This is a genomic window from Rhizobium sp. BIGb0125, assembly GCF_024810055.1.
Lineage (GTDB): Bacteria > Pseudomonadota > Alphaproteobacteria > Rhizobiales > Rhizobiaceae > Agrobacterium.
In genome coordinates this window covers 346,029-403,699 of sequence record NZ_JANUDV010000004.1, presented here as the reverse complement: position 1 = coordinate 403,699, position 57,671 = coordinate 346,029, and the positions used below count along the sequence as shown (strand labels likewise).

The following is a 57,671-nucleotide window of genomic DNA, read 5'->3' as shown; positions in this document are numbered from 1 at the left end:
TGATCATGCTGGCGGGTATCTATTACGGAGCGCAATATGGTGGCTCCACCACAGCGATCCTTTTGAACCTGCCGGGCGAAGCATCATCAGTGGTCACAGCCATTGATGGTTACAAGATGGCCCGGAAAGGCCGCGCTGGTGTGGCTTTGGCGACGGCTGCCATTGGTTCGTTCTTTGCCGGTACGGTTGCGACGTTGTTGCTGGCACTGTTTGCGCCAGCACTGGCTGAAGTTGGTCTGCTTTTCGGTCCGGCTGAATATTTCTCACTGATGATCCTCGGCCTTATCGCCTCAATCGTTCTTGCGCGCGGATCGTTGCCCAAAGCTCTTGCGATGGTATTCACCGGCATTCTGATCGGCATGATCGGGCAGGATGTGCAGACGGCTGCACCGCGTTTCATGCTGGGCTATGAAGAGCTGGCAACAGGCGTGAACTTCGTGGTGGTCGCCATGGGCCTCTTCGGCATAGGCGAACTGATCAAGGACCTTGAACACACAGAAAACCGAACCGCGATCAAGGCACCATTCTTTTCCATGTTGCCATCGCGTGAGGATTGGCGCCGCATGGCCGCTCCGATCTTGCGCGGCACGGGTATTGGCTCTCTGCTTGGTCTACTCCCCGGTAGTGGCGCACTGCTTGCAGCCTTTGCCGCGTACGCGATTGAAAAACGTGTTGCCAAAACACCGGAAGGGTTCGGTAACGGCGCTATCGAGGGTGTTGCCGCACCTGAAAGCGCCAACAATGCGGGTGCGCAAACATCCTTCGTACCACTTCTGACGCTTGGTCTTCCGGCAAATGCCGTGATGGCACTGATGTTCGGTGCGCTTATCATGCAGGGCATCGCACCGGGCCCGACCCTTATCAGCGATCACCCGCAAATCTTCTGGGGCGTTATAGTCTCCATGTGGGTCGGCAACTTCATGCTGCTGGTCTTGAACCTCCCACTGATCGGAATCTGGACAAAACTGCTGACGTTGCCGTTCCAATACCTCTATCCTGCGATTATCGTGTTCTGTGCCATCGGTGCGTTTTCGCTTGGTAACTCGGTGTTCGACCTGTGGCTTTTGGCGATCTTCAGCATTCTCGGATATATCTTCACCAAGCTGGATTGCGACGCTGCGCCGTTGGTCATGGGCCTTATTCTCGGACCGATGCTGGAGGAAAACTTCCGTCGCGCCATGTTCCTGTCACGCGGTAGTCTCAGCATTTTTGTCGACAAGCCAATCTCTGCTGGTCTTCTGGTGGCCGCCGTTGTCGTCCTGGCATTGATCGTGCTGCCGAAATTCGGCTCGGTGCGCAAGGAGGCGTTCCAGGAATGACCTCGCATGTCGTCGTTATCGGTGCAGGCATTGTTGGTGCAGCGACCGCTATTGAATTGCTGAGAGATGGGCATTCGGTTTCCATCATCGAACCGGAACAGCCGGGCGGGCGTCAGGCATCAAGTTATGGAAATAGCGGCTGGTTGAGCCCCGCCTCGATTATCCCCATGTCGATGCCCGGCCTGTGGAAAAAAGTACCCGGCCTCATCTCTGACCCCAACGGCCCGCTGATTATTCGCTGGCGCCATATCCTGCGTCTGGCGCCATGGCTTTTGCGCTTCGTATCGGCTGGCGCCACCATTGCCAAAGTCGAGCGAACAGCCCGCATTCTGTCATCGCTGCTGCATGACGCACCGGCACGACATGAAGCGCTTGCCAAGGAGGCTGGTCGTTCTGATCTGATTGTCCGCAAAGGACTTATCTACACATATCCAGACAGGTCGCTGTTTGAAGCAGAAGCGCTTGCATGGCGTTTGCGCCGCGACAATGGCGTAGTTTACCGCGAGCTTTCATCTGACGAATTGCATCGGTTGGAACCGGCACTGTCAAAAGCCTACTCTTTCGGCGTGCTGGTAAAACAGGGTGGGCATTGCATCGATCCCGGTGGATATGTCGGCTCCCTCGTTGACCATGCAGTTGCGCTCGGGGCCGTCAGGGTAAATGGCAAGGCAATCGGTTTTGATATATCGGCTGGTCGCTTGAAAGGTGTGAAAACAGACGCCGGCAGCATCGCCTGCGATCGAGCGGTGATCGCCGCTGGCATCCACTCCAAGACACTGGCTGCCGAAGCCGGTGACAAGGTTTCGCTGGAAAGCGAGCGCGGTTATCACGTTGTCATTCCGCATGACGTCGTAACGGGTGCTATGCCTATCATGCCTGGTGATGGGAAAATGGGAAACAACCCGACATTGGCGGGTCTTCGCATTGCCGGGCAGGTGGAATTGGCAAGTACAGCCACGTCACCAGACAAGAGCCGCGCCGACATTCTGCTTGGCCACGCCAAACGTGCCTATCCAGCTCTTACAAAAGCCTTTGATGAAAACCGTATCGACTGGTGGATGGGGCATCGCCCATCAACGCCGGACGGACTGCCGGTCATTGGCCCGTCCTCTGCTACCAGTGACATCATTTATGCATTCGGGCACGGCCATGTCGGTCTGGCAACAGGCCCGGCCAGTGGGCGCATCGTCGCTGATATCATATCGGGTAGACCAACCTCGCAGCATATCGCAGCCTTTGCGGCATCGCGTTTCAAACGTATTTTTGCCTGAGCGTAATAAACAAAAAATCCCGCACGACATTATCGTGCGGGACATGAATATTGGACACACCTGCTAAAAGGGCAGGATCAAGCGCCCCAAGTCCGTTCGAGCAACGCAATCCAGTTGCCATGCGCAATTTTGACAAGGCTTTCCTCGTCATAACCGGCATCACGCAATGCGGTCAGCAGGCGCGGCAGGCCCGTGGCGTCACCAATCTTCTGTGAGATCAACGTACCGTCAAAGTCAGACCCCAATGCGACGTGATCGATACCGACATGTTCGACCAGATAGTCGATGTGCCGCACCATCACGGAAATATCCATATTCGGGTCGGCCTTACCTTCCGGATGCAGGAATTTGACGCCGAAATTTAAACCGATCAGACCACCGGTCTCACGAATGGCCGAAAGCTGCCAGTCAGTGGCATTGCGGCTGTGCGGGCAAACGGCAAATGCGTTTGAATGAGACGCAACAAGCGGCGCATCGGAAATTTTTGCGATATCACGGAAACCGGCATCATTCATGTGCGAAAGATCGACCATGATCTTTAGACGATTGCAGAGGCGAATGAGATCACGTCCAGCGTCCGTCAGACCAGGTCCGATATCGGGGTCGTGACCGAAGCGGAAAGGAACGCCGTGTGCAAATATGTTTGGCCGGCTCCAGACAGGTCCGAGCGTCCGCAGGCCTGCTGCGTGGAGAACGTGGACGATATCAAGGTCTGGGCCTGCGGCCTCGATGCCTTCGATATGGAACACCGCGGCGAAGCTGCCTTTTTCCATGGCCTTGCGGATATCTGCAGCTGTCCGGCAGATGGTGAAAGCACCCTCTGACTGCGCCTCTATCCGCCCGAGGAGTGCCGCCTGACTGATCGTCTGGTCGATCGCACTGTGCAGTTCTGCACGTGGCAGATCACCATTGGCATCAAGACCGCCCGCAGGTGATGGAACGTAGATGGCACAAAGCCCGCCGACCAGACCGCCTTCACGAGCGCGTGGAATGTCGATATGGACATTGTTCTGCCCTTGCAGAAAGCGCTGTTCAGCCCCTTCGACACCCTCACGCATCAAGCGGGACAAGATATCATTGTGGCCGTCAAATACGGGCACACGTACGAGATCAGCAGTCATTCACAGCGTCCTTACAATGTAATCTCATAAACTTCTTCATGCGTGGCAACAAAGGCCTTGCCTTCCGTTGTCACCCAGCCACGAAACATGCCCGGCGTGTTGTATGGTGCAGTCACATTGCCTGTGGCATCAACAGCAACCAATCCGGCGCCAATATCGTGAGCGGCGAGATCGTCGTTTATCAGTCCACCGGCTGCGGTTTCAAGGTCCTGCCCGAGATAAGACACGCGCGCCGCCACTTCATGACCAACCACGTAGCGAATAAAAAATTCGCCCTTGCCGGTACCAGAAACAGCGCAGGCACCATCGCGGGCATAGGTGCCCGCACCGATAACTGGACTATCGCCCACACGGCCATCCGGTTTGTTGGTGTAACCACCTGTTGATGTGGCGGCGGCCAAATGCCCGTCAGCGTCCAGTGCCACGGCGCCGACGGTGCCGTGTTTTTCGTTTTCGGTTGCTTCAGTTCCAGCAGCCGCATGGGCCTTCATCGCTCTCAGGGCCTCAACGCGTTTCGGGGTTGTGAAGTAGGACTGTGGTTCAACGGCCAGACCCTTTTCTCCAGCAAAGGTGTCAGCCGCAGGACCGGTCAGGAAAACGGCGCGACCGTCTTCCATCAGCACGCGGGCCGCGCTGATCGGATTGCGAATGACGCGCGAAGCACTGATCGCTCCAGCTTCCAGCGTCTGCCCATCCATGATCGACGCATCGAGTTCATGTAGGCCATGTTCGTTGAGTGCCGCGCCATGCCCGGCATTAAAGTGCGGGCTGTCTTCCATCACGACGACGGCAGCTTCAACAGCGTCAACCGACCGTCCACCCGCCTTCAGCACGGCGTAGCCGGCACGCAAGGCATGTCCTAGATCCAGCCGCGCCTCAGCCCATTCCTGCGCCGTCATGCTATCCTGTGGCAGCACGCCACAACCACCATGTATGGCCAGTGCGATTTTAGTCATGTCATGCTCCGATCATACCCTGCTATCAGCGGGTGAAGAGGTTCAGGTGAAGTCGATATCGCCGATAACCCGCACTCGAACGCGACGTGCGCCGCCCGGCAGATAGGCAATCGGAATATCCTCAACTTCCAGTGTCTTGAGAGTACTGCGGCCAGCACCGGAGGCAACTGCGGCGTCCTGCGCTTCAGCTTCCGCTTTTGCCAGCGCTTCATCGCGGCTCATGCCGGAAAACACCTGATCGACTTCGCCAGATACCTGCGCCATAGCAGCGCCCAAGGCATTGGCCACACCGGCATTTTCAACACGCAACACTTCCGACGCACCAGGTATGCTTTCCGGGATCAGAAATGCACCGCCGCCAACGGCGATCAATGGCACATCTTCAGCAGAGGTTTTCATCTGATCGAAATTATCAGCGACCATGTCTCGGATGCGGCCAAGGCATGACTTGACGAAAGTCGGATCCAGATCCTTGACCCGATCCTTGTCACCCATTTCGATCAGACCTGCGGCAACGGCAATATCCGACGTGGTCAGCGTATTGCCGCCGAACACTCGTGCTTCTGTCAGGATACGGTAACCCACCGAACGAGGACCAATGGTTCCTGTTTCAGGGTCGATAATGGTGCCGCCACCAAGCGCCACCGGCAACAGGTCTGGCATGCGGAACAGCGTACGTACGCCACCGATATGAACGATGTTGTTCGCCTCGCGCGGGAAGCCGCCAATCAGGCAACCAATGTCCGATGTCGTGCCGCCGACATCCACCACCATCGCATAGGTCAATCCGGTCAGGAAAGCCGCGCCACGCATGGAATTGGTTGGCCCGGACGCAAAGCTGTGCACGGGGTTTGCCGAAGCGACATCTGCCAGAGCGACTGTGCCATCATTCTGCGTCAGGAAGAACGGAGCCGTTACGCCCGCTTCGCGTAATGCGTCCGAAAATGCCTGTACTGTCGTTTTCCCCAGGGTCTGCAACGCGGCATTCAAAAGTGCAACGTTCTCACGTTCCAGCAAGCCAATGCGACCCAGCGTGTGCGACAGCGTGATCCGCGCATCCGGAATAACCGAACGGACAATGTCTGCGGCCTTGATTTCACACTCGGTGGTCAACGGCGAAAATGTAGCCGAGATCGCAATGGAAGTGATGCCCGCGTCGCGGATCTTCATTGCCGCTTCACGTATTTCCTCAGGGATCATCGGCACAAGCGGGCTGCCATCATATTCATGGCCGCCATGCACCATGAAGATCATCGGATCAACAGCGCTGCGCAGATCATCCGGCCAATCGCACATCGGCGGTAAGGAACGGCCGGTTGGTAGCGCGATGCGAATAGCGGCAACTCGCTCAAGCCGCGCACGCTCGACCACCGCATTGGTAAAATGCGTTGTTCCGATCATTACGGCATCGATTGGCGTGCCGGCCGCCTGCGGATGCCCGGAGACATGTGCCAACGCCGCCTTCACACCCGAAAGCACGTCCTGTGTGGTTGGAACCTTGACGGAAGAGATAATTGTTTCGCCATCAATCAGCACGGCATCCGTGTTGGTGCCGCCTACGTCAATACCGATGCGTTTCATGGAAATACCGATCTGAAATCTATATCATAGCCAAAGGCGCGGGGACCAACCGCAGCAATACCAGCGGGTGTTGTCAGAAGTTCCGGTGCGGGCAGAGCAACGACCGTCACGCGCTGTCCATAGCGCACCGATTCAGTGCCGATAGCACTGCCGGAAACCGTATCGAGCAGGCAAAGCAGGTCAGGCGTCATGGCGACAGGCGAACCGTCGCGGAAGGCGACAGCCCATTCATTCTGGAAGGCCAGTTCCATACGCGAACCCTTGTCGGCATCCATGCCTTCAATCACCGTGCTACCGCGCAGGAAGCCACCGGTAGTTTCGCGCGCAACGTCAATTACCTTGCCGCGGAAAAGCTGTTTGCCACCTTCGTGGTCAAGAACCGCCTGTACCGGATCAGCATGCCGTGCACGCGCATCCATAACGGCACGTCCAAGTTCCACCGCCTTGGTGACGGTGTAGTGAATGCCCCACTCCTTGACTTCCTTGCCGGTGCGTGGCGCTTTGCAAGTCGCCGCCGTCGAGCCAACCTCGGTGCAGACTTTACGGGAAATCCGCTCCATCCACTTCCACGATGCGGCACGGGTAACAATCACCTCGTTATCGCGCACATCAACCAGTGACAGCGGAAACATCGGTAGATTGCCAATCGCAAATGACGTCATCTGCGCTTCGGGATAGGCACGTCCCATCGCATCGGCATTGACAACTGGTCGGTCCAGCATTGCAGCGGCGAGGAAGGACGACAAAGCATTGGAACCGCCAATTTCCACGCTCATGATGGCGCGGAACGGCTTACCCAGATAATCTTCCATCACCTCCACCGCACGGGCAAGATGGACAGGGTCTCCAAGACGCTCCTGACCAACCAGCGGCGCGCCCATCTTGGAGACAACTGCAACCATGTCGTCATCTTCAAGTGCCATCGGGTCCATGACCTGAACGCGGCGACCTTCGGCATAGAGACGTCTGAGGTTCAGGGTGGAGATGTAAGGATTGCCTCCGCCTCCAGTACCCAAAATCCATGCGCCGGTGGCCAACGGTTCAATGTTTTCTTCTGCGAATTCCTGAAGCATGTCTCACCCTAGAGCAATTCCGGCAAAATAGCGCAGCGCGCCTCGCATTCAGGAATTGCGTGAAAACAAGGAGATAGAGCGATTTTCGCAATCAAAACATGCGTAAATGCTCTGGGAAATTGTGTTTCCGACCCCGCATGTACGGGGCCGGATTTTCTGTATGCCTATCAGTTAGCCGAGCAATCCCAATGGAAATTGGAGAAGTTCAGATCCCAGCTCTGCATCGGCACGAACTCGTAACCCTGCAGGCACTTGTTCGCACCGTAACGGCGGTTAGGTGCAACAGCCCAGACATCCGGCTGCAGCTCAGCAATCTTCGTCTGCAGTTCCTTGTAGGTTGCATTTTGTTCAGCAACGTCGGTTGTCGCACGCGCCTTGTCGATCAGCGCATCGATTTCCGGGTTCTGCAACCATTCCATCGACATCCATGTGCCAGACGCTTTCGAGTGGTACTGGTTGTAGAACATTGCGTCCGGCGAAGGGTAGGTCGGCGAAATGTTGACCTGTGTTGAGGCTGGAGTGGTTTCCGGTTTCGAAGAGAGCTCAACAATACGGTTCCATGGCTCTGGCTTGATATCAAGCGTGATGCCGATCTGCTCCAGATTGGCCTGCAGCATCAAAGCCACTTCAGCTTCGAAAGCCAGAGAGGCAACATAGCTGTTGACGAGCGTGATTGGCTGACCGGCATATTTGGACTTTGCCAGTTCTTCCTTGGCCTTTTCCAGATCAAAAACGCCCGGCTCGATGCCATCATTATGGGCATCCTTGAAGGCGTCCGAAAGCGGACCCTGCATGTCGAAGCCCGGATAGATAACTTCCTGGATCGTCTTGTAATCCGTTGCATAGGCAATGGCGCGACGAACATGAACGTCATCAGTCGGGTATGCCTTGGTGTTCAGCTTGATGACAAATCCGCCAGCCGTGCGGGTCTGGATGATCTTGTAACCATCCATCTTGCCGATGGACTCGTAGGTGTCGTTACCGAGACCGTGCGACGTCAGGCCAAGTTCACCTTTCTCAGCCAGAGCTTTTACTGTGGCATCGTCGCTTGTCTGGACAAAACGAACTTCGTCGATCGGTTTGCCCTTGTTCCAGCCGCCGAAATAATCGGGGTTACGGGCAATGACCATGTCGGCTGAGCGGTTGTAGCTGACAAGGCTGTATGGGCCAGAGCCAGATGAATGCTCGCCGACATAGGCTTCGCCCCACTTGTCGTCAGGCTTGGCATTGGCAGTGATAAGCTTCTCGTTCAGCGCAACCATCAAGGGTGTGACCGACATGAAAGGAGAAAACTGGCGGTCAAGCTTCACGATGACGGTGGCGTCATCAGGCGCGGTCACGTTGTCAGGGTTTACCAGACCAACCAGCAGGTTCGATGGGCCCTTGTTGATGCCAATCAGCCGCTGGATGGACCAGACCAGATCGGATGCCTTAACGGCCGTGCCATCCTGGAATTTTACGTCATCACGCAAGTGGAATGTGTAGGTGAGGCCATCTTCCGAAATGTCCCAGGACTTCGCGAGATGCGGAACCACTTCACCCGATGGACTCACGGTGGTCAAACCGTCATACATGTTCACAACGGCCATGTAGCCGGTGTAGTCGGTGACCTTGGCAGGGTCGAGCGAGCTGAAGATTTGCATGGTGTTGACGGCAATCGACACCTTTTCATCGGCCGCCTGCGCGGAGAAGCCCAAAGGCAGGGCGATTGCCGTACCAAGCGCTAATGCCGCAAAACGCGAATATCTGGAATGCAGTTTCATGGAAGTTCTCCTCTTTGTAATGCGGGAAAATCCCGCTTGTTATTCCGCAGCCTCACGAACCGGCGCAGGCAGGGGTGAATAGGCAATGTCCGGGTAGCCGAATGCAGCAGGACCAACGACCTCAAGGGCGCGGGCAGTCCGCAGCAAATCATGGCAAGGGATGGCAATAACCGCGACACGCTGGCCATAACGCAGCATTTCAGTGGTGATCGGATAACCGGTGTCGACGTCCAGCAGAACGATCAGGTCAGGCACGCAAACCTCGACCTCGCCGTTACGACGGAAAATCAGGAATTCGTTCTGGATTGCGACGCCAGCCGTCTGGCCACTAAAGTCGTCGAAACCTGCCAGTTCCAGTTCACCGACTGCAAAACCACCACGCAGGTGACGCTTCAAATCGGTGATCTTGCCGTTGAAGATGCGGCGACCGCCTTCCAGTTCACAAACGGCTTCGATCGGGTCTTCCTGTGCCTTGCGGGCACGGATAACCGCCTCACCAATGGCGATTGCCTTGGTGTAGCTTTTCGGAATGCCGTACTGGTGCACATAGTGCGCCTGCATCGGCGCGGTGGCCAACATGGCGCCGCCACCCTGCGCGACAACGCAGGCACGCGCCATACGTTCATGCCAGACTTCCGATACCGCGTGACTGAAGATCACTGCATTGCCATGCAGGTCACACATCACAGACGGCGTTGAGCTGTGGCCATAGATCGAGAAGGTTGTCATCTGCATTTCTGGGAAGGCGCGGCCCATACCGTCGCAGTCCAGAATAGGCAAACCGCCAAGTGCCGCTGTAACCAGCGGGTTCATGGAGTTCGCACCGCCGATTTCTTCACAGACGATTGCGTCGATTGGCGCACGGATAAGTTCTTCCATGGCCCGCAGGCAACGCAGACCTTCACGGCCTTCACGAATGCGCTCGACACCAACCACTGGTGCACCGATACCGCCAAGCGACATGCAGAGCGCGTCGGGCTCAATGGCGTCGGTCGCGAGAATTTTCATCTCATAACCGGCCTTCATCGCTTCAAGCACCAGCAGCTTGCCCTGATAAGGATTACCGCCGCCGCCCGTACCTAGAATGCCCGAGCCGATTTCAAGCGCGTCAAGATCTTCAACCGTCAGCGTGCGCAGGTTGGCCTCGTCATATTTCAACTTGCGCGTCTCAGCCATGATGGCCTCCCATTTCTCCAACTACTTTCACATGAATGCGGGTGGCGTTACCCGGCAGGTAGGCCAGCGGCATGTCTTCACGTTCGATAACCTCAAGCGTTTCTGGCAGGGCACCGGCAGCAATTGCCTTTTCACGGGCTTCAGCTTCCGCTTCTGCAAGTGCACTTTCGCGTGTACGGCCTTCAACCAGCGAGAAAACGCGGTCGGTTTCGCCGCTGATCTGCGCAATCGCTGCACCAACGGCATTGGCAACTGCGAAGTTGTCCGGGCGGATCACTTCAAGATCACCGATCCGCTCTGGCATCAGGATGGAACCGCCACCGACGGCGATAACCGGAACTGGAGAAGAGGAAATACGGCTGCGCTCAACGCAGGCTTCCAGCATGGAATTGATCTTGGCAGCAGCAGCCTTGACCAACTTGCTGTCGAGCGTTTCAACCAGTGCCTTTTCGCCAACATCGGCCTTGCCGGAAGCAACAGCGATATCGGTCGCGGTTAATGTCGCACCGCCAAAGCACAGAGCTTCTTCACGGACACGGTAACCAACTGACTTCGGCCCTACGGTGATTTCAGAAGCACCGTTCAATACCAGCGAACCGCCACCCAAGCCGATGGAGAACACATCTGGCATACGGAAGTTGGTGCGTACGCCACCGATGTCCACAGTTGTCGAGGCCTGACGCGGGAAACCGTGCGACAGGGAGCCGACATCCGATGTTGTACCGCCAACGTCAACCACAACTGCATCCTTGAGACCAGTCAGGAATGCCGCACCACGCATCGAGTTGGTTGGGCCAGACGCAAATGTCAGAACAGGGAAAGCCCGGACAACGTCGGCAGCCATCAACGTGCCGTCGTTCTGTGTGATGTAAAACGGGCAGGTGATGCCAGCAGTGGCAAGCGCCTTGCCAAATGCCGCGACAGTCCGGTCTGCCAGAGAAAGCAGGCTTGCGTTCATGATCGCGGCGCTTTCACGCGCCAGCAGGCCATGGCGACCGATGTCCTTCGACATCACAACAGGAAGACCTGGGCAATGCTGTTGCAGAATTTCCTTGGTGCGCAGTTCCATGGCATCGTTGATACCACTGAACACACAAGTCACGGCAGCAGCCTTCAGGCCCTTGACGCGAATGTCGCTGGCGATCCGCACGATGGCATCTTCGTCCAACGGCGAGATTTCGCGGCCATCGAACTCATAACCACCCTTGACCTGATAGCCATGATTGCCAACGATCTTGCGCAGATCTTCTGGCCAATCCACCATCGGTGGCAAACCTGCGCCCGATGGCAGGCCAAGACGGATAGCGGCCACCTCTTCCATATGACGTCGCTCAATGACGGCATTGGTGAAGTGTGTCGTGCCGATCATCACAGCGGAGATCACACTGCGATCAATACCCGACGCCTCGATAACCTTTTCGAGCGCCTCGAGAACGCCGGATGTCACATCCTCCGTGGTGGAAGCCTTAACTCCCGCCAGTACAGTTTTATCCTTCAGGACTACAGCATCCGTATTGGTGCCGCCTACATCAATTCCAACGCGATACACGTCAGCTCCTCTCATCAGTCCGTTGTTTTCACCAGAAAGCGCAAGCGCTCTTCTTCGGTGACGGTGGGTTTTTCGCGCTCTTCCTCATCGGTAACGACAGGGATCGCGGCAATTAGTGCGCGGGTGTAAGGGTGTTGCGGATCGGCAAAGACCTCGCGCGTTGAACCTTCTTCGACGATTTCACCACGCAGCATGATTGCGATGCGCGAACAGAAGTTGCGCATGAGCGAAAGGTCATGGGAAATCATCAGGTAGGTCAGTCCGAGTTCCTGTCGCAGTTGCTCCAGCAATTCGATGACCGTTTTCTGAACAGACACATCAAGAGCGGCCGTCGGCTCGTCCAGAATGAGTATCTTCGGTTCGGCCGCCAAAGCGCGTGCAATCGCGACACGCTGTTTCTGGCCACCCGACAATTCGTGAGGATACTTGGCGAGATAAGATTGTGGCAGACGGACCAGATCCATCAACTCCAGCATCCGTGCTTCGCGGGCGGTCTTGTCCATGCCAATCGATTTCAAAGGCAAGGTCAGCGTCTGTCGGACAGACCGTTTGGGGTTCAGCGATGTGCCCGGGTTCTGATAAACAATCTGGGTCAGGCGTTTACCGCGCGCCGGTGCTGGCGCATCAATGGACAGGCTGCCAGACGTCGGTGACGACAGGCCCATGATCATTCTGGCAACGGTCGTCTTGCCGGAACCGGATTCACCGGCAAGGCCAAAAATCTCACCTTCACGCAATGTCAGGGTGACGTCACGAACGGCGTGATAACCATTGCGCTTGCCGAAAATCTTGTTGAGATCATTGAGCCGGACAATCGGCTCGCGATCACTTTCCGGCGCATCAACAACACGTGGGCCGTAAAGCGGCGGTACAGCATTCAGTAGAGAGTTGGTATAGGGCTCGCGCGGCGCATGAAGAATTTCCGAGCATGGGCCGGTTTCGACAATATCGCCATGGTGCATGACCACCACGCGGTCTGCCACCTTGCGAACCACGCCAAGATTGTGGGTGATCATCAGCAGGGCCATATTCTCTTCAATGACCAGGCGATTGATCAGATTGAGAATTTCATCCTGCGTGGTCACATCGAGAGCCGTACCCGGCTCATCGGCGATCAGCAGCTTTGGACGGTGCAGCAAGGCAAGACCGATCAGAACACGCTGGCGCATGCCGCCGGACAGTTCCGACGGATAGGCATTCATGACACGTTCGGTGTCTGCCAGCTGCACGCGACGCAACACCTCGGCGATACGGTTGCGACGCTCTGACTTCGATGACGAGATGCCATTGCGTTTGTCTGCAAAACGCATGACGTCATCTAGGTGCGTACCAATCCTGAAAACCGGATTGAAGGACGACAACGGGTCCTGCATGATCAGGGAAAATGCCGTACCCTTCAGTGCCTCACGTTCTGCTTTTGGCAGGGTAAGAACATCTTTTCCACCCACCACAATCGAGCCGGATGTGATCGAAGCATTTTTCGGCAAGGTACCGATGATTGCCTTGGCGGTTACGGATTTTCCCGAACCTGTCTCACCAATCAGTGCAACACGTTCACCAGCAGCAACGGTAAAGCCCACATTGCGCAACACCTGACGCGAACGACCATATGTCGTGAAGGAAACGTTGAGGTTCTCAACCTGAAGAAGCGGTTCAGTCATCAATCAATTCTCCACGTCGAACATGTCGCGCAGGCCATCGCCCAGCAGGTTGAAACCAAGAGTAACGTAGAGAACAGCGGCACCGGGGCAGAGCACTTCCCACCAGAATTCAGGCATGAACTGACGACCATCGGCCACCATCGAACCAAGGTCAGGGATAGGTGGTTTTACGCCGAAACCGAGGAAGCTGAGCGTCGCGCCGAACAGGATGACGAATGCCGCATCAAGCGTAGTCTTGACCGAGATAACCGACACGCAATTCGGCAATATTTCCCGGAAAAGAATGTGCATGGGACCGGCGCCGGCAAGGCGTGCCGCCTCAATGTAATCCTCAGAGGCAATCGACTTCGATACCGAATAGATGAGGCGCGCGTGCCATGTCCACCACAACAGCGTAATGGCAATCATCGCGTTCATCAGTGTCGGTTCGAGAAGGTTAGACACGGCAAGCGCCATTACCAAAGGTGGCATCGCCAGCATGACGTTGGTAAGGCCGGTGATGAATTTCTCTGTCCAGCCACCGACGTAGCCAGCCACCAACCCGAGAATTGTGCCCACTGGTACGGAGATACCCAGCACGCCGATAACCAGCAGCAACGAGATGCGCAGACCAAAAACAGTGCGCGAAAAGATGTCGCGGCCCGCCTTGTCCGTGCCAAACCAGTGCAGGGCATCGGGAGGCAGGTGTCTGGCGCGAAAATCAACCACTGCGCCAACATGCTTCGGATAAGGCGTCAAAAATGGTGCAAAGACAGCAAGAATAACGACCGAGAGCAGGATGAGCGCGCCGATAACGGCAGCCGGGTTGCGGCTAAACCTGTACCACAGAATGTAACCGGCACTCAGCGCCTTGTCGGATGTGTCGAGCATTTTCATATCGGCCATCAGCGTGCCTCCTTGTGACGCAGGCGTGGGTCGATGATCGAGATCAGAACGTCGACGATCATGTTTGCAACGATGAAGAACAGACCGGCGACCAGAACCACGGCGGTAACGGCATTGAGGTCCTTCTGAAGGATCGAGTTCAGGCCGTAGGAAGCAAAACCGCCCCAGGCAAAAACCATTTCAATAACAAAGGCGTTGCCGATCAGCGAGGCGAATTCCAGGCCCATGATTGTCAAGGGTGCGATGGATGACAGCTTCAAGAGGTAACGGAAGATGATGACCCGTTCAGGCACGCCGAAGCTCTGCAGCGTCAGCACGTGATCCTTGCGCTGATTTTCGATCATCGAGGAGCGGGTAATGCGGGTGATCTGTCCGATACCGGCCATGGACAGCGCAAATGCTGGCAGTGCGAGATGTTTGAGAGCATCGCCGACCACATCAAAACGACCGGCCAGTAGACCATCGACCAGAATGAAACCGGTTGGTCCACCTTGCCAGCCAAGTGAATGGTCCAGCCGCCCAATGATTGGCCAGCCACTGATGTACCTGGCAGCCAGCAGCTGCAGGGTAATGGCAAACAGAAAGCTCGGAATGGTGACCCCGGTCAGGGACAGAATGCGTCCGAGATGATCGAGCCCTCTATCGCGATAATGCGCGGTGATGACCCCAAGGGGTATTGCGACCAGAAACATGAATATGACGGATACCAGCACCAGTTCAACGGTCGCGGGAACAGTCTGAGCAAGGTCCGTCGTGACCGGGCGCTGCGACACCAGCGACATGCCGAGATCCCCGTGCAGAGCATTTTTGACATAATCGACATATTGCAGGGCTAGAGGCTTATCCAGACCCATCTGCAGGCGTAGCGCCTCAACCTGTTCCTGCGTGGCAGCAGGGCCGAGAGCCATACGGGCTGGATCGCCCGGCACCACACGCGCCAATGCAAAAATCATGATGGACAGGGCAATCATGACAAGCACGAATGTACCAAGCCGGGTCATAATTGCGATCAACGGATGTTGCTGCATCAGCGGGTGTTTCCTTGTGCATCGGCTTTTTGATGCATCAACATCACCAGATAACAAGGGATCAGCAACCACAAAAAAGTATAGTTTTTTGTCGTTATAGTATAGGTTTTTGCATGCCTATAGCCTATCCATTCGGCATGAATGTCATGCTTCCACGCCCTCATCTGTGCCAACGCATCCTGCAGGAAACTGCAAGCGTCATCTTTTTGCGGGCACCGGCAGGAGCGGGGAAAACCAGCCTGTTAAAACTGTTCGCCGGCTTGACGGAACGTTCTGTTTGCACGTCAACACATCCCAAAACTGAGGATGTAAAAGACGGTTGGCTTTTATGGGATGTCCCGGTCGCTGCACGAACAGCCAAGATACCGGCCGCAACCCTTCAAACCGTGACCACGGTCATTATCGCCTGTCGCCCCGAACAACGTATCAGCGGTCTTGGTCGGCAGATATTGCATCATGGCTCGACAACGATCGGCGCTGAAGACCTGACCTTTTCCGATGAAGAGCTTAATGCGCTACCAGCGGCGAGCGCAGCATCGATGCGGGAAGGTTACGCCGGTTGGCCAGCCTTTTTGCCACTTCAGGGCAACATCGATGATGACACCTGTTGCGACTATTTGCGCGAAACCTTCTTAAGCCATCTCTCGCCGGAACAGACCATGGCGCTTTCGATATGGCTTGAAGCGCCTGATGGCGCCGCGCATCAACCCTGGGCAAGTCAGTTACCGCCGTTTCTGACACGTCATCCGCAACAGCACAAAGACCTGATACGACTGTTGACGATTGCAGTGCAGGAACGTCTCCAAGTTCTGGAAAACAGCATCGCAGTCGTCGAATTGGCTTCCGCATTGGAAAAGGCGGGCCGCGCGCTACAAGCCATGGCTCTGCTGCTGGACAAGGGATACGAAACACATGCCGCGCAAATTCTAGCGCGCGCTCATGGGCGTGAACTTATCTATCGCAGCAGTGTCAATGCGTTTCAAAACATCATCATGCACTTCTCGCATGACATGATTGCCTCTAACGAAACGGTATTGTTTGCGGTATGCAGAGCACTGCTCAAGCAGGGTGAGTTGCAGCGCGTGCGCCATCTCGTCGGTAAGCATCTTGGTTCAGATTACCTTGATCCATTCAAGGCTCTGGCAAACGGTTCGCGCTTTTCCTTTGCTGCCCGCACTTTCCGTCTGAATCTGATGATTACGGAAGACCTGACACCCAACGATGCGATGATTACCCGCCTTGGTGAATTCATGGCGGATTACCCAATGGGTGACCATGGCAAATGGGCCGGCTACTACAACGCCCTTCTTGAGTTCGAAATCCGCCGCCGTAACTTCCGTGAGGCGGAAGCTGCGGCTGCCCGAGCGCTTATCTATCTGCGCAAAATGGGCGGTCAACCACTTCTCGAATTCTTCATCCACCTGCACCAGATCGTGCTGCGATTGATGAGCGGCGATGCGCTGATTGCACGGCGGGCAGCGCAAGATGCACGTGAACGATTGGAGCAGGTCACGCACGAAGTCCCGCAAGAAAGGCGCATGTTGCGGCTGGCGGAAGCCTGCATAAACTACGAATCAGGCCGCCCACGCGATCTGCTGGAATTCATCCAGAAAGACTTTGAGCACTTCGCGGCCGCTGAGATCTGGCCGAGCCTCATGCAGTTTGCTCTGCATTATGCGACCCAGATCGTCATGGACCATTTCCCGATGACCATAAGGCCGGGATTTCTGGATGGCTTGTGGATACACCTGTCTGAAGGATTGCAGTTTCATGCGATGATGGAAATCCGCACCGCGATAGCCTACCAAAATACCAACCGCTGGTCGGAAGCTGCTGCGACACTGACTTCCATCCGTATGCCGATGGGTAAAAACTGGGTCGAAAGTGCCGAAGAAGAACTGACCCGACTGACGCGGCGTGACGAGATCACCTACGTCATGGCCTGGCTTAGAGATGCGGTTCACGTCTGGACGCCCCGCAACTATCTGCCACGACAGATCGATGCACTAATTGCCAATCCGAAAGTCACCAATCGCGAGAGGGTGGCGCTGCTGATCTGGCAAAGCTATACGGCCCATCAACGCCGTGACAATGCCGCGGCACGCGCCAATATCTTGCTGGCACTGGAAACTGCAACGCGCCTCGGCTGCAATGGCGTTCTTTCCGAAGAACGAATCTTTCTGTCGCCGCTTCTCGAAAATCGTCGAATACGCAGCTTCATCGAAACCTCGTCTGATGTGCGCGCTGCTTTGGCGATTTTTGCAGCTTCAGTGAACTCCCCGCAAGCCCGCGCAATCCATGGCGGATTGTCTCAACGCGAAGTACAGATGCTGCAATTTCTGGCTGGCGGCATGTCCAACAAAAAAATCGCTCAAGCCCTTAATATTTCGGAAGTCACCGTCAAGTTCCACCTTGGAAACCTGTTTCGAAAGCTCGACTGCAGCCGCCGCGCCGAAGCAATCAGAGCCGCCACCGCACTCGGCTGGCTCTGAAATGGCGCCCTCACTGCCTTATCCTCGGTAAGCGACCAGTACCGCGCCGCACGCGATGAGAGCAACGCCAAGCCAGTTCGGCAGCGACAATCGTTCCCCCAGAAACAGAACTGCAAATACGGCTACAAACACGACGCTGAGTTTGTCGATCGGTCCCACACGAGCGGCATCACCGAGCTTCAGTGCACGAAAATAACAAATCCACGAGGCTCCGGTCGCAAGGCCGGAAAGCACCAAAAACAGCTAGGTCCGTCCGGAAATGCCGGATGGTTGCTGCCAGTTACCGGTGATGTACACCATCAGACCGGCGGCACAAAAAATGACAATGGTGCGAATGAATGTTGCAAAGTCGGAATTGACATTCTCGACACCAATCTTGGCAAAAATCGCCGTCAAGGCGGCGAAAGCAGCCGACAGCAATGCACAGAAAGGCCATGAAGCAAAAACACTTTTCATTTTTTGATCTCGGAAACAGCAGAAGGTTCGGGTTCAGTCATTGCACCGCAACGCAGCCGCCGCAAGTCTGTTTTCAGGGCAAAGAAAAACCCGGCCACCTGAGGAAGCCGGGTTCTGTTCTTTCGCCTTGCGCGATTTTATTCGGCAGGCTGCGGCATCGGCGTGCTGTCGATCACATCGATGCTGGCAATTTCTTCACCGTTCAGAACCCGCTGAAGCTGAGCCTGATCAAGTTCACCTTCCCAACGAGCAACGACGATAGTGGCAACGGCATTACCAACGAAGTTGGTCAGTGCGCGGCACTCGGACATGAAGCGGTCGATACCGAGAATGAGCGCCATGCCAGCGACCGGAACGGAAGGAACAACGGACAGCGTTGCAGCAAGCGTGATGAAACCGGCACCGGTGATACCAGCAGCACCCTTCGAGCTGAGCATCGCAACCAGCAACAGCAGGATCTGCTCACCGAACGACAGGTGAATACCTGTTGCCTGCGCAATGAACAGAGCCGCAAGCGTCATGTAGATGTTGGTACCGTCAAGGTTGAAGGAATAACCGGTCGGGATAACCAGACCGACAACCGAGCGTTTGCAGCCGGCCTTTTCCATCTTGCTCATCAGGCCCGGAAGCGCAGCTTCCGAAGACGATGTACCGAGAACCAGCAGCAGCTCTTCCTTGATGTAGCGAATAAGCGCCAGAATGGAGAAGCCATTGTAACGGGCGACAGCGCCAAGGATAACCAGCACGAAGATCAGCGATGTCAGATAGAAGGTACCAATGAGCATCGCCAGATTGGTGACCGACGAAATGCCATATTTTCCGATTGTGAAAGCCATGGCGCCGAATGCACCGATAGGAGCAGCCTTCATCAGGATCGCGACCAGCTTGAAGATCGGGTACATCATGGCATGCATGAAGTCGACGACCGGCTTGCCTTTCTCACCAACGACACCAAGTGAAATACCGAAGAGCACCGAGAAGAACAGCACCTGGAGAATGTCACCGCTGGCAAATGCGCCGACAATGGTGGTCGGGATGATGTTCATCAAAAAGCCGGTGATCGTCTGCTCATGCGCCTTGTCGGCATAGGTCGCAACCGCCGTCGCATCGAGAGACGCAGGGTCGATATTCATGCCGGCACCCGGCTGAACAACGTTTGCAACAATCAGACCAACGACCAGCGCAAGCGTGGAAAAGGTCAGGAAGTAGATCATCGCCTTGCCGGCAACACGTCCGACCTTCTTCATGTCGTTCATACCGGCAATACCGGTCGCAACGGTCAAGAAAATAACAGGTGCAATGATCATCTTGACCAGACGAATGAAACCATCACCCAATGGCTTCAGCTGCTCACCGATGGACGGCCAAAAATGGCCCAGAAGAATACCGGCCAGAATGGCAACCAGCACCTGGAAATACAGGTGACGGTAAAATGGCATGCGGACATGGCTTGCAGCCACAGCTGTACTATCAATCATGATTTTCTCCTCCTCGGCTGGACCTGCCTTTTATAGGGGCCTCCCGGTCAGCCTTGTTTGGTCTGGGGCCTCGCGACCGCTTGATGACGCTTTTGCAAACACCGTGCCAAGACAGAAAAAATCAGATAAACAACTGAAATAAATCGATTTAATTTCTTGAAGCAGCTTCACGAAATTTGGAATCGTGTAGAATCCCGCGCAGAAATATTGCCTTTTGTGTGAAAATACGCACAAGGTAAACGATGACTATATTCACCGCATCCCGGTTCAAACATATCGATGCCGCTCAAAGGCCGTGGTGGCTGTTTGCGTTTATCTGGGCTGTAATTGTGGTGGTGGCGATTTATGTCGCAGGCGAACTTGGCCGAACAGAAACCATCAAGGCCTTACAGCAGGACGCCTCAACTGACGGGCAATTGAAAGTCGCGCTTCTGAATGTTGCATTGGAGCGGCCCCGCGCCCTGCCGCTTGTGTTATCAGGCGACAGGGACCTCGTTGCCGCTCTGGAAACTGGCGGTGCCGCAGTAGATCGGCTTAACCGCAAACTGGAGGGACTGATCGAAGGCACACAGGCCTCGGTGATTTACGTGACAGGCCCGAATGGCGTCGCAATAGCATCCAGCAATTGGCGTGCCGCAGACAGTTTTGTCGGCACCAGCTATTCCTTCCGGGACTACTTCAGCCTTGCAATGCGCACAGGCATGGCCGAGCACTACGCCCTGGGAAATGTCAGCCGCAAACCCGGCCTATACATATCACGACGTGTGGATTCTGAAGACGGCAAAGCACTTGGTGTTGTCATCGCGAAGGTCGAATTCAACCGTCTGGAGGCTGACTGGAGAATAGGTGGCAAACCGGTTTATGTCGCTGATGCCAACGGCGTTGTGCTGATGACGAGTATTTCGGCATGGCGCTTTGACACAATCAAACCCATAGACCAACAGACCCGCCGCACCATTGCCGACAGCCTGCAATTTGGTAATGAGACACTTGATCTGCTGCCATTTTCCTCGTTGCGCTTTATCGACAATTCGACGGAGCTGATCCACATCAATTCACCCGCCGTCAACAGTGGTGACTATCTACGTTTCATCCTGCCGGTACCCACCACCTCATGGCACTTGCATTATCTTTTGCCGGTTGAACCTACCTTGATGGTAGAGGTGCAGAGGATGCGTCTCCTGATGCTGGCCGGCATGATGCCGCTTATCGTATTGTCTGGTTTGTGGTTGCGACGGCGCCAAAAAGCCCGACAAGCGGAAGAAGTTGCCGCCAAGGCCCGCGCTGAGCTGGAACGCCGGGTGGATGAACGAACACGTGACCTGCAAAGTGCCATGGACCAGCTGGAAACAGAAATCAGCGGCCACCAGCAGACCGGCCGAGAATTGCAAACTGTCCAGCAGGAACTTGTAAAGGCAAACCGGCTGGCCATTCTCGGACAGGTGGCAGCTGGCGTCGCTCATGAAATCAACCAGCCTGTCGCGACGATCCGCGCCTTTGCGGATAATGCACGCACTCTCATGAACCGCCAGCGGCTGGAAGAAGCCGACGAAAACATGAAAGACATTGCTGCGTTGACGGAGCGCATTGGTGTCATCACCAGTGATCTTAAGATATTGGCCCGCAAGGGCAGGGCGGCTGCACAGCCTGTCAGAGTCAAGGCTGTCATCGAAGGTGCAGTCGTGCTGCTGCGCAGCCGTTTCGCAGGTCATATGGAGGCGCTGAATATCGCTCTTCCCGCTGAAACCTTGATGGTGTCTGGCAGCCCGATCCGGCTGGAGCAGATCGTGATCAACCTTCTCCAGAATGCGCTCGAAGCAGTTGAAGACAAGGCCGGTGGTCAGGTGACGATCAGCGTGCGCGAAGCTGCCGATCAGGTGGTCTTGAGCGTTGCAGACAACGGACCGGGCATTGCGCCAGACATTCTTGAGGCCCTGTTCACGCCCTTCAACACATCGAAAGACGGCGGACTTGGGCTTGGGCTGGTTATCTCCCGCGAAATTGCCGCTGACTATGGCGGACGTATCGAGGTGGAAAGCAATCCGAGTGGAACCTGCTTCTCCGTCTATCTCAAAAAGGCATGATCATGGGCATTTCAGGCAAGGTATTTCTCGTCGATGACGACTCCGCATTGCGCAAGGCAATGCGCCAAACACTGGAGCTGGCAGGCCTTGAGGTAACGTCCTTTCCCGGTGCAAAACTGGCATTGGATGCGTTATCTGCCGAGTTTGACGGTGTCATTATCAGTGACGTGCGTATGCCTGGAATGGATGGACTGGAATTTTTCGAGCGAGTCCGCATTGTCGATGCCGATCTGCCCGTCATCCTGATGACGGGCCACGGCGATATCCCGATGGCCGTCGAAGCGTTGCGTAACGGCGCTTATGATTTCATGACCAAACCATTTGCCGCCGAGCGCATGGTGGAAAGCGCAATGCGGGCGCTGGAAAAACGTCAACTCATCATGGAAAACCGCGCCTTGAAGATGGCCGCCGAACAGGCGGAAGGCGACCTGCCGCTGATTGGCCAAACGCCTGCCATGCAGCGTCTTCGCGACACCATCCGCCATATCGCCGATGCCGACGTCGACGTGCTCGTGGCGGGAGAGACCGGTAGCGGTAAAGAAGTGGTCGCGACGGCCCTGCACCGCTGGAGCAAAAAGCGCTCGAAAGGCAACTTCGTCGCGTTGAACTGCGGTGCACTGCCGGAAAGCGTCATTGAAAGCGAGCTTTTCGGTCATGAGGCAGGGGCTTTCACCGGCGCGCAGAAAAAACGCGTCGGCCGCATTGAGCACTCGAGTGGTGGTACGCTGTTCCTGGATGAAATTGAGAGCATGCCGCTAGCGGTGCAGGTGAAGATGCTGCGTGTCCTTGAAATGCGGGAGGTTTCTCCGCTAGGCTCCAATGACGAAAGATCCGTAGACATCCGTGTTGTTGCAGCCGCCAAGGTCGATCTTGGCGATCCGGCACGCCGCGACCAGTTTCGGGACGACCTCTATTACCGATTGAACGTTGTCACATTGTCCATCCCGCCGTTACGGGAGCGTCGGGAGGATATTCCGATGTTGTTTTCCCATTTTCTGTCGCGCGCCACCAAACGCTTCAACATGCCGGTTCCGCAAATCTCCGCCAGCGTCTCGCGTCATCTGGCAGATCACGACTGGCCGGGCAATGTCCGGGAACTTGGCCATTTCGCCGAACGCGTCGCTCTTGGGCTGGAAAGTGGAACACTGTCTGGCATCCCTCCGAAAGAAGAAGCCAAAGCGTCTGGCACGCTAACAGAGCGCATTGATCGGCATGAGGCACAGATCATTCATGAAACTCTCGTGCAAAATGATGGTGACGTCGCTTCAACCATCGCCGCGCTCGGCATTGCGCGCAAGACATTCTACGACAAGCTGCAACGGCATGGCATAAATCGCGCCGATTACACGGCCAAAAAAAATGTCTCTGCCTGATTACACCGGCAAGCGAACCTGTTCGTTCATGAACCGGGCGCGATATTCCGCCGGACTGATGCCCATGGTTTGCCGGAAGTGATGACGAAGTGTGTGCGCACTTCCAAACCCGACCGCCATGGCAATGTCTTCCATGTGCTCGCGCCCCTGACAAAGGCGTTGTTTTGCTGCATCAACCTTCACATGTGTCAGCCATTGGCCTGGTGCAGCACCCGTTGCTTCAGTAAAACGCCTGAGAAACGTCCGCTCACTCATTCGGCAGAAACGCGCCATCTCGGTGATGGTCCACGAGCGGGAGAGATCGGACCGCACGGCGTCCAAAAGCGGAGAAATCTCAACACCGTCACGTCTCGCAACCGGGCGTTCGAGAAACTGTGCTTGCCCTCCGGTACGGTGTGCCGGCATCACCAGACGCCTTGCCACTGAATTGGCCGCAACGGCACCAAAATCCTGACGTACAATTTCAATCATCAAATCGATACCAGCGGCACTGCCGGCCGAAGTATAGATGCGGTCATGGGAACGATAGAGGGACGCATCATCCACGGACACGTCCGGATAACGCGATCGCAGCGCCTCCGCGTAACGCCAATGGGTGGTCGCGACCCCGCCGTCCAGCAAGCCCGTTGCAGCAAGCACAAATGCACCCGAACATATTGATGCCAAACGCGCTCCCCGCGCATGCGCCGCTCGCAAACGATCACACAACTCCGGCGGGACAGCAGCATCAGCCCCCTTCCAGCCCGGCACAATGATGATGTCGGCGATGTCCAGCAGCTCGGGACCCGCATCCGCCGTTACACGTAGCCCGCCATGGGCACGCATCGGCCCGTCCTCCACCGCGCAACTGGCGAACCGATACCAGTTCTCCCCCATCTCCGGGCGCGACAGACCAAAAACTTCGGCAACGATACCAAATTCGAACGTGCAAAGCTGGTCATAGAGCAAGGCTACAACGAGAGGGCCGTTTGGAGGCTGCAGACTATCTGTTACATTTGGCATGATTTTTACGTTTATTGGCATTTACGCCAATTTGCAATCAGAGCCATCTTTGCAAAATGGGCCATGCAAAGGAGACAGATCAATGACCACTGCCGTTACCATCGTAAAACCCGCGCCCAGCCATCTGGCCGTTGAACATTTCGCAGCCGAATTCAGCTTTGAAACCGATTGCTGGGATGTCCACGACTCGCTGTCAAAGGGCGCAGATTTTGTGCTCCTCGATGTGCGCGGGCCAGCGCTCTACGCCAAGGGACATGTTCCCGGTGCCATTAGCCTGCCTCATGGCAAAATGACTGCATCGAAAATGGCAGCTTGGCCTGAAGACACTATTTTCGTGACATATTGTGCGGGGCCGCATTGCAACGGCGCAGCAAAAGGTGCCTTGCGACTTGCTCAACTGGGGCGGCCGGTAAAGATCATGGCTGGCGGCATTACCGGCTGGCTGGATGAGGGTTTCGAATTGGCAGTGCTTTAATCGCAAGGAAGGCCCGCAGACGTCAGCCTGCGGGCCTTTTGACATGTTTGAGACCGCTGTTTAGCCAGCAGTACAGAAGTGACGCTGGCCACTATAGTCGGTGTAGGTACCGGTGCGAGCGTTGAAGCTTCTGTAACGCTGCGAGCAATAGTCATACCAAGACTGCGACCATGGTTCGATCGTGCGGTAAACTGTCCGCGGTTGATAGGCAGGACGCGTTTCGTAAACCGGGCGTGTCTCGTAAACTGGGCGCGGGCGCTGGTAAACGGTCCGCGGAGGCTCAGGATAATAACCGTCGTTCGCGTATGGGTCTTGATACACATATTCAGGTTCGGCATAAACCGGACCACGGCGCGGCGGGTCAATGTAAACAGGACCATCCGGTTCAGATGGACGTGCGAGCGCTGAACCGACGGCCAAGCCAGCCGCAAGACCAATCACGCCGAGGGCAGCTGCCTCGTTGCGGTGACGGCGGTTCCAGTCACCGGCATTCGCTGACTGCAGCGGAACAATCACTGTGGCAGCGACCGCGAGTGCCAGGACTGTTTTCTTTGCAACTGTGAACATTGTCTTCGTCCATCCAGAGGGTGTTTTGTCACCCGTTAAAACATCATGGCATAAGAAATAGTTCCCTCTGCCTGAATGGATGCTGAATGAATTAAGGCACAAGCACGACGTTTGATGCGGCTTGCGAAGTATCAATCTAAACCAAGTGGCAACCCGAAATCGTCACAGCGTCACAGCGGCTCCATGAGGTCTAGATAGGGAAGCTCATCTGGCGTCATTGAATGAGTCACCGCCTGAATACGCATCATGGCTCTTTCGCGGGAAATCTGCAGATGTGCCGTCATCGCGTCCTTGGCGCCGACGATATTTCCGTCCTGAATATGGGTGAGTATCTCCAGATGCTCCGGCAGAAACGGCTCCGTCTCGAACAGATCGGTGGTGCGGGGATAGAGGAAGTGGTGGGCAATCAGCAGTGACTGCGGCAGGCTGATCGCCCGCATCAGTGAACTGTTGCCACAATACCCCAAAAGCTCGACATGAAGTTCCTGCTCAAACCTGTCCAGCGTGCTGCCGACTTGCGGCACTTGGCAATTTATTGCTGATTCGATATTGCCGCGAACCCGGGTGAGAAACCCCTCAGGCAAATTGGGTACGGCTTTTTCCAACGCCAGTGGCTCCAGAACCCATCTTAACTCGTAGAGCTCATCAATATGTTGCATGGTCAGCGCGGGTGCAAACCACCGCGCACTGTCATCTTTCTGAACAATGCCACGCTGCTGCAGGCGGGCCACCACATCGCGTGCAACCGTTCGGCTGACACCGTAATGTTTCGCCAGGATCGCTTCATTGATGCGCCAGCTGGCAAAGGTTGTCCGTGAGACAATCTCCATTTCGATTTCAGAGTAGATCAACTCCCAACTTGGCAGGAAATGTATCTTGGGATCATCATTGGCCGCAGCTTTGGGGGCCGTACTGACAGCCGCTGGATTGGCGAGTGCCAATACATCATAACCACGCGAAGAGGCTTTTTGTATCAGCCCCATGCGCTCAAGTTCCATCAACGACTGCCGGGCAGGTGCGCGGCTGATTCCGAAGCGTTCAGCCACCCCTGTCTCCGTCAGTCGACTGCCAACCTTGATGGCGCCATTACTGATATCCAAGGCCAAAACCTCGCAAGCGCGCTGGTAGAGTTTGGGAGCTGTGCCGGAACCGGTGGTGGACATGGATGATATTGCTCTGGTTTTTCTGGTTCGAAGATGCGGGAATCGGCTTTGCCTTGCAACAGCTTTGACAACAGATTTTTGCAGATAGCGGCATTGCGTGACTCAAAAATAATGTCTAGTGTACACATAGTACATTTTGGAGGGGAGGAACCGGGATGTTGCAAACCAACGCACAGAACAATGTGTCGCTGGACGAGCTCGACCGGTTTTGTCGTGCCGTGTTTGTCGCCGCTGGCGCAAACACGGCAACGGCAGACGCTGCAACGCGAGCCATGATGCATGGCACCCGTCACGGCGTCGACAGCCACGGTGTCCGCCTTCTTGCCCACTACATCACAGCGCTGAACGGCGGCCGCATCAACGGCGCACCTGATATCAAAAAAATAACAAGCTTTGGCGCCATCGAAACGCTGGATGCAGATGACGCGCACGGTGCCCTTGCCACATATACGGCAATGGACAACGCGATCGACCTCGCCAGTAAGTTCGGAATTGGCGCAGTTGCTATCCGCAACACCTCACATTTTGGTCCGGCTGGCGCCTACTCCATCGAAGCGGCCCGCAAAGGTTATATCGGCATCACATTCTGCAACTCGGACAGCTTTGTCCGCCTGCATGACGGTGCGATGCGTTTCCACGGCACAAACCCGATTTCAGTTGGCGTGCCAGTTTCCGGGGATGATCCGTGGTTGCTCGACATGGCAACCAGTTCCGTCCCCTATAACCGTGTTCTGCTGTATCGCAGCCTCGGCCAAGCTCTACCAAACGCTACTGCATCTGATGAAACGGGCGTTGACACCACGGATGCCAATGCTGCTGACATGCTCGCGCCGCTCGGTGGCGAATTCGGCTTCAAGGGCGCTGCTTTGGCAGGCGTCGCAGAAATTTTCAGCGCGGTGTTGACCGGAATGAAACTGAGTTTCGATATTGCCCCGATGGGTGGCCCTGATTTTTCCAAGCCACGCGGCATGGGCGCATTCGTACTGGCTATCAAGCCGGAAGCATTCGTCGACCGGCAGACATTTGAGTCGGGCATGCAGCGCTATCTGCAGGTGCTGCGCACGTCACCAACCCGTGAAGACTGCAAGGTCATGGCGCCCGGCGACCGGGAATGGCTTGTCGCAGCGCAAAGAGAACGAGAAGGGGTTACTGTTGACCCCGCCACAAGGCAGGCTTTCGAAGAGCTTGCCGAAAAATATGGCTTGGAAATGCCTCTGATCTGAGAGGCAACCATAGCTCCATCGCTGGAAAATACCGGCGGCAACCAGTTTGCCGCCAAGAATTTTTGCGTTTAAAAACATATACTTAATTGTAATATTTATTTACTTTATCGCTTGACTTATCGACTGAAGCAGCTTTAATAAAAAAATTGGTAAGGCCATCTTACCAGGTGTGCGCCAGGGGAGTGGCGCATGGGAGGATCTAAATGTTTGTGGCATTGGAACCGCGCCGCCTTTATCGGCAGGTCGCGGACCAGATACGTATGCTTATCGAAACGGGCGAGCTTTCCGATGGAGCCCGCCTGCCTGCCGAGCGCGAGCTTGCAGAGAGATTTTCGGTATCGCGCCCGACCGTTCGCGAGGCTTTGATAGTTCTGGAAGTGGAGGGATACATCCAGATCCGCATGGGTTCAGGCGTTTATATCAGCCGCAAGACAAGCCCAACGAAGGTTGTCTTGCCCGCAGATGACAGTGACGGCCCATTCGAAATTTTGCAGGCGCGTTGCATCATCGAAAGTGCAATTGCTGAAGAAGCCGCACGCCTGGCGACCCCACAGCATGTGGCGATACTCGACGACAATCTGAAGCGCATGCAGCAGTCGCTTCATGATGCAAAACGTGCCTTGGCCGTGGACCGGGAGTTCCATACGGCCATCGCCGACATCATCGGCAACGCGACACTGAACCGCTTCACGGGCCTGATCTACGATCAGCGGATGACGCCTTACTTCGAGAAGCTGGCAGGTTACTTTGAGGGCCCGCATACCTGGCAGCTGGCAATGGAAGAACATGTGGCGATCCGCAACGCAATTGCGACCAATGACCCATCTGCCGCGCGTGAGGCCATGCGCCTGCACATGATACGGGCGCAAAAGAGATTCTCTGAGAGCTTCGGTGAGGAGTTGGGAGGAGAAGAATAACCCTGTCGTGCTTCTTGCGACGGGATCATGAACATACGAAATCTGAAATCAATTTGGGAGGATTTGAGGATGAAATTCGGATTAAAAACGTTGCTGGGTGCAACTGCTCTGATCATGGCATCGGCACTCGCGGCGCAGGCACAGACGGCCCTGAAGTGGGCGCATGTGTATGAAACAACAGAGCCTTTCCATACGGAGTCGGTATGGGCCGCTGAGGAAATCGCAAAACGCACCGACGGACGTTACAAGATCGACGTGTTCCCAGCTTCACAGCTCGGTAAGGAAGCCGACATCAACCAAGGCCTGAAGCTCGGCACTGTTGATATGATCATCTCCGGCTCAAGCTTTGCAGCCCGTGATTACAAGCCAATTGGCGTGACGTATTTCCCTTATATTTTCCGCGACCCAGCGCATCTCATTGCCTACACGAAAAGCGATGTGTTCAAGCGTCTGGCAAAGGGCTACGAAGACAAGACCGGGAACATCATCGCCGCTGTAAGCTACTACGGCACACGCCACACCACATCCAATACGCCTATTGAAAAATGCGGTGACATGGCTGGCCTGAAAATGCGCGTGCCTGATGTTCCCGCTTACCTCGCCATGCCACGTGCATGCGGTGCCAACACTACGCCGATTGCTTTTGCGGAAGTCTATCTTGCGCTCCAGAACGGCACAGTGGACGCCCAGGAAAATCCGCTGACAACCATAGATGCCAAGAAGTTCTACGAAGTTCAGAAAAACATCGTATTGACCGGCCATATCGTTGACCACCTCAACACCCTGATTTCCAAGAGCCGTTGGGCCAGCCTGTCGGACGAAGACAAGAAAATCTTCGTGGAAGTCATGCAGCAGGCGGCAGAACGCACAACCAAAATCATCGAAGAACGTGAAAACGCCCTCGTCGAAGACTTCAAAAAGCGTGGCCTCACCGTGACTGAAGTTGACAAGGCCGACTTTGAAAAGAACGTGCTGGACAAAGTGACTTTCGAAGAGTTCGGTTACGAAAAAGCTGACTGGGAAGCCATTCGCGCCATCCAGTAATTGCACCGTCCGGTGCCCACCCGGCACCGGACATCCCTTTGGCCTAGTCCACTGGAGCTTTCCAAATGACAGATCAAAAAAACGCGCCCATCAGCGTGGAAGAGATGGCGCATGCCTTCGAGGACGAGGTCAGCGATGTCGACCTGTCTCCTTACGCATTTGAAGACTGGCTGACCATGCTGGTGTTCTGGGGCATGGCAACCAGTGTCTTCCTGCAGTTTTTCACACGGTACGCCCTGAATAACAGCCTTGCCTGGACAGAAGAGATTGCCGCCAACTGCCTTGTGGTCGTGGTGTTTCTCGGCTCCGTCATGTGTGTACGCCAGGTTCGGCACATTCAGGTCGACCTGATTTATCGTTTTCTTTCGAAAAAAACTGGCCGGGTGCTGGAGGTCGTTGTCGACCTCATCAACATCGGATTCTTTGCCTACATCACCTGGTTGATGTGGCGTTACCTCGAAATCGTTGGCGACGAACGTATGGTCACCGTCGATCTGCCACGCGGCATTGTCTTCTACACCGTATTTGCCGCCTACGTGCTGATGTTCCTGCGTTCGCTTCAGAACTTCATCAAGGACATGACAAGCAAAAAAACCGTCCGCGAGCAGGCTGATGAAGCCATCAATACACAGGGAATTTAATCAATGCTGCTTCTGATTGGCTCATTTCTGCTGCTCATGATCATCGGCACACCTGTAGCCGTATCCATGGCAGTCTCCTCGCTTTTGTATCTTGTCCTCTATGGCGTTGCACCTGATATCATCGCCGCCCAGCGCATGATCGCCGGCGTGGAAAGTTTTCCGCTTATCGCCGTGCCTTTTTTCATTCTGGCTGGCAACCTCATGAACAGCGCTGGCGTCACCGGTCGTATCTATCACTTCGCCCTGTCGCTCGTCGGCTGGATGAAGGGTGGTCTGGCGCAGGTCAATATCATCGGTTCTGTGGTGTTCTCCGGCATGTCCGGCACAGCACTCGCTGATGCGGCCGGTATTGGTACCATCGAAATCAAGGCGATGAAGGACCATGGTTACCCCGTCGAAGCCGCCGTCGGCGTAACTGCAGCATCTGCAACGCTTGGCCCTATCTTTCCACCATCACTGCCTTTCGTGATCTATGGCATGATGGCCAATGCCTCGATTGGCGCATTGTTCATGGCCGGTATTGTGCCTGGCATCGTCATGACTGTGTTGATGATGCTGACCGTTTATGTCTTTGCACGCCGCAAGGGCTGGGGTTCGGACACGCCTTTCGAGTTGAAGCAGCTTATGGGTGCATCACTCGAGGTCGTGATAGTCCTTTCCTTCCCGGCAGCAGTCTATCTCCTTGTTCTTGCCGGTCTGTCTGTCAATCTTGCTGTTCTTATCGGTCTCGTAGCTCTGGTTGCACTCGACTGGTACTTCGACTTCTCGGCGGTTATGGCTTTGATGACGCCAGTACTGCTGATCGGTGGCATGACCATGGGCTGGTTCACTCCGACTGAAGCGGCTGTTGCGGCCGTGATGTGGTCTATGTTCCTCGGACTTGTCCGTTATCGCACAATGACGTTCAGAACCCTTGCCAAGGCATCCTTCGACACGATTGAAACCACCGCGTCCGTATTGTTCATCGTGACTGCGGCGTCGATCTTTGCATGGTTGCTCACCGTTAGCCAGGCAGCGCAGATTTTTTCGGATTTCATCTTCAGCCTGACAGACAACTGGTGGACATTCCTCATTCTTGTCAACGTATTGCTGCTGATTGTTGGTGCATTTCTTGATACAATTGCCGCCATCAGTATCCTTGTTCCGATCCTGATGCCTGTTGCAGCACGGTACGGAATTGATCCGGTTCATCTTGGTATCATCGTAACGCTGAACCTGATGATTGGTCTGCTTACCCCACCTGTCGGCATGGTGCTGTTCGTTCTGGCACGCATATCAAAAATGTCTATCGAACGAACTACCTTAGCTATCCTTCCCTGGATGATCCCACTGTTTATCGCCCTTCTGCTGATTACCTTCATACCCGCAATCACATTGTGGCTGCCGACCCAGATGGGCCTGATCCGCTAACACACCATCCGCGCGGTGAAAGCCGCGCGGCATTTCCTTTTTTAAGATTAAAGGCAGATTGAATGCTCACTCGCGTTGCGCGTCTTTACGGCAAACAGGATCTCAAGGTCGAAACCCAGGAGTTCAGCGAACCCGGACCCGGCAACGTGCTGCTTCGTATGGCCGTCGGCGGCATTTGTGGTTCGGATCTGCATTATTATCAGGATGGTGGCTTTGGACCCATTCAGGTGCGAGAACCCATCATATCAGGCCACGAAGCTTCCGGTTACGTAGACAAACTGGGAGATGGCGTAAGCGAACTGACGATTGGCGCCCTGGTCGCCGTCAATCCATCCCAACCATGTGGAACATGCCAGTATTGCGATAATGGCGAACCTATTCATTGCCTCGACATGCGTTTCATGGGCAGCGCCATGCGCCTGCCGCACGAACAGGGCATGTTCCGGGATTGGCTGGTCGTTCCCACAAAACAATGCTTCGCTTTTCCAAGTGACATCACGCCAGCAGAAGCAGCTTGCGCCGAACCGCTGGCCGTTTGCCTGCATGCGGTCGCCCAGGCCGGAGATCTCACTGGCAAAAAAGTACTGGTGACCGGTGCCGGCCCCATCGGGCTGCTGACTGTCGCAGCCGCAAAACACGCCGGCGCAAGTGAAATTTTCGTGACAGATCTTGCCGACGCAGCACTGTCCCGCGCGCCTGCCATGGGCGCCACCCAGACAATAAACGTCATCTCCAATCCGCAGGGCCTTGCACCTTATCAGGAAGGCAAGGGCACATTCGACGTGGTGTTTGATTGCTCAGCCGCTGGCCCGGCGTTGCGTTCCGCATTCGCCGTTATCAAACCGCGTGGGACAATTGTGCAGGTCGGCGTTACTGGAGACATGACCATTCCACTCAATGCACTTGTCGGCAAGGAGGTCATCTGGCGTGGCTCACAGCGGTTTGACCAAGAGTTCGCGCAAGCCGTTCAGGCCATTTCATCGCGTTCCATCGACGTTCGGCCGATTATCTCGCACCACTTTCGGCTGGAAAACGCTGTTGAAGCGTTTGAACAGGCTGGCGACCGTTCCGTTGCCTGCAAGGTGCAGATCACCTTCAGCTGACCTCACTGATTTCTAAAGGAATATTGCAATGAAACATACATGGCGTTGGTTTGGCCCCGTTGACAAGGTAACCGTTCGGGATGCGGCTCAGGCCGGTGCAGAAGGCATTGTCAGTGCTTTGCACCACATTGCAACCGGTTCCGTCTGGCCAATCGATGAAATCCGCAAACGGCACGAAGAAATCAAGGCTGGCGGCCTCTATTGGGACGTCGTGGAAAGCGTGCCAGTGTCGGAAGAAATCAAGACACAGACAGGTGACTGGAAAGATCATATCGCCAATTGGCAGGAAACACTGCGTCGACTTTCTACCACCGGCATCCGTACCGTTTGCTACAACTTCATGCCCGTACTCGACTGGACACGCACCGACCTGCGTTGGGAAACCCGTCATGGCGCGAAGGCCATGCGTTTTGACCTGACCGATTTTGCAGCATTTGACATCCATATCCTCAAACGCCCAAGCGCCAAGAATGACTATCCGGAATGGTTGATCGACGATGCGGCAAAACGTTTTGCAGATATGCCCGACACCAAGATTACTGCACTTGGCAAGAACATCGGCGCGGGCCTTCCGGGGTCTGCCGATGGCTACACGCTTGAGCAATTGCTGGAGAAGTTGCGGACCTATCAGGGCATTGATCGCACCAAGCTGCAATCCAATCTGATCGATTTCCTGTCACAAGTGGTTCCTGTGGCTGAAGAAGTCGGCATCAACATTTGTGCCCATGGCGACGACCCACCTTGGCCACTTCTGGGGCTGCCACGCATTCTCTCTACTGAAGACGATTACGCGCATATGCTGAAACAGGTCGACAGCCGCGCCAACGGCGTAACCCTGTGCACGGGATCGCTGGGAGCAAGAGCGGATAATGACCTGCCGTTTATCGCCAAACGTTTTGCAGACCGTATCCATTTCGTTCACCTGCGCAATGTGACACGCGACACTGACACTGTGCCTTGCTCGTTCTTTGAAGACGAACATCTTGAGGGTGGCACGGATATGGTCGCCGTCATTGCAGCGCTGCTGGCGGAGGAAAAGAAACGCAAGCAGGAGGGGCGTGAAGACCACCGGATCGCTATGCGCCCTGACCACGGCCAGGAAATTCTCGATGACCTAACACGCGGTGCGCAACCGGGTTATCCAGCGATTGGCCGCCTGAAGGGATTGGCCGAATTGCGCGGCATCGAGCGGACCTTGCTTCACTCGCAGTATGGGCGTGTATGACAATGGAGACACTCTCGTCATCCAGCCTTCTACCGGACAACGTCTCGCAACCAACTTACAATCGAAAATTGCTCAAGCCGGGCATCGTCCACATTGGCCTTGGCGCATTTCACCGCGCCCATCAGGCGGTTTTCACCCAGAAAGCCATTGAGAAGACATTTGGCCCCTGGGGTATCGTCGCAGTCAATTTGCGGTCGCCTGAGCCGGTCAAGGCACTACAACAACAGGAAGGCCTTTACTCGGTCATCACCCGTAGCGCAGATGGCGACAAGGCTGACATCATTGGCGTGACGGTTGACTGGATTTGTGCGGCAGAACGGGGAGGCGATGTTATCGCTTACCTATCAAGCCCGGACACCCGTATCGTAACATTCACCGTCAGTGAAAAGGCCTACGGACTTGATCCTGTAACGGGCGGTCTGGACCTGCAACATCCTGCAATCAAAGCCGATATGGCCAACCCGCATACACCAGTTGGCGTGGTCGGTTTTCTGGTTGAAGGCCTCGTCAGACGCCGGGAGCGCGGCCATTTGCCTTTCACGATCCTGTGCTGCGACAACCTGCCATCCAACGGCCATGTGGTGCGTCGCTTGGTGCTGGAAATGGCTGAGCAACGAGATCCAGAGCTCGCGCGCTGGATTACAGAAGAAGGCAAATTCCCCTGCAGCATGGTTGACCGTATTGTGCCCGCGGCAACAGCAGAAACACGGCAGCGGGCGATCTCTCTGCTTGGTGTCGATGATCGGTTGGCCATTGAAACCGAACCCTTCATGCAGTGGATCATCGAAGATGATTTCATTTCCGGACGCCCGGCATGGGAGGCCGGCGGTGCAGTATTTGCCACCCATGTTGAACCATATGAAAAAATGAAGCTGCGGTTACTCAACGGCTCTCACACGCTGATTGCCCATCTGGGCATTTTGCATGACCTGGAATTTGTCCGCGACGTGATGGCCGTGCCGGAATTCGTTGCAAAGGTTGAACGGCATATGGAGGCTGTTGTCGCCACGCTCGATCCGGTTCCCGGCATCGACCTGCCGTTCTACCGCAAACAACTGTTAGACCGTTTTGCCAATCCAACCATCGCCCACCGCACCGAACAGATTGCGCTGGACACCAGCCAGAAACTGCCACAACGCATTTTGTCAGCTACATCTGAAACACTGGCAGCAGGCAGAGATGCAACCACCTTTGCCTATGTGATCGCCCTCTGGATCAAATCAATCCAGAAACGTGGTGATCTCGATGATCCACGCGGCCAAGAAATTCTCGCCGCGGCTGCGATTACTGATCCGACAGATGCCAGCGCACTATACTTCGCGATACCGGGATTGTTCCCGCCGGAATTGGTGAATGCCCGTTCCTGGCGGGATCAGGTGAATGCCGAACTGGCAAAACTTTAACCGGCTCGTTCCGCACAATCGATGAGGTTTGAAAGCAGCTTGGCGCGCGTCAACGCGCCAACAGAACCGTGTCGGGGCGTAACCCAACCGGCAACATCGGCCACATCATTAGCAATATCTGAAACTGCTTCGGAATTGGCATTATAAGAAATGCCGACACCGACAACAGCAGCGCCCGGTTTGATCATATCAGCGGTCACCAGATCAGGCTTTCCGGCCGCCGAAATCACCACATCTGCGCGTTTCGTGTGGCTGCCAATGTCCGCCGATTTGCTGTGCAACAGCGTGACCGAAGCATCAATGCCCGGAAGCGACAGCAACATGGCAAGCGGTCGTCCGGTTAACATGCCACGGCCGATGATTGTGATGTTTTTCCCCACCAACGGCACCTGATAGTGACGAAGAAGTGTCAGAATACCGGAGGGTGTGCAGGCGGTGATTTTCGGAAAACCGGCACATAGCGCACCGAGATTGACTGGATGCAGACCATCAATGTCTTTTGAAGGATCAACAGCTGCAAGAATTGCCTCCCCATCCAGGTGGGATGGCAATGGAAGCTGTACCAGAAAACCGTGAACGCTTTTATCCCGGTTGAGATCGGACACCTGAGCAAGCAAACCGGACATGTCGACGTCGCCGGGCATCCTCAAATCGATGGATTCAATGCCCAAGTCAATGCAATCGGCATGTTTGCGGGCGATATAGCTGTGGCTGGCGGGATCATCCCCCACCAGCACAGTGGCGATCTTTGGTGTCACTCCGGCAGTTCGCAAAGCCGCAACGCGGCTCCTCATCTCCCGTCGCAGTTCAATGGCAAGAAGATCACCATCAAGGACGATTGCTCTGCCAGCCATCTGCAAAACCTTACTTCAGACCAATGGACGGATCGATAAAGCGATTTGTAACGATCTGCTCCGGTGTAACATCTGGATTGGCACGCTCATCCAGCCGTGACTTGACGATCTTCAACATTTCCGCAACGCGCTCCATGTCGAAATCCCCAATGGTCGCATTTTGGCCGTTGCCGATGACACCGGTTTCCACCATGACCTTGGACGCGTTATCAATCAGGTCCATAGGTGTTTTCCACCAGCTGGCGGCAAGCCCAGCCTGGTTGAATTCAAAGATAAGATTGTTTACTTCGGCCGGATGTTTCACGTAGTCGACATGGGCCTGCTGGATCAAAGGAACCAGTTTTTCGAGGCATGGCGCCAGCTCTTCCAGACGGTTTGTCGCGACCGACAGCATTCCGGTATAATTGCGGTAACCGAGACTATCGATCAGCAGATAGTCAAGCGGCTTGCCCCAGTTATTGCCGTGGCTGAACTTGTAGACCTCGTTGGTCACAAAACCCTGATTGAGCCATGTACCGTTGTTCGTAACGAAGTTTTCGCCGTCACCTCGATAGCCCTCAACAAAAACATCGCTCGGCACGCCCTGTTCGACAAGGTAGAGCCCGAATGTCCGCTTGATGGTGGATACATAGATCTTGCCCTTGTCGCTTTCTGCAAAGGCCTTCAGATCGGCGATCGACTTGAAGCCGTCTGGATAGGTTGCCTTATCCCAGAAGAGCGCGGTCGGGGAGTTATCAAGCGGCGCCATCACACCGACGACAGGAAAACGCTTGGAAAAAATGAACGCGTTGTCCAGTTCCTGAAAACCGATCTGCGGTGTCACGCCGGCTTTTGAGTTGCCGTTGTAAAGCGCGGAATAGGCGGTCTCGCCATCGCCAAGACCAACACCGCTGCCGCCTTCCAGCAGCACGAGTTCGATGCCCGTTGCGCCGAGTGGACCGGAATAACGACCGGTTTCCATTTTACCACCGGCACCGATCAACTGGTAAAGCCCGCCATGTTCGGCCTGCGCCAGCCAGTCCTTCTGAATGTAAAGCGGGCTGGGGCACACGTCCTTCAGCGAGGTCGTGTAATGTTCTCTGGCAAATGCGCCGGGCTCCTGCGCCCGCAGCGATGTGGCTGCGGTCGCCGCAATCACAGTTGACAGAAAAAATGCGCTTGTTTTATTCATGGTCGTTTCCCTCATCCCGTTCGCCTCTGCAGCGGCCAGTCTATTTATTGCGGCGCGCCGATTCATGCCACTGTGAAAACAGCCGGTTTCCCAGCCAGTTGAAGAACACATACACGCAGATCGACAGGATCGACGCTACGATAAGCGCCGCATACATCTGTTCGTATTTGAAGTCGATCTTGGTGTTCATCAGCATCTGGCCCAGTCCACCGCGTCCAGACAGGAAGAACAGCTCTGAAACGATTGCCGCAATAACCGCCAGACTGCCCGAAATACGCAACCCCGCAAACAGGGCAGGGGCCGCTGACGGCAGTCCAGCCTTGCGCAACATGACAAACCAGCTGGCGCCCTGAAGGCGAAACAGATCGATGATACCACGGTCAACGCTTTTCAGCCCCAGAAGAAGCGTGGTTGGAATGGCAAAGAAAGTAAACAGCGCAACAATCAGCACTTTCGGAAAAAAGCCGAACCCCAGCGCGCTTTGAATGAGCGGGATGATTGCCATGATCGGAATGGACTGCAAGGCAACAAGGTAAGGGAAAACCGCTCGTTCCATCACATAGAACCGGAACATGATGATGCCGAGGAAAATACCTGTCGGTATCGAAATACCCAATCCTGCAAGCGCAATCGACATGGTGGTGATGGAACGCTCCAGCAGCTCTTCGCGCACAGCGGCAATTCCAAATGCCTGTGACCAGAGTTCGCTGACACCTGGCATCAGGAACTGTCGATGCGGCTCAAGATTGCCACGCACAAAAACGTATAGACAGAACAGGACGCCACCCATGATCAGGGGCGGCAAGAAGGCCTTCAGCAATTGACGTGCAAAGCCCGACGGTCTGGCCGGTGATATGGCCGATTGGCGTTCCAACAAAGGTTTTTGGGGCTTCATCACGCTTCCATCACCTTGCGCAGGGATTTGGAAATCTCGCCACACAAAGCTGAAAATTCAGGCGTGTAACGCAAATCCGGTTCGCGTGGATAGGCGAAGTCCACATCGAAAACTTCGACAATGCGGCCGGGTCTATTCGACATCACCGCAACCTTGCTGGAGAGATAGACGGCCTCCGCAATGGAATGTGTAATGAACAGACCACTGAAACCTTGATTGAGGTAAAGGGCCATCACCTCATCGTTCAGGCGTTCGCGGGTGATCTCATCCAATGCACCAAAGGGCTCATCGAACAAGAAGACATTGGGGTTGAGTGCAAGCGATCTGGCCAGTGAAACGCGCATACGCATGCCGCCGGAAAGACTTTTGGGGTAATAATCCTCAAAACCGGAAAGGCCAACCATATCAATTTGTTCACGGGCAATCTTCTGGCGATCCGTCAGGGAATAGCCCCTCAGTTCCATCAGCAATTCGACATTGGCCTGAACTTTTCGCCAAGGCAAAAGTGTAGCATCCTGGAAGGTGTAACCCAGTTGTTGCCTGTCCACCCAAACATCGCCAGCCGTCTGCCGGATTAAACCGGACGCCAAGCGCAACAATGTCGATTTTCCGCAACCCGATGGTCCGACAATCGAAACGAACTCACCGGTCTTTACGGACAATGTGACATCTTGCAGCGCCTGCACACCATCAGGGAAGCGCAGCGAGACCTTATCGAAGGCGAGAGCGGTATTGGCCTGTGGCAAATGTGACGGGAAGGTGCTGTCTCCTGTCGTCATGGCATTGATGGGTTCATGGGTGGATAGCCTTGTTATCGCTTAGAACCGTGACATGTCCCTGCGTATTTTTTCAATGAATGCTTCTACCCGTTCAGGCTTGGCGTTGTTCATGTTGTAAAGGGCATTATAACTCACCTTTACGCGGGGATTACACACAACACGTAGAAAACGGGTCGCATTGCGACGCGGTGTATCACCGAGAAAAATTGCCCGCCAGCGCGGTGATCCGTAGGTCGTCACCGTCGCCAGTTTCTTGATATTGGCAAGACCGGGACCGAGTTTTCCATCCTTCAATACAAAGGACACATCCGGCAGAAACACACGATCAAAATAGCCTTTCAAAATGGCAGGCCAGCCAAAATTCCAGATTGGATGACAGAGTACCAGCGCATCGGCATTTTTCAGCCGGTCAACATAAGGTGCCACGCGGCTGCGATTGATGGTGACATCATGATAGTCCCGACGATCGGCTTCCGATAAAACGGGGTCGAAGCCTTCAGCATAGAGATCGAGGTCGTCAACCTCATGGCCGGCGGCCTTGAGACTTTCGACAACGACTTGATGCAGCCTGGCATTCAGGCTGTCTTTCAGCGGGTGAGCATAGATGACATGTACTTTCATTGCCGAAGCTTTAAGAAATTATCCCGGAAAAAGAAATGTCCCTCTGAGGGCTGATATAAAATTTGTTGCGCGAGAGATTAAAACCGCGTCAGAAGCCGTGGCAGGCATAAAGTGGGGCCCAATTTCATGACCAGTATTGTCACCGGTTTCGAAATCGCTGCAGGGATCAATGCGGAAACGCTAAAGCGCTCATCTGCAATGGCAAGGCCACCGTGCTGCACGATCCTGCTGGATCAGACAAATGCCGGCATGAATGCCTATACAGAACGCTTACGTTCGATGGCACTGCAAGCGGGCATAAAGCTGGAAACCGAGACATATCCGGCAAATGCGGTGGACCTCTTTGAACGCATCACCGTTTTAAGGGACGACCCTGTTGTTGATGCCGTTGCCACTCTCTATCCACTGCCATCAGGCGTTGAACCTGTCGATCTGGCATTGGCCCTTGGTCCCGACAAGGACATAGACGGTCTGCACCCACTTCATGCGGGCAGACTCGCACTTGGGGTTCCATCCCGCGCTCCTGCAACAGCGCAGGCTTGCCTGCTTATGGCGCAGGAACTGGCGGGCTCTCTAAAAGGGAAAAACGTCACCATCATCGGTGCGTCTCGCATTGTCGGGCGGCCACTTGCACAGATGTTGCTCGATCAGGAAGCAACCGTCAGCATCACACATGCAGCGACCCGGGATTTACCGTCTTACACACTCCGGTCGGACATCATCATAACGGCCGCTGGCGTTCCAAAATTGCTTGATGCAAACCACGTTGCCAAAGGCGCCATTGTCATCGACGTTGCGATCAATCGCACCGCAATAGGGCTCGTCGGAGATGCGGATCAGGCAGCACTCAGTGGCATCGCCTCCGTCATCACACATGTGCCTGATGGCATTGGTCCCGTCACCACTGCATGCCTGTTTCGAAATATTCTGGAAGCCGCCGAAACAGCTTCGAGTATCGTTTGATTTGTAGCGAAGAAACGTATTCTTATGTCGAGCATATCCCGGCTCGCGGGTGAGGCTGGAAGGAATACGACATGTTTGGGACAATAAAAACAATGGCAGCGGCTACGGTCGTATGCCTGCTTATGCCTGCAATGGGCATTGCCGCTGAAGTGCGCACTGGTGTTACATATGCCGGAGAGGTCGAGAAGAATGCGGGCCGCGCTGCCATGCAGAACCTCATTTTCGACCTAGCCGCAGCCTGGGCATCCTGCAACGCAAGTCTGATGAAAAACACGGTGGCCGAGGATGTGGAGTTTTCCTACCCGACCAATCATGTTTCCGGCCGTGACAAGATGTTGGAGGATCTCGCACAGTTCTGCAAAAATGCCAGGGATACCAGTATCTACCTTCCGGCTGATGCATTCTTCATCGACATGGAAAAGGGTCGTATCGCAGCCGAATTGCAGTTCCGCACGTTTCAGCGTGGCAACCGCCAGGTGGTGAATGATGTCTGGATCGCCCACGTCAAGAACGGCAAGATCAGCGTCATCAAGGAATATCTCGACGGACGGGTCAAAGACCTGCAGGCGCAGGGCGTTTTGCAGCTTGAAGAAAGCCCTGAAACTTTGACGCCATGGCCACCTCGTACCGAGCAATGGAAAGGCTGTTTTCCGCTGGTTAAGGCTGCGCCAACCAACACTTGTCCTTAAAAAATCCCCGGACAGTTTCTGGAACTGTCCGGGGATATTCATTTACATCAGATCGCGCTTGAAACTCTCGTCCCACTCGCGAGTTTTCACCGCAGCTCCATTTTCATAAGCCGTCAGTGTGCCTGTCAGATAGAAATTGTCTCTATCGGAGGTCATTGCTGTGCGGCTTTCAACCTTGACGCGCCAACCATCACGACCCATTTCATAGGTCTGTGTCAGCACATATTTTGCAGTCAGCGGGTCGTTATCCTGAATGGTCAACTCGCGGCGCAAGCTATGGCTCAACTCGGTGTCGATCTCGTCGAACCGCAGCACACCTTCTCCGAACAGACCACCAACACCCTCAGTAATGTAGGTATTGATGCCGGTTTCATGGTCCTGCTCGGTCCAACGGCGAACCGTGCCAGCATCTGTTTGTGTGACCGGTGTGAAGGGTCCATGGGCTGGAGCTTCAAACTGCACAGGCAGGCCGTCTCCTACAGCACGCTGCGGCAGTTCCAGCGCGCTTTCCGCCACCGAAATGCTCAAGGTGGCATCGTAAGGAGCGGTCCAAACCATCGGCCAATAGGCCGTTGCAATTGCCAGCTGGATCTTGTGCCCTTTGGCGAAACGATAACCGCAATCATTCAGCTTGATTGCAACGTCATAAAACTGACCTGGGACAAGCGCTTCCGGATTTTCATGGCTGTCACGGTGGGTCAGGTTGAACACCTGATAGCTCGTGCGGGAGACGCGCCCATCCGGCAGGACATCGTTAAGACGCAGGTTGATCTGCGCAACAGGGCAATCTGCAGCAATGCGCAGGCGCACAACAGGTGCTCCAAGCACATCGAGATCGTCCTGCAAGGTCGCGGTTTCAAAAACAAGCGCGCCGCCATTGTCGAGGCGCTGATCCGTCGGGTGTTCACCCGGGCAACCGGTCGACATCCACTCGCCAGCAGCCTTGCCGTGGCTCTGCGGTGAACGAATGGACAGAACACCTTCTGTTGTCGCCGCTTCGGTCAGGCTGCGATCTGCACCAAGATGCAGTTTTTTGGGTGAAATCGCTGGCGACGGCCATTCGGCTTCACCAACCCAACGACCATTGGTTGTGGTGCGGGTGCCGGTCGGCTCAATGGTGTCGCACACAAAGGCGCGCATCATCGGCTCATTCATGATGCCGGTTTCTTTGCCCTTCAGCCAATGATCCCACCAGCGTGTCGCTTCCTGCAGGAAACCGATTGCCGGGCCAGGCACGCCGTCCTGTGGATAGATGTGACCCCATGGACCGATGATGCCGCGGCGCGGAACTGTGAGGTTTTCAAGCAGGCGAGATACCGGGTTTGTATAGCTGTCCGCCCACGCACCGATTGCCAGAACAGGGCACTGGATATCGTTCCAGTCTTCGCAAACCGAACCATGCTTCCAGTAGTCATCGTAGCGCTGATTCTCGAGCCACAAAGCCGGGAAAAACGGCAGCTTTTCAAGCCGTTCCAGCCAGCTGTCACGCCAGCTGTCACCAACGATTTTTGGATCAAGCGGACGGCTTTGGTAGGCAAGCATGATCGTGCCCCACCACAGATTGTCGTTGAGCAACAGACCACCCATGTAGTGGATGTCGTCGGTGTAACGGTTATCCGTCGAATAGGCCGTAATTATTGCCTTCAATGCCGGTGGACGGCGGGAGGCAACCTGAAGGCTGTTGAAGCCACCCCAGCTTTTGCCCATCATGCCGACATTGCCGCTGCACCATGGCTGACGCGAAATCCAGTCGATCACCTCAAGAGCGTCATCCTGTTCCTGCTTCAGATACTCGTCCGCCATGTGGCCGTCGGATTCACCCGTTCCGCGCATATCAACACGAATGGCGGCATAACCCTGTGCTGCAAAATAGCCATGCATCGGCTCATCACGACCGCGGGTGCCGTCACGCTTTCGGTAAGGGATATATTCGAGAACTGCCGGAACGGGCGACGTTTCTGCATCTTCGGGCAGCCAGAGGCGGGCACCAAGGCGCGCACCATCGCTCATCGTGATCCAGATATGTTCTTCAACACGTACTGTCATGGGATATTCCAATTGAAGCTGTTGCGGTCAGGCGCTTGCCACCGCGAAAGGAGAGCAGAAGTGGCGGCCGATCCTCAGATCAGCCGCCACTTGAAATCAGGCCGCAGTGACGCCGTCACGTTTTGCCAGCACGTCATCGAGCCAGTCGCGGCGCAGTTCCGGAACAGAGGTAATCAACTGTTCGGTGTAAGGCTGGTAAGGAGGCTTGAAGATTTCCTCCGTCGTACCGGTTTCAACGATGCGGCCATGCTGCATCACCATGGTGCGATCAGCCAGACGGCGAACAACACCAAGGTCATGGGTGATGAACAGGTACGAAACGCCCAACTCGTCCTGCAGGGATCGCAGAAGTCTCAGAATTTCTTCAGCCACCAGAGGGTCAAGGGCCGACGTAACCTCATCGCAGATGATGAGGTCAGGCCGTGCAGCAAGAGCACGTGCAATACACACACGTTGCTTCTGGCCACCCGACAGCGCCTTTGGCAGTCTCTCGGCAAAATCCTGCGGCAGACCGATCAGGTCGAGTATGCGCGCCACTTCTGCTTTGCGCTGCTCTTCATTCATGCCGAAGTAGAACGACATTGGACGACCAATGATTTCACCAACAGTCTGACGCGGGTTCAGCGCAACATCCGGAAGCTGGTAAACCAGCTGGATGCGACGCAATTCTTCACGGCTGCGCTTGGTGTAGTTGTCGGCAAGTCGTTGGCCAGCGAGAGAGATAACACCTGAGGAGTGTGGAGGCAGGCCGGCAATGACACGGGCGAGGGTGGATTTACCCGATCCGGATTCACCCACGACCGCAAGCGTTTCGCCCTTGCGAAGTTGGCAATTTACGTCAGTCAGCACTTTCTTCTTGCCGTAATAGGCTGTGACATCACGCACATCGAGCAGCACTTCACCGCCCTTGTGGTTCGCACCATTACCGGCAATGCTGGCTTCACGTTCCGAGACAAGACGACGTGTGTAGTCTTGCTGCGGATGCTCCAGGATTTGTTCGGCAGAGCCTGCTTCAACCTGTTTTCCGTGACGAAGAACAGTAATGCTGTCGGCAATCTGCGCAACAACAGCCAGATCGTGCGTAATGTAAAGTGCCGCGGTGTTATACCGCTGGATCAGACTACGCAGCAGCGCGAGAACCTCGATCTGCGTCGTTACATCAAGCGCTGTGGTCGGCTCGTCCAGAACCAGAATATCCGGGCGGCAGGACATGGCCATGGCAACCATGGCACGCTGCAACTGACCACCGGACACTTGGTGCGGATACCGATTGCCAAAGTTCTTGTAATCAGGCAGTTGCAGCGTCTGCAACAGTTCCAGCATCCAGGCCTGCGCCTCCTGCCGGTTCATGATACCGTGATAAAGCGGACCTTCCATGATCTGCTCGCCAATTTTCATGGCCGGATTAAAAGCCGCAGCAGCACTCTGTGCCACGTAAGCGATCCGTGCACCGCGCAGAGCCTCGCGGCCTGCACGCGTTACCTTCATCAGCGACACGCCGTCGACGAGAATTTCGCCGTCGACGATACGGCAACCGTTACGGCCATAGCCCATGGCCGCAAGGCCAATGGTGGATTTACCCGCACCGGATTCACCGATCAGTCCCTTTACCTCGCCGCGCTTCAGGTCGAGATCGACATTGTCGACGAGAATGGCGCCATTCGGAGCCGCAACCTTGAGGCCACGGATTTGCAGAACATTGCTATCGCTCATCTGTCTGCTCCCTGAACTGAACTGCGACCAGCCAGCAACCAGTCAACCACCAGGTTGACGCCAATCGTCAGAATGGCAATGGCAGCAGCCGGATAGAGCGGCGCGTAAAGACCATAAAGAATTGCCTGCTGATTATCCTTCACCATACCACCCCAGTCAGCGAATGGTGGCTGCACGCCAAGTCCAAGGAAGGACAGACCCGCAACGAACAGAAAGGTAAAGCAGAAACGCAGACCGAATTCAGCAATCAATGGAGGCAAGGCATTGGGCAGGATTTCCTTGAAAACCAACCACAACAGACCTTCACCACGCAGACGCGCGGTTTCGGCATATTCAAGCACGTTGACGCCCTGCGCCACGATGCGGGCCAGACGGAACACACGGGTCGAATCCAGCAGCGCGATCGTGATGATCAACACCGGAATGGATGAACCAAGCGCCTGAAGTACCACCAGTGCCGAAATCAGAACCGGTATACACATGACCGTATCGACAATGCGCGACAGCACAGTATCCAGCCAGCCACCGAAAATCGCAGCAATAAAACCGAAGGTGATGCCGATGGTAAAGGACAGAAGTGAAGCCGCAAGGGAAACACCGATCGAAATCTGTGCCCCGGCGAGCAGGCGCGACAGCATGTCACGGCCGTTCTGATCAAGGCCGAACCAGTGGGCAGCCGACGGAGCGTCAAACGGTGCGCCGACAATTTCTTCCTGTCCAAATGGTGCGATGCTTGGCCCCAGAACAAACAGGATGATGTTGACGGAAATGATAAACAGACCGACCCATGCGGTCGGAGTGATGGAACGAATGGTTTTCATCGTGGATGCCTCAAACGCGGGTTGAGGGCGATTGCCGAAACATCGGCGATGATGTTCAGAATGACATAAGCGGCACCAAAGACCAGTGCAGCCGCCTGAACCAGAGGCAAATCGCGTTTCGAAACAGCGTCAACCATGAACCGGCCAAGGCCGTTATAGTTGAACACCGCTTCCACCAGCACTACACCGGTAATGAGATAGGCAATGTTAAACGAGACAACATTGACGATGGGGGCCGCAGCATTAGGAAGCGCGTGACGCATCACGGCACGTTTGGTGCGCAAACCCTTGAGGTATGCCGTTTCCACATAGGCCTGATCCATAACGGCTAGAACGGCAGTGCGGGTCATGCGCAACATCTGGGCAACCGTTACCAGTACCAGCGTCAAGGCTGGTAATGTTGTCGCCTTCAACCAATCGGTAAAGCTCATGCCAGGATAGATATCAGCGAGGCTTGGCAGCAGGTTGTAATGCACCGATACGAACAGGATCAACAACAGGCCGAGGAAATATTCCGGCAGGGAAACAAACCCCAGCGCAACAACATTGACGATCCGGTCGAAAAGGCTACCGCGCCAGATAGCGCTGAGGAGGCCGAGAAGGATGGCAACAGGTACACTGACGAGAGCGGCATAAAGCGCCAGCGCCATGGTGTTCCAAAAGCGTGGCCACAGAAGATCCGCGACAGGCTGACGGTTGGCCAAAGAGTTTCCGAGATCGCCGGTTACAAAACCGCCGAGCCAAGTGAAATAGCGTTGCAGGAGAGGCTGGTCCAGCCCCAGATCGGCGCGAAGGACGGCAAGGGATTCAGGCGTAGCGTTCTGGCCGAGTATCGCTGACGCCACATCACCGGGCAGAAGCTGAGTGCCGGCGAAAATAAGCGCCGACACCAGCAGTAGCGTCAAAATACCCAAAGCAACGCGCTTCAGGATAAGTTTTGTCATTATTCTTCCAACCAGACCTTTTCAGCAAGGCGTGCGCCCATGAAGTTGAACATGGGGTGGGTGGTCACGCCCTTCAGTTTCTTGGAAGCAGCGTCAAGGTAATCGCCGAACATCGGGATAATCGCGCCACCGTCATCGGAAATCAGGCCCTGAAGTTCGGCGTAGATTTCCTTGCGCTTTGCATCATCGAGCAATGCGCGCGCTTCGACCAGCTTCTTGTCGAAGCTGTCATTTTTCCAATGCGTATCGTTCTGTGCCGATGTCGAGGCATAAGCGATGGTCAGCATCTGGTCTGCAGTCGGACGGCCGCCCCAGTAGGACATGCAGAACGGCGCCTTCATCCAGACGTTATCCCAGTAACCATCAGCCGGTTCGCGCTTGAGCGAAATTTCGATGCCGCTTGCAGCAGCAGCTGTGCGGAAGATCGCAGCCGCATCAACAGCACCAGAGAAGGCTGCTTCAGACGCAGAAAGCTCAACCTTCAGGCTGTCGAGACCTGCCTGCTTGAGGTAGAACTTCGCCTTTTCGGGATCGTATGGACGCTGTGGCAGTCCCGCCGCATAAAAACGGTCCGAGCTTGGGATCGGATGGTCGTTACCGATGCGGCCGTACCCACGCAGCGCGGTTTTCAGCAACTGCTCACGGTCGATCGAGTGCTTCAGTGCCAGACGGACGTTGTTGTCCGTGTAAGGCGCCTGTGTGCAATCCATCAAAAATGTGAAGTGCTGGCCACCGGCCGACTGAACGATATTGAGGTTCGGGTTGCGGCGCAGCAGGTCAACGGTCTTAAAGTCGAGCTGGTTGATCGCATGAACCTGACCGGACATCATGGCGTTGGTACGGGCCGAAATGTCATTGATAACGATAACTTCTACCGCATCGACGTGGGCCGCATTCGGCTTCCAGTAGTTTGGGTTGCGGGTGAAGCGCGAACGGACGCCTGGATCATAGCTCTCGTAAACGAACGGTCCTGTGCCGACAGGCTTGCTGAAATCCGTCCAGCCATCGGGAACGACCAGGAAGTGGTAATCGGACAGAATGTAAGGCAGGTCGGCGTTGCCGCTTTCCAGCACGATCTTCACTTCGCTTTCGGAAACCTTCTCGACTGCCTTCAAGGCTGCCGCAACCGAGCGAGCAGCTGATGTGGTTTCACCACGGTGCAGGTTGATCGAGTAGATGACGTCTTCAACTGTCAGGGCCTTGCCGTTGTGGAACGTGACACCTTGACGCAGTTTGAAGGTCCACTCAACCGCACCAGGTTGCGCTTCCCAGCTTTCAAACAGTTCAGGAACAGCCTGATTGTTGGCATCGATTTCGACAAGGCCGTTCATGATCATGAAGGCCTGGTTGACGGGAACCCAGTCTTTCAGAATGCGCGGATCGAGGTTGTCAGTCGTGCTGCCACCGCCGATACCAAGCTTCAAAACACCGCCTTTTTTCGGGGTTTCGGCACCTTGGGCGCGCGCATCGGTGATGAAACCGGCAGAAAGCGCAGTCAAACCGGCGGCACCAGCAAGGAAGCCTCGCCGATTTATTGCAAAGGAAAAGGGTGAAGACGTCATACTATGGGTTCCCTGTTTTTATCCAAGCCGCAGCAAGGCTCGGCCGAGGCCATTGCCCTATCGTACTCCATCGTTCGGTACTAGCTAAGCGACGCTCCGAGGGGGTATGATTTTTATGCATGGGGGCATGAAATCTCAATGTATTGGTTTCTTTTTCAAGCGGAGTAGATGAGCAACGCCGGAGCCTGTCCGGTGTCATTATTCCCCTGAGACACAGGGGTTATCGCGTATGGAGTGAACCATGGGGCTTGCTGATTTTGTTGGCCTTGCAGGAGCTTTTTTCTATCTCTTCGCCTATGCTCTGTTGCAGCTGCGTTTCCTGACGATTGAAGACGGGCGTTACACGCTTCTCAACGTTCTGGGCGGTGTTGCACTCATCTATTCGCTGATGTGGAACTTCAATATCGGCTCACTCATCTCGCAGGTAGCGTGGCTGATTTTTACGATTATCGGCTACACGCGTTTCCTGATGGAAAAGCGTCGTAAAGCCCGTGTTGTGCCTGTCTAGGATTGATCGTTGACGTATGTCAACCGCCACCAAAGCGCGTCAAAGACATGGTGCGCTTTGGTTTCTACGTATGGTTTTAGCAAACAGCGCAACTGTGCCGTATTACAAATTTTCCCGTGTAGTTTCCTGATTATTGGCGATAAGCCAATCTGAAACCTCGCGCACAATTTTGCGCTGATGGCGATCTGACGGACGCATAAGGTAGAACTTTCCCTCAGAGCGCATCGTGTGCGAATGCATGGGAACCAGCGCGCCGCTATCCAGCTGATCGCGGATAAGCCATGTCCAGCCCAAGGTTACTCCAAGCCCTTGCGATGCCGCAGCAACGCAAAGACCGTAGTCGCCAAGCCGCCATTGAATAGCGTCCTGCGGTGGGGTGATCTGTGATGAATGCCACCAGTCGCGCCAGTCCTGCCATTCGCGCATCGAATCTTCAATCGAGATCAGAACGGGCGCTTTCTGGTCCATGAGGTCAGGCATCCCCCCCTTGGAAACCGGCACCACTTCCTCCCGCCCAAGTTCGGACAACCAGACACCGATCGGGCGTTCCTTGCGGTAGAAAATTGCCAAATCAAATTCATCAAGACGCAGATGCGCGACATCATCGGTCACCCGCAGTCTAAGTTCGACACCGGCGATGTCCTGCTTCAGTTTCGAGAGGCGGGGTAAAAACCACTGGTCAGCAATACCGCGCGAACAGGCAATGGTGATCTGTCGTGCGCCAGACCATGAGCGCACACTATCCGTCACGCTGGCTATTTCGGAAATGAGCCGTGAGACGTCGATCGAATAGTTTTCACCCATCGTCGTCAGACGGACACCAGTCGGTACGCGATCAAACAACTTGGAACCAATGAATGCCTCCAGTTTGCTGATCTGGCGACTGACGGCACTCTGCGTCAGGCCCAATTCAATGCCCGCACGGGAAAAGCTGCCGAGCCGCGAAGCGGTTTCAAAAACCACCAGCGCCTCTAGCGGCGGAAGCCGAGTTGCCGTTCCCATGTGCCATCTCCAGATTTGAAGCAAATCATGGCCTGGGTTGCTTTTTAGCCCTTATTCAGCACCCCGCTCATGCATTCAGCCTTATACGGCTGGACGGCCTTAATTTTCAACTGTCAAGAAAGGGCCTGCAACGGGAACGTTACCTATCAGGCATGCGCTGCTGCAGTCAGCTTGCGGTTGGAGTACCAGACAATTCCTCGCTGCAAGACAATAAAGACAAACAGCAGAATGCCGATGACAATCTTTGTCCACCACGACGACAGCGTCCCTTCGAACACGATATAAGTCTGGATCAATCCCTGAATGAGCAGGCCAATGAAGGTGCCCGCCACCAGACCGGCCCCGCCTGTCAAAAGTGTGCCACCAATCACTACGGCCGCGATAGCATCCAGCTCAACACCAACGGTTGCCAGTGAATAACCGGACGATGTGTAAAGCGTGTAGGCAATTCCTGCCAAACCCGACAGGAAGCCGGACAAAGCGTAGATGCCAATGGTGGTAGCGCCAACCGGCACACCCATCAGTTCCGCCGACTGTTGATTGCCGCCCAGCGCATAAACATTGGCACCAAAGCGGGTTCTGCTGGCAATGATGATGCCAGCTGCAAACACCAGCAACATGACGATTGCCAGTGCAGTCAATCGGCCGCCGCCAGGAAAACGGAAATAGAAGCCCTGAATGGCGTCAATAACCGGGTGCGAGATCGGCACCGACTGGGTGGAAATGAGATAGGCAGCGCCACGCGCCAGAAACATGCCAGCCAGCGTTACAACAAACGGGGGAATGCCGAGAAAGCGGATCATGCCGCCCATCAAGCATCCGAACAGCGTCGAAATGACCAGAACCGCTGCGAAAGCGACCAGCGGATGAACGCCATACGATCCAACCAGCACCGCGACAAAGACACTGGCAAAGGCAATGACAGAGCCGATGGAAAGGTCGATACCGCCGGACAGAATGACAAAGGTCATGCCAACGGCGGCAATGCCGAGAAACGCATTATCCGTCAGAAGATTGCCGATAACACGGGTCGACAACATATTAGGGAATTGCGCCACGCAAAGCGCGTAAGCGATGAGAAAGATTACCAAAGCAGCCAGAAAGGGCAGATTGCGGGTGTGGATCATTGTGCCGGCCCTTCTCTGGTAACATTTGATGTCGTTGTCTTTTGTTTTGGTTTTTCAGGTCTCAGAAAACTGATGAAAGTCGAGATCGCCGGCGACTGCAGCGTCAGGACGATGATGATGATCCCGGCCTTGATGATCAGGTTGAATTCCGGCGGGAAACCGGAAACTAGAATGCCGGTGTTGATCGCCTGAATAATCAAGGCGCCGATCAATGACGCAGCGATAGAAAAACGACCGCCATTCAGTGAGGTGCCACCAATAACCACGGCAAGGATTGCATCCAATTCCAGCCACAGGCCGGCATTGTTAGCGTCCGCACCTCTGATATCGGCGGTCACAATCAGTCCTGCCAGTGCCGCACAAAGCCCGGAAATAGCATAGACAAAAAACAACAACACACGCGCTTTGACGCCAGCAAGTGAAGCAGCCCGGCGATTGATGCCGGTCGCTTCAATCAACAAGCCAAGCGCACTTCGCCGCACAAGAATGCCGATGATGAGCGCCGCACCGATCCAGATCAACACGGGCAGGGGAACGCCTGCAAATGACCCGGATCCAATGGCTGCAAAAGTGTCGTTGTTGAAGGTTAGAATAACGCCCTCGGTGATCAGCTGGGCAATGCCACGCCCGGCAACCATCAGGATGAGGGTGGCTATGATCGGCTGGATGTCGAGAACCGCCACGAGTAGACCGTTCAAGAGACCGCAAGCAATGCCGACCGCCAATGAAACGATGATAACCACAGGCAACGAGTGGCCATCACTGATGAGCGTGGCGGCAACTGCGCCGCAGATCGCGATCACTGCCCCAATCGAAAGATCGATGCCACGTGTCGCAATCACGAGCGTCATGCCAATGGTGAGAAGTGCCACAGGCGCAGCGCGCACCAGAATATCGATCAAGCTGCCATAAAGGCGGCCCTGCTGAAATGAGATCGTCAGAAAACCAGGTGACAGGACCGCAATGACGGCGAGGATAATGGCAAGCGCGCAAAGCTGCGGCGAAAGACGTTTGAAGCGCGAAACAATCATGGTCATCACGCGGCCTCCGTTCTCGATGCGGCAGCGGCATCTGCAATCGCCTGCATGATGGCATCCGCATTGACGGCATCACCGCTCAATTCGGCGACGTGCTTGCGATCAGAGAGAACGATGACACGATGCGCAATCGCCGTCAGTTCTTCCAGTTCGGAGGAAATGACGACCAGAGACATGCCCTGTCCGCAGAGCCTCTCGATCATTTTCAGGATTTCCGCATGCGCACCAATATCGATGCCGCGTGTCGGCTCATCCAGAATCAGCAGCCGTGGATTGGTGGCAAGCCACCGTGCCAGAATGGCTTTTTGCTGGTTGCCACCGGACAAAAACTTGATCGGGCGCTCACGGTCAGCAGGGCGGATGTCCAGTGACTTGATAAAATCATCTGCCAAGGCAGCCTTCTGGCGTCGCGACAATGGTTTTGCCCAACCCTGCCGTGCCTGCAAGGCAAGCGCGATGTTATCAGCGACTGAAAAATCGCCAATAATGCCGTCGGTCTTGCGCTCTTCGGGACAGAAGCCAAAGCCATGTGCAATCGCCGTTTCCGGTGTCGAAAGGGTGATCTGCTGTCCGTCAACCGTGGCAGTGCCACTATCGGATTTATCCACGCCAAATAGTAGAAATGCCGTTTCAGTGCGGCCTGATCCCAGCAAACCGGCAATGCCAACAACCTCACCGGGGCGAATGGACAGATTGAACGGCGCAACACTGCCGCGCTTTCCATATCCTTCAAACCGGATCGGCGCCGTGCCATCCGCAACGGTTTCTTCCGTCGCATGGCTGTGATGTGTGACCTGCTGCAACTCGCGGCCCAGCATCATGGAAATAAGTTCCGAGCGCGGCAGACTGGCAATCTCGCGAGAGCCAACCAGACGACCATTGCGCAAAACGGTCACACGGTCAGCAATGTCATATACCTGATTAAGAAAATGGGTGATGATAACGATACCAAGGCCCTCATCACGCAACTGGCGAAGCACCGCAAACAGCATCTCGACCTCATGGCTGTCGAGACTGGCAGTCGGTTCATCAAGCACCAACACTTTCCCTGAGAGGTCAACAGCACGTGCAATGGCTATAATCTGCTGTACGGCGACAGAATAGCTGGAAAGCAATGACGTGACATCAATCGACAGACCGTAGCGGGCCAGCAAAACAGTCGCTCTGCGGTTCATTTCCTTGCGGTCAACCAGACCGAAACGTCGTGGCTGGCGTCCGAGAAACAGGTTTTCGGCGACAGTCAAGTTCTCAAGAAGGTTTACCTCTTGATACACCGTACCGATCCCCAGAAGCTGGGCCTCACCGACATTGGAGGGGGAGATTTCATCGCCATCCAAAAAAATCGCACCGCGATCACGCGTGTAAACGCCAGTCAGAATTTTGATGAGAGTGGATTTTCCTGCACCGTTTTCACCCAGAAGGGCATGGACTTCGCCTTCGTTCAGCGTGAAGTCAACTCCATCCAGCGCGGGAATACCAAGGAATGATTTTCCAATGGTGCGCGCTTCAAGAAGTGGGGCCTTTACTGCCATATATCAGGTTCCTGCCAACTGCCTGCATCAAACCCTTGGGAACGCGGATAACCAGGGATTACGCAGCATTTCGAACACGTTACAGAGTCAGGACTGCGGCACGCACAAACGGCGCGGCATTGTCCTCGCACTGTAGGAAAGACGCGGTGAGCTGACCCACCGCATCTCTCTCGATTGCAGGTAGGGCACTCCCGCTCAAAACCGTATCACGGGGAATGCCCTATCTTTTGTCTTGTTGTTTCGACGGGAAGGTCCTGCGACTTAGTAGCCGAGGCCCTTCTTCGCTTCATAGACCTTCATCGGATCATCAGCAGCGGTGTACAATTTTGATTCCGTCTGGATCCACTTTGCAGGCTCTTTCTTGTCCTTCAGATACGCATCCAGCGCATCAAAGGCAGGGCCAGCCATGTCAGGCGTCAACTCGACTGTCGCGTTGGCTTCACCATCAGCCATTGCCTTGAAGATATCAGGCACGGCATCGATCGACACGACCTTGATGTCCGTGCCCGGCTTGAGGCCAGCTTCCTTGATTGCCTGGATGGCACCGACAGCCATGTCATCATTGTGCGCATAAACGGCACAGATGTCCTTGCCGCCGCCTTCAGCCTTGATGAAGCTTTCCATGACTTCCTTACCCTTGGTACGGGTAAAGTCACCTGTCTGCGAACGCACGATCTTTATGTTTGCCTGCGAAGCAATGGCTTCTTCAAAGCCTTTTTTACGGTTGATGGCAGGGGACGAACCGGTTGTGCCCTGAAGCTCCACCACCTTGCAGTCCTTGGAGCCAACATCCTTGACCAGCCATTCACCGGCGACCTTGCCTTCATGAACCTGATCCGAGGTGACGGCAGTCAGATAAAGGTCATCCGGAGCTTCGATCTGACGGTCAAGAAGGATTACCGGAATCTTTTCTTCCTTGGCTTCCTTCAAAACAGCATCCCAGCCAGTTGCAACAACCGGCGCAATAAGGATGGCATCAACGCCCTGCGCGATAAAGCCACGCACGGCCTTGATCTGGTTTTCCTGCTTTTGCTGGGCATCAGCGAACTTCAGTGTGATGCCACGCTTTTCCGCTTGCTGCTTGGTGACGGTAGTTTCTGCAGCACGCCAACCGGATTCAGATCCGATCTGCGAGAAGCCAACTGTAAGCGATTGAGCCGAAACGCCTGATGCAAGGCACGCGGAAAAAGCGACAGTAAATGCCGCAAGTGCTTTTCTCACCTTAAATCCTCCCAGAGATGATAGTAGCAATGACACAACCATATGAGCATATAGTATTACTCTTGGGAAGAAGTTTTTATGTGCCTCCAAACAATTCCTGCGACAATTCAAAAAAATGCAAAACAAAACAACATAAAAACAGATATTTAATATGACTTTTGTAACAAAAACCTTCAACGACAACAGCACGAAAATCTACGCGGTCGCGAATTAAAAGTATGATAAATAGACAAAAACGCCGGCTTGTCACCGGCGTTTTGTATACATTGCTATTGTCTGACAACGGTAGGGTTAGCTGGCTATGCATGCTGTCTGTTCCGACACATCAGCCACGGCAAGCAAACGCTCCGCATGTGCCATCATTAGCGGAGCAACACCCTTGATATCGTCATCCCTCAGGGTTTCAGAAACATAGTAGGCAGGCGTCCCGTCACGGTAGTTGCCTTCGAAACCACCAAGGCCCGCCACACAACATATATCCTGAAGAACAATACGCCCGCTTGCATTTGGCTTCAGGGCATTCTCTTGCAGACTTGTGAGTGCCTTTATCCCAACCGCCGCGTCAACATTTTTAACGCCCATGCGAGCCGCCTTGATGAAGGCATAGGCGAACATTGCAGTTGCAGAACTCTCGGCATAATTGCCGTCAAGTTGCGGTTGATCGATAACCTGCAGCCAACGACCATCGGCTGTCCGCAATGCCTGAAGCCGCCCCAAAAGGCTTGCAAACCACTGAGACAGGGCATCGCACTTTTCACTGGACGGCGCAATCTCGATCGTGTCGGCGAGCGCCATACAGAGCCAGCCAATCGACCGCGCCCAATGGGCCGGCGAAAGTCCGGTTTGCGGGTTTGCCCATGCCTGCAGACGTTCCTCATCATAGCCGTGACGGAAAAGACCACTCGGCGCATCGAAGGTCAATTCGAGCGCTGTCAACATTTCGTCTAGCGCCTCATTCACCAAGGCATTGTCACCTATAAGCGCGGCATATTCGACCTTGAAGGGCAGGGCCATATAAAGGCCGTCCAACCAGATCTGATGCGGATAACGCAGCTTGTGCCAATGCGGACCCGCCGATGTGCGCGGATGACTTTGCAACTGGCGAAGCAGGTGGTCCAGCGCCTTACGGTAGCGGGGCTGCGGATCTGCCTTGTAGAGTGTAATCAGTGCGCGACCCGGCAGAATGTGATCGATATTATATTCGGGAATGGAATACCCACGCAGTTCTCCATTGTCGCTGATCTGACCGTCGACCAGACGTTTCATATGGCTCAACCATTGCCGGTTTCCGCTTGCCCCAAAAAGGGCGATCAGCCCGCGATAGAGGCAACCATCCTCGTAGCACCAGCTTCCGCCTTTGTAATAGCTGTAGTCACTGGCATAGGCGTTGAAATATTCATCAAGATTGAGGGTCATACGGCAATACTCTGGCTGATAGTCGACAAGACGATGCCTTCCTTTTTCAGGAATGCAGCGTTTTCACTGATGATGCCCGCATGGCGGACAGGCTCCATATGGCAAGCCATGTCGGGGGCCTCGGCGACCGCGTGAGGGTCAAACGTCACGCGATAATTTTCGATGGTGATATTCTCCACCGGCGCCTCTGGCAGGCCGTAGAAAGCGGCGGCGGCTATCGCAACACGATCGGCCACGACGTTGCGCACGGTAACTCCCGAAATACGCGGGGTCGCATCATTGATCGGCAAAGCCTCCCGGCTCTGCACGTAATCCGATCGTCCATCCTCATCACAGAAATAAAAGGCATTGATGACCAGCGGCGCCTGAACACCACGCATGGCACAGTCCTCAACGCTGATATTCTTAACAAGGCCGCCACGCCCGCGGCGCGTCTTGATGCGCAGACCGCGGTCAGTATCGACCATCTCACAGCGCCGAACCTGAACGTTGCGGACAGTACCGCTCATTTCGCTGCCAATCACGACACCGCCATGTCCACGTTCCATGAGGCAATTCTCAATGCGGATATCCTCGCACGGCTGGTCCAGCCCACCTTTTGGGTCACGTTTGCCAGCCTTGATAGCGATGCAATCATCACCAACCGAGAAACGAATACCTTGCAGCAAAACATTGGTGCAGCATTCCGGGTTAAGACCATCTGTATTGGGTGAGGTGGGATCATTCTCTATCGTCAGCCCGATGGCTCTGATATCCCGGCTCAACACCGGATGAACCGTCCATGCAGGGGAATTGCGCACCACGATGCCCGAAATCGTTACGCGGCGGCTGCCGGAGACAAAAATCGTGCGTGGACGGCGTGCGCCATCACGGGTTTCCTTGGGCCATGTCCACCAGTCGCCGCTATCCCCGCCGCCATCGATCACACCGGCACCGGTAATTGTCAGGTCTTCACAATCGATGGCCGTAACAAGGCTTGCGTAACAGGCTTCAGAAACACCTTCCCATGTGCCAAGCACACGTCCATCATCATGTCTTGGTGGCAGGATTGGATAGGCCGCGCGATCCGAGAGGCCAGCGAGAACGGCACCATCCTCGACCAAAAACGTCATACGACTTTTCAGGAACAATGGTCCGCTTTGCCATTCGCCAGCTGGAATTCGTAAAGTACCATAATCCGGCAGAGCATCGATTGCTGCCTGAATGGCTGCTGTATTGTCGGGCGATTGGGGTGAGGCGCCGAATTTGGAGATATCGATCACACGGCTTTCCGCAGCCGTGTCAAAGGTGATTTTCTCTCCGCCCATCTCCAGCCAGTATGTCGATTTCGG

The 57,671-nt window shown here is 55.1% G+C and carries 48 protein-coding genes and 1 pseudogene (2 of these 49 cut by a window edge); 17 read left to right on the top strand and 32 right to left on the bottom strand.

Annotated elements, in window-relative coordinates:
• Positions 1–1,319: the 3' portion of a tripartite tricarboxylate transporter permease gene (locus M2418_RS13515; protein ID WP_259147133.1), read on the top strand. It extends 181 nt beyond the left edge of the window; only the last 1,319 of its 1,500 coding nucleotides appear in the window; the start codon falls outside the window, past its left edge; the stop codon is at positions 1,317–1,319.
• Complete coding sequence (locus tag M2418_RS13510) at positions 1,316–2,590, top strand: FAD-binding oxidoreductase (protein ID WP_259147131.1); 1,275 nt, start codon at positions 1,316–1,318, stop codon at positions 2,588–2,590. Before M2418_RS13515 ends, M2418_RS13510 begins: the two co-directional genes overlap by 4 nt.
• A gap of 77 nt (positions 2,591–2,667) precedes the next feature.
• On the opposite strand, the gene M2418_RS13505 is transcribed toward M2418_RS13510, so the two are convergent.
• The 10 genes from M2418_RS13505 to M2418_RS13460 form a co-directional block, all read right to left on the bottom strand.
• Positions 2,668–3,711, bottom strand: a complete 1,044-nt coding sequence (locus tag M2418_RS13505; protein ID WP_259147129.1) for a dipeptidase — start codon at positions 3,709–3,711, stop codon at positions 2,668–2,670.
• Positions 3,712–3,722: 11 nt separating this feature from the next.
• Positions 3,723–4,667, bottom strand: a complete 945-nt coding sequence (locus M2418_RS13500) for an isoaspartyl peptidase/L-asparaginase family protein (protein WP_250984958.1) — start codon at positions 4,665–4,667, stop codon at positions 3,723–3,725.
• 42 nt (positions 4,668–4,709) lie between these two features.
• Positions 4,710–6,248, bottom strand: coding sequence for a hydantoinase/oxoprolinase family protein (locus tag M2418_RS13495; protein ID WP_259147124.1), 1,539 nt, complete (start codon positions 6,246–6,248; stop codon positions 4,710–4,712).
• Positions 6,245–7,321 carry a DUF917 domain-containing protein gene (locus M2418_RS13490; protein WP_250984956.1) on the bottom strand — a complete coding sequence of 359 codons (1,077 nt, stop codon included), beginning with the start codon at positions 7,319–7,321 and terminating at the stop codon, positions 6,245–6,247. The genes M2418_RS13495 and M2418_RS13490 overlap by 4 nt, the downstream gene beginning before the upstream one ends.
• A gap of 167 nt (positions 7,322–7,488) precedes the next feature.
• Positions 7,489–9,084 (bottom strand): ABC transporter substrate-binding protein, encoded by a 1,596-nt coding sequence (locus tag M2418_RS13485; RefSeq protein ID WP_259147120.1) that lies wholly within the window; start codon positions 9,082–9,084, stop codon positions 7,489–7,491.
• Positions 9,085–9,123: 39 nt separating this feature from the next.
• Complete coding sequence (locus M2418_RS13480; protein WP_250984954.1) at positions 9,124–10,260, bottom strand: DUF917 domain-containing protein; 1,137 nt, start codon at positions 10,258–10,260, stop codon at positions 9,124–9,126.
• Entirely contained in the window at positions 10,253–11,809 is a 1,557-nt protein-coding gene (locus tag M2418_RS13475; protein WP_259147117.1) for a hydantoinase/oxoprolinase family protein, read from the bottom strand. The genes M2418_RS13480 and M2418_RS13475 overlap by 8 nt, the downstream gene beginning before the upstream one ends.
• Before the next feature lie 14 nt (positions 11,810–11,823).
• Positions 11,824–13,470: an ABC transporter ATP-binding protein gene (gene nikE / locus M2418_RS13470; RefSeq protein WP_250984952.1), complete on the bottom strand. Its 1,647-nt coding sequence runs from the start codon at positions 13,468–13,470 to the stop codon at positions 11,824–11,826.
• Positions 13,471–13,473: 3 nt separating this feature from the next.
• Positions 13,474–14,355 (bottom strand): ABC transporter permease, encoded by an 882-nt coding sequence (locus tag M2418_RS13465; protein WP_192489083.1) that lies wholly within the window; start codon positions 14,353–14,355, stop codon positions 13,474–13,476.
• A complete protein-coding gene (locus M2418_RS13460) occupies positions 14,355–15,383 on the bottom strand; it encodes an ABC transporter permease (protein WP_192489084.1) in 1,029 nt (342 codons plus the stop codon). Before M2418_RS13460 ends, M2418_RS13465 begins: the two co-directional genes overlap by 1 nt.
• 137 nt (positions 15,384–15,520) lie before the next feature.
• On the opposite strand from M2418_RS13460, the gene M2418_RS13455 reads away from it, so the two are divergent.
• Positions 15,521–17,875: a response regulator transcription factor gene (locus tag M2418_RS13455; protein ID WP_259147395.1), complete on the top strand. Its 2,355-nt coding sequence runs from the start codon at positions 15,521–15,523 to the stop codon at positions 17,873–17,875.
• An 18-nt stretch (positions 17,876–17,893) separates the two neighbouring features.
• Here M2418_RS13455 and M2418_RS13450 read toward each other — a convergent pair.
• Positions 17,894–18,331: pseudogene (locus M2418_RS13450) on the bottom strand (EamA family transporter).
• A 137-nt stretch (positions 18,332–18,468) separates the two neighbouring features.
• Positions 18,469–19,809 carry a dicarboxylate/amino acid:cation symporter gene (locus tag M2418_RS13445; RefSeq protein ID WP_250984951.1) on the bottom strand — a complete coding sequence of 447 codons (1,341 nt, stop codon included), beginning with the start codon at positions 19,807–19,809 and terminating at the stop codon, positions 18,469–18,471.
• Positions 19,810–20,051: 242 nt separating this feature from the next.
• Here M2418_RS13445 and M2418_RS13440 point away from each other — a divergent pair, with 242 nt between their 5' ends.
• Both M2418_RS13440 and M2418_RS13435 read left to right on the top strand, forming a co-directional pair.
• On the top strand, positions 20,052–21,893 hold the full coding sequence (locus M2418_RS13440; RefSeq protein ID WP_250984950.1) for an ATP-binding protein: 1,842 nt from the start codon (positions 20,052–20,054) through the stop codon (positions 21,891–21,893).
• Positions 21,894–21,895: 2 nt separating this feature from the next.
• Positions 21,896–23,266 carry a sigma-54 dependent transcriptional regulator gene (locus M2418_RS13435; RefSeq protein WP_250984949.1) on the top strand — a complete coding sequence of 457 codons (1,371 nt, stop codon included), beginning with the start codon at positions 21,896–21,898 and terminating at the stop codon, positions 23,264–23,266.
• Here the strand turns inward: M2418_RS13435 and ftrA are convergent, their stop codons facing one another.
• Positions 23,267–24,268: a transcriptional regulator FtrA gene (ftrA, locus tag M2418_RS13430; RefSeq protein WP_250984948.1), complete on the bottom strand. Its 1,002-nt coding sequence runs from the start codon at positions 24,266–24,268 to the stop codon at positions 23,267–23,269.
• 82 nt (positions 24,269–24,350) lie between these two features.
• On the opposite strand from ftrA, the gene M2418_RS13425 reads away from it, so the two are divergent.
• Positions 24,351–24,743 (top strand): rhodanese-like domain-containing protein, encoded by a 393-nt coding sequence (locus M2418_RS13425; protein WP_250984947.1) that lies wholly within the window; start codon positions 24,351–24,353, stop codon positions 24,741–24,743.
• A gap of 60 nt (positions 24,744–24,803) precedes the next feature.
• Here the strand turns inward: M2418_RS13425 and M2418_RS13420 are convergent, their stop codons facing one another.
• Both M2418_RS13420 and M2418_RS13415 read right to left on the bottom strand, forming a co-directional pair.
• On the bottom strand, positions 24,804–25,310 hold the full coding sequence (locus M2418_RS13420) for a BA14K family protein (protein WP_250984946.1): 507 nt from the start codon (positions 25,308–25,310) through the stop codon (positions 24,804–24,806).
• Positions 25,311–25,480: 170 nt separating this feature from the next.
• Positions 25,481–26,473 (bottom strand): GntR family transcriptional regulator, encoded by a 993-nt coding sequence (locus M2418_RS13415; protein WP_250984945.1) that lies wholly within the window; start codon positions 26,471–26,473, stop codon positions 25,481–25,483.
• 155 nt (positions 26,474–26,628) lie between these two features.
• Here M2418_RS13415 and M2418_RS13410 point away from each other — a divergent pair, with 155 nt between their 5' ends.
• From M2418_RS13410 to M2418_RS13375, 8 genes are all read left to right on the top strand, one after another.
• Positions 26,629–27,696 (top strand): Ldh family oxidoreductase, encoded by a 1,068-nt coding sequence (locus M2418_RS13410; RefSeq protein ID WP_250984944.1) that lies wholly within the window; start codon positions 26,629–26,631, stop codon positions 27,694–27,696.
• Positions 27,697–27,899: 203 nt separating this feature from the next.
• Complete coding sequence (locus M2418_RS13405; protein WP_250984943.1) at positions 27,900–28,613, top strand: FadR/GntR family transcriptional regulator; 714 nt, start codon at positions 27,900–27,902, stop codon at positions 28,611–28,613.
• A gap of 69 nt (positions 28,614–28,682) precedes the next feature.
• Positions 28,683–29,657, top strand: coding sequence for a sialic acid TRAP transporter substrate-binding protein SiaP (locus M2418_RS13400; RefSeq protein WP_405049418.1), 975 nt, complete (start codon positions 28,683–28,685; stop codon positions 29,655–29,657).
• A gap of 65 nt (positions 29,658–29,722) precedes the next feature.
• Positions 29,723–30,298, top strand: coding sequence for a TRAP transporter small permease (locus M2418_RS13395; RefSeq protein WP_250984942.1), 576 nt, complete (start codon positions 29,723–29,725; stop codon positions 30,296–30,298).
• A gap of 3 nt (positions 30,299–30,301) precedes the next feature.
• Positions 30,302–31,708 (top strand): TRAP transporter large permease, encoded by a 1,407-nt coding sequence (locus tag M2418_RS13390; RefSeq protein WP_250984941.1) that lies wholly within the window; start codon positions 30,302–30,304, stop codon positions 31,706–31,708.
• 62 nt (positions 31,709–31,770) lie between these two features.
• Complete coding sequence (locus M2418_RS13385; protein WP_250984940.1) at positions 31,771–32,811, top strand: L-idonate 5-dehydrogenase; 1,041 nt, start codon at positions 31,771–31,773, stop codon at positions 32,809–32,811.
• A gap of 28 nt (positions 32,812–32,839) precedes the next feature.
• Positions 32,840–34,036, top strand: coding sequence for a mannonate dehydratase (gene uxuA / locus M2418_RS13380; protein ID WP_250984939.1), 1,197 nt, complete (start codon positions 32,840–32,842; stop codon positions 34,034–34,036).
• A 2-nt stretch (positions 34,037–34,038) separates the two neighbouring features.
• The gene (locus M2418_RS13375; protein WP_405049428.1) at positions 34,039–35,439 is read left to right on the top strand and encodes a mannitol dehydrogenase family protein; all 1,401 of its coding nucleotides are present in this window, start codon (positions 34,039–34,041) and stop codon (positions 35,437–35,439) included.
• Here M2418_RS13375 and M2418_RS13370 read toward each other — a convergent pair.
• From M2418_RS13370 to M2418_RS13350, 5 genes are read right to left on the bottom strand one after another with little or no spacing between them, the layout of a single operon-like run.
• Complete coding sequence (locus M2418_RS13370) at positions 35,436–36,293, bottom strand: bifunctional 5,10-methylenetetrahydrofolate dehydrogenase/5,10-methenyltetrahydrofolate cyclohydrolase (protein ID WP_250984937.1); 858 nt, start codon at positions 36,291–36,293, stop codon at positions 35,436–35,438. The genes M2418_RS13375 and M2418_RS13370 overlap by 4 nt on opposite strands.
• A gap of 10 nt (positions 36,294–36,303) precedes the next feature.
• Positions 36,304–37,464: a hypothetical protein gene (locus M2418_RS13365; RefSeq protein ID WP_259147114.1), complete on the bottom strand. Its 1,161-nt coding sequence runs from the start codon at positions 37,462–37,464 to the stop codon at positions 36,304–36,306.
• Positions 37,465–37,504: 40 nt separating this feature from the next.
• On the bottom strand, positions 37,505–38,359 hold the full coding sequence (locus M2418_RS13360; RefSeq protein ID WP_250984935.1) for an ABC transporter permease: 855 nt from the start codon (positions 38,357–38,359) through the stop codon (positions 37,505–37,507).
• Positions 38,359–39,138: an ABC transporter ATP-binding protein gene (locus M2418_RS13355; RefSeq protein ID WP_259147111.1), complete on the bottom strand. Its 780-nt coding sequence runs from the start codon at positions 39,136–39,138 to the stop codon at positions 38,359–38,361. The genes M2418_RS13360 and M2418_RS13355 overlap by 1 nt, the downstream gene beginning before the upstream one ends.
• Before the next feature lie 39 nt (positions 39,139–39,177).
• Positions 39,178–39,759, bottom strand: coding sequence for an NAD(P)H-dependent oxidoreductase (locus M2418_RS13350; protein WP_250984933.1), 582 nt, complete (start codon positions 39,757–39,759; stop codon positions 39,178–39,180).
• A gap of 126 nt (positions 39,760–39,885) precedes the next feature.
• Between M2418_RS13350 and M2418_RS13345 the strand changes: the two genes are divergently transcribed.
• Both M2418_RS13345 and M2418_RS13340 read left to right on the top strand, forming a co-directional pair.
• Entirely contained in the window at positions 39,886–40,722 is an 837-nt protein-coding gene (locus M2418_RS13345) for a bifunctional 5,10-methylenetetrahydrofolate dehydrogenase/5,10-methenyltetrahydrofolate cyclohydrolase (RefSeq protein ID WP_259147108.1), read from the top strand.
• Positions 40,723–40,814: 92 nt separating this feature from the next.
• Positions 40,815–41,411 (top strand): nuclear transport factor 2 family protein, encoded by a 597-nt coding sequence (locus tag M2418_RS13340; protein WP_259147105.1) that lies wholly within the window; start codon positions 40,815–40,817, stop codon positions 41,409–41,411.
• Between the two features lie 42 nt (positions 41,412–41,453).
• Here the strand turns inward: M2418_RS13340 and M2418_RS13335 are convergent, their stop codons facing one another.
• The 5 genes from M2418_RS13335 to M2418_RS13315 form a co-directional block, all read right to left on the bottom strand.
• Positions 41,454–43,457 carry a CocE/NonD family hydrolase gene (locus M2418_RS13335; RefSeq protein WP_259147103.1) on the bottom strand — a complete coding sequence of 668 codons (2,004 nt, stop codon included), beginning with the start codon at positions 43,455–43,457 and terminating at the stop codon, positions 41,454–41,456.
• A gap of 96 nt (positions 43,458–43,553) precedes the next feature.
• A complete protein-coding gene (locus M2418_RS13330) occupies positions 43,554–45,170 on the bottom strand; it encodes an ABC transporter ATP-binding protein (RefSeq protein WP_259147101.1) in 1,617 nt (538 codons plus the stop codon).
• The gene (locus M2418_RS13325; RefSeq protein ID WP_192489109.1) at positions 45,167–45,991 is read right to left on the bottom strand and encodes an ABC transporter permease; all 825 of its coding nucleotides are present in this window, start codon (positions 45,989–45,991) and stop codon (positions 45,167–45,169) included. The genes M2418_RS13330 and M2418_RS13325 overlap by 4 nt, the downstream gene beginning before the upstream one ends.
• Positions 45,988–46,935, bottom strand: a complete 948-nt coding sequence (locus M2418_RS13320; protein WP_192489110.1) for an ABC transporter permease — start codon at positions 46,933–46,935, stop codon at positions 45,988–45,990. Before M2418_RS13320 ends, M2418_RS13325 begins: the two co-directional genes overlap by 4 nt.
• Positions 46,935–48,497, bottom strand: a complete 1,563-nt coding sequence (locus tag M2418_RS13315; RefSeq protein WP_259147099.1) for an ABC transporter substrate-binding protein — start codon at positions 48,495–48,497, stop codon at positions 46,935–46,937. Before M2418_RS13315 ends, M2418_RS13320 begins: the two co-directional genes overlap by 1 nt.
• Before the next feature lie 241 nt (positions 48,498–48,738).
• Between M2418_RS13315 and M2418_RS13310 the strand changes: the two genes are divergently transcribed.
• Entirely contained in the window at positions 48,739–49,005 is a 267-nt protein-coding gene (locus tag M2418_RS13310) for a cyclic nucleotide-binding protein (protein WP_192489112.1), read from the top strand.
• 102 nt (positions 49,006–49,107) lie between these two features.
• Here M2418_RS13310 and M2418_RS13305 read toward each other — a convergent pair whose 3' ends face one another.
• The 7 genes from M2418_RS13305 to M2418_RS13275 form a co-directional block, all read right to left on the bottom strand.
• A complete protein-coding gene (locus M2418_RS13305) occupies positions 49,108–50,007 on the bottom strand; it encodes a LysR substrate-binding domain-containing protein (protein ID WP_259147097.1) in 900 nt (299 codons plus the stop codon).
• Between the two features lie 146 nt (positions 50,008–50,153).
• On the bottom strand, positions 50,154–51,134 hold the full coding sequence (yjfF, locus tag M2418_RS13300; RefSeq protein ID WP_076846325.1) for a galactofuranose ABC transporter, permease protein YjfF: 981 nt from the start codon (positions 51,132–51,134) through the stop codon (positions 50,154–50,156).
• A complete protein-coding gene (locus M2418_RS13295; RefSeq protein WP_259147094.1) occupies positions 51,131–52,171 on the bottom strand; it encodes an ABC transporter permease in 1,041 nt (346 codons plus the stop codon). Before M2418_RS13295 ends, yjfF begins: the two co-directional genes overlap by 4 nt.
• Complete coding sequence (locus tag M2418_RS13290; protein ID WP_259147092.1) at positions 52,171–53,703, bottom strand: sugar ABC transporter ATP-binding protein; 1,533 nt, start codon at positions 53,701–53,703, stop codon at positions 52,171–52,173. Before M2418_RS13290 ends, M2418_RS13295 begins: the two co-directional genes overlap by 1 nt.
• A gap of 261 nt (positions 53,704–53,964) precedes the next feature.
• On the bottom strand, positions 53,965–54,966 hold the full coding sequence (gene ytfQ / locus M2418_RS13285; protein ID WP_250984924.1) for a galactofuranose ABC transporter, galactofuranose-binding protein YtfQ: 1,002 nt from the start codon (positions 54,964–54,966) through the stop codon (positions 53,965–53,967).
• Between the two features lie 249 nt (positions 54,967–55,215).
• Positions 55,216–56,340 carry a glycoside hydrolase family 105 protein gene (locus M2418_RS13280; RefSeq protein ID WP_259147089.1) on the bottom strand — a complete coding sequence of 375 codons (1,125 nt, stop codon included), beginning with the start codon at positions 56,338–56,340 and terminating at the stop codon, positions 55,216–55,218.
• Positions 56,337–57,671, bottom strand: partial view of a glycoside hydrolase family 28 protein gene (locus M2418_RS13275; RefSeq protein ID WP_259147087.1) — the 3' portion only. It continues 177 nt past the right edge of the window; only the last 1,335 of its 1,512 coding nucleotides appear in the window; the start codon falls outside the window, past its right edge; it ends in the stop codon at positions 56,337–56,339. The genes M2418_RS13280 and M2418_RS13275 overlap by 4 nt, the downstream gene beginning before the upstream one ends.

Excerpts from the sequence above, each read along its gene's own strand:
- M2418_RS13510 (WP_259147131.1), top strand. The coding sequence starts at position 1,316 with ATGACCTCGCATGTCGTCGTTATCGGTGCAGGCATTGTTGGTGCAGCG.
- M2418_RS13505 (WP_259147129.1), bottom strand. The coding sequence starts at position 3,711 with ATGACTGCTGATCTCGTACGTGTGCCCGTATTTGACGGCCACAATGAT.
- M2418_RS13500 (WP_250984958.1), bottom strand. The coding sequence starts at position 4,667 with ATGACTAAAATCGCACTGGCCATACATGGTGGTTGTGGCGTGCTGCCA.
- M2418_RS13495 (WP_259147124.1), bottom strand. The coding sequence starts at position 6,248 with ATGAAACGCATCGGTATTGACGTAGGCGGCACCAACACGGATGCCGTG.
- M2418_RS13490 (WP_250984956.1), bottom strand. The coding sequence starts at position 7,321 with ATGCTTCAGGAATTCGCAGAAGAAAACATTGAACCGTTGGCCACCGGC.
- M2418_RS13485 (WP_259147120.1), bottom strand. The coding sequence starts at position 9,084 with ATGAAACTGCATTCCAGATATTCGCGTTTTGCGGCATTAGCGCTTGGT.
- M2418_RS13480 (WP_250984954.1), bottom strand. The coding sequence starts at position 10,260 with ATGGCTGAGACGCGCAAGTTGAAATATGACGAGGCCAACCTGCGCACG.
- nikE (WP_250984952.1), bottom strand. The coding sequence starts at position 13,470 with ATGACTGAACCGCTTCTTCAGGTTGAGAACCTCAACGTTTCCTTCACG.
- M2418_RS13465 (WP_192489083.1), bottom strand. The coding sequence starts at position 14,355 with ATGGCCGATATGAAAATGCTCGACACATCCGACAAGGCGCTGAGTGCC.
- M2418_RS13460 (WP_192489084.1), bottom strand. The coding sequence starts at position 15,383 with ATGCAGCAACATCCGTTGATCGCAATTATGACCCGGCTTGGTACATTC.
- M2418_RS13455 (WP_259147395.1), top strand. The coding sequence starts at position 15,521 with ATGAATGTCATGCTTCCACGCCCTCATCTGTGCCAACGCATCCTGCAG.
- M2418_RS13445 (WP_250984951.1), bottom strand. The coding sequence starts at position 19,809 with ATGATTGATAGTACAGCTGTGGCTGCAAGCCATGTCCGCATGCCATTT.
- M2418_RS13440 (WP_250984950.1), top strand. The coding sequence starts at position 20,052 with ATGACTATATTCACCGCATCCCGGTTCAAACATATCGATGCCGCTCAA.
- M2418_RS13435 (WP_250984949.1), top strand. The coding sequence starts at position 21,896 with ATGGGCATTTCAGGCAAGGTATTTCTCGTCGATGACGACTCCGCATTG.
- ftrA (WP_250984948.1), bottom strand. The coding sequence starts at position 24,268 with ATGCCAAATGTAACAGATAGTCTGCAGCCTCCAAACGGCCCTCTCGTT.
- M2418_RS13425 (WP_250984947.1), top strand. The coding sequence starts at position 24,351 with ATGACCACTGCCGTTACCATCGTAAAACCCGCGCCCAGCCATCTGGCC.
- M2418_RS13420 (WP_250984946.1), bottom strand. The coding sequence starts at position 25,310 with ATGTTCACAGTTGCAAAGAAAACAGTCCTGGCACTCGCGGTCGCTGCC.
- M2418_RS13415 (WP_250984945.1), bottom strand. The coding sequence starts at position 26,473 with ATGTCCACCACCGGTTCCGGCACAGCTCCCAAACTCTACCAGCGCGCT.
- M2418_RS13410 (WP_250984944.1), top strand. The coding sequence starts at position 26,629 with ATGTTGCAAACCAACGCACAGAACAATGTGTCGCTGGACGAGCTCGAC.
- M2418_RS13405 (WP_250984943.1), top strand. The coding sequence starts at position 27,900 with ATGTTTGTGGCATTGGAACCGCGCCGCCTTTATCGGCAGGTCGCGGAC.
- M2418_RS13400 (WP_405049418.1), top strand. The coding sequence starts at position 28,683 with ATGAAATTCGGATTAAAAACGTTGCTGGGTGCAACTGCTCTGATCATG.
- M2418_RS13395 (WP_250984942.1), top strand. The coding sequence starts at position 29,723 with ATGACAGATCAAAAAAACGCGCCCATCAGCGTGGAAGAGATGGCGCAT.
- M2418_RS13390 (WP_250984941.1), top strand. The coding sequence starts at position 30,302 with ATGCTGCTTCTGATTGGCTCATTTCTGCTGCTCATGATCATCGGCACA.
- M2418_RS13385 (WP_250984940.1), top strand. The coding sequence starts at position 31,771 with ATGCTCACTCGCGTTGCGCGTCTTTACGGCAAACAGGATCTCAAGGTC.
- uxuA (WP_250984939.1), top strand. The coding sequence starts at position 32,840 with ATGAAACATACATGGCGTTGGTTTGGCCCCGTTGACAAGGTAACCGTT.
- M2418_RS13375 (WP_405049428.1), top strand. The coding sequence starts at position 34,039 with ATGGAGACACTCTCGTCATCCAGCCTTCTACCGGACAACGTCTCGCAA.
- M2418_RS13370 (WP_250984937.1), bottom strand. The coding sequence starts at position 36,293 with ATGGCTGGCAGAGCAATCGTCCTTGATGGTGATCTTCTTGCCATTGAA.
- M2418_RS13365 (WP_259147114.1), bottom strand. The coding sequence starts at position 37,464 with ATGAATAAAACAAGCGCATTTTTTCTGTCAACTGTGATTGCGGCGACC.
- M2418_RS13360 (WP_250984935.1), bottom strand. The coding sequence starts at position 38,359 with ATGAAGCCCCAAAAACCTTTGTTGGAACGCCAATCGGCCATATCACCG.
- M2418_RS13355 (WP_259147111.1), bottom strand. The coding sequence starts at position 39,138 with ATGACGACAGGAGACAGCACCTTCCCGTCACATTTGCCACAGGCCAAT.
- M2418_RS13350 (WP_250984933.1), bottom strand. The coding sequence starts at position 39,759 with ATGAAAGTACATGTCATCTATGCTCACCCGCTGAAAGACAGCCTGAAT.
- M2418_RS13345 (WP_259147108.1), top strand. The coding sequence starts at position 39,886 with ATGACCAGTATTGTCACCGGTTTCGAAATCGCTGCAGGGATCAATGCG.
- M2418_RS13340 (WP_259147105.1), top strand. The coding sequence starts at position 40,815 with ATGGCAGCGGCTACGGTCGTATGCCTGCTTATGCCTGCAATGGGCATT.
- M2418_RS13335 (WP_259147103.1), bottom strand. The coding sequence starts at position 43,457 with ATGACAGTACGTGTTGAAGAACATATCTGGATCACGATGAGCGATGGT.
- M2418_RS13330 (WP_259147101.1), bottom strand. The coding sequence starts at position 45,170 with ATGAGCGATAGCAATGTTCTGCAAATCCGTGGCCTCAAGGTTGCGGCT.
- M2418_RS13325 (WP_192489109.1), bottom strand. The coding sequence starts at position 45,991 with ATGAAAACCATTCGTTCCATCACTCCGACCGCATGGGTCGGTCTGTTT.
- M2418_RS13320 (WP_192489110.1), bottom strand. The coding sequence starts at position 46,935 with ATGACAAAACTTATCCTGAAGCGCGTTGCTTTGGGTATTTTGACGCTA.
- M2418_RS13315 (WP_259147099.1), bottom strand. The coding sequence starts at position 48,497 with ATGACGTCTTCACCCTTTTCCTTTGCAATAAATCGGCGAGGCTTCCTT.
- M2418_RS13310 (WP_192489112.1), top strand. The coding sequence starts at position 48,739 with ATGGGGCTTGCTGATTTTGTTGGCCTTGCAGGAGCTTTTTTCTATCTC.
- M2418_RS13305 (WP_259147097.1), bottom strand. The coding sequence starts at position 50,007 with ATGGGAACGGCAACTCGGCTTCCGCCGCTAGAGGCGCTGGTGGTTTTT.
- yjfF (WP_076846325.1), bottom strand. The coding sequence starts at position 51,134 with ATGATCCACACCCGCAATCTGCCCTTTCTGGCTGCTTTGGTAATCTTT.
- M2418_RS13295 (WP_259147094.1), bottom strand. The coding sequence starts at position 52,171 with ATGACCATGATTGTTTCGCGCTTCAAACGTCTTTCGCCGCAGCTTTGC.
- M2418_RS13290 (WP_259147092.1), bottom strand. The coding sequence starts at position 53,703 with ATGGCAGTAAAGGCCCCACTTCTTGAAGCGCGCACCATTGGAAAATCA.
- ytfQ (WP_250984924.1), bottom strand. The coding sequence starts at position 54,966 with ATGGTTGTGTCATTGCTACTATCATCTCTGGGAGGATTTAAGGTGAGA.
- M2418_RS13280 (WP_259147089.1), bottom strand. The coding sequence starts at position 56,340 with ATGACCCTCAATCTTGATGAATATTTCAACGCCTATGCCAGTGACTAC.